The sequence below is a fragment of the Streptomyces sp. NPDC048211 genome, from assembly GCF_043202315.1.
GTDB lineage: Bacteria > Actinomycetota > Actinomycetes > Streptomycetales > Streptomycetaceae > Streptomyces.
This window is the reverse complement of record NZ_JBIDAD010000007.1, coordinates 283,124-338,781: the sequence shown is the minus strand read 5'-3', so window position 1 is coordinate 338,781 and position 55,658 is coordinate 283,124. Positions and strand designations below refer to the sequence as shown.

Sequence of the window (55,658 nt, the reverse complement as noted above, 5' to 3'; positions counted from 1 at the left end):
ATCAGGGCGAGCCTCTCGTGACCGCGGCCGGCGAGCTCGTCGAGAGTGATGGAACTCGCCGAGATGGCGAGGGCCGCCAGCACGAAGCCGTCCTTCCGGATGACCTCGGCATCACGCGGCCATGACTCGAACCTCGCGTACGGGACCGCGAGAACAGCCCCCATGGACACCTTCACGGCCCGCCGGTAGAGCGGGTCGGCGCAGCGCGGGGTGAGGAACACGGCGTCCACTCCCAGAGCCGCCGCGTTACGGAAGGCCGCACCCAGGTTGGCGTGATCGACGATGTCCTCGAAGATCGCGATACGGCATTGGCCCGCACGTTCCCGTGGGCCCGCGGAAGACGTCGCGCCGGTGTCCGTGCGGTCGTCGGCAGTCTCCGCAGCGCCCGCGCCGCGGATCGTGCGGAGCAGTTCGTCGGCCGTCGGCAGCGGCTTGCGCTGCATCGACGCGAGGGCGCCGCGGTGCACGTGGTAGCCGGTGACGCGTTCGGCCAGTTCGGGGCTGACCGCGTACACGGGCGCCGGGACCTCGTCGATGACGTCGCGCATCAGGTCGACCCACTTCGCCGAGAGCAGCATGGAGCGCATCTCGTACCCGGCGTGCCTGGCGCGTCTGATCACCTTCTCCCCCTCGGCGATGAACAGGCCCTCGGCAGGCTCCCGCCTGCGCCGGAGCTCGACGTCGGTCAGACCGATGTAGTCGCTCAGGCGGGGGTCGTCGGGGTCGTCGACGGTGATGAGATCAGCCACAGGTTGATACTGCCTTGTCCGGTGTGTGGTGCCAACGGTCTGGAGGAAGATCCGTTACCGCTGGTTACTCGGTGGTGCGGGCGGTGTCCGCCGTCGGACCGACCGCGACGACCTCGCCGATGACGATGACGGCGGGCGGGCGGACGTCCTCGGCCGCGGCCCGCGCACCGACGGTGGCGAGCGTCGCGTCGACCCGGCGCTGGGCGGCCGTGGTCCCTTCCTGGACCAGGGCGACCGGGGTCTCGGGGGACTTGCCGTGGGCGATGAGCGTACGGGCGATGGCGCCGATCTTGTCGACGGCCATCAGGAGCACGAGGGTGCCGCGCAGCCGGGCGAGGGCCTCCCAGTCGACCAGGGAACGCTCGTCGTCGGGGGCGACGTGACCGCTGACCACGGTGAACTCGTGGGCGACACCGCGGTGGGTGACCGGGATGCCGGCCGCTCCGGGAACCGAGATCGAGCTGGAGATGCCGGGCACGACGGTGCACGGGATGCCTTCGGCGGCGAGCGCCTGGGCCTCCTCCATCCCGCGCCCGAAGACGAACGGGTCGCCGCCCTTGAGCCGCACGACCGCCTTGCCCGCCTTGGCGTGCTCGATCAGCGCGTTGTTGATCGCCTCCTGCGCCATGTAGCGGCCGTACGGGATCTTCGCGGCGTCGATCACCTCGACGTGCGGCGGCAGTTCGTCCAGCAGGTCGCGCGGGCCGAGCCGGTCCGCGATGACGACGTCCGCCTCGGCGAGGAGACGGCGGCCGCGGACGGTGATCAGGTCGGGGTCGCCGGGGCCACCGCCCACGAGAGCGACGCCGGGGGCCCGGGTGCGGTGGTGGGGGGCGGCGAGGGTGCCGTCGCGCAGGCCCTCGACGATGGCGTCGCGCACGGCGGCGGAGTGGCGCGGGTCCCGGCCGTGGGTGTCGGTGGTCAGCACGGCGACGGTCACGCCCTCGCTGCGCCCGGTGGCGGGCGTCAGGGCGGTGGCGGCGTCCGCGTTGTCGCTGCGGACGCACCAGGTGCGGGTGCGCTCGGCCTCCGCGGAGGCGGCGTCGTTGGACGTCGTGTCGTCGGACGCGATGAGGGCGTACCAGGTGTCGGCCAGGTCCCCGTCCGCGTACGGGCGGCGCTCCCAGCGGATCTCGCCGGCGTCCGCCATCGCCTCGACGGACGGGGTGGCGGACGGCGATACGAGGACGATGTCGGCGCCGGCCGCGATGAGGGCGGGGAGGCGGCGCTGCGCGACCTGGCCGCCGCCGACGACGACGACGCGGCGCCCGCTCAGGCGCAGTCCGACAGGGTAGGCGGGATGATCGGCGTGCTCGGCCATGGCGGTGCGGGCTCCTCGTGCGATGCGGGGGCTGCGGCCGCTGCGGCGGTGGAGCGGCTGTGACGTGCGGGTTCCGGGGCAGGGGGCGGGATTCACGATACGGGGTGGGGCGGGAACCAGGCCCCTCCAGCGACCGGGAAGCGGGGGTCCGGGGGCGACGCCCCCGAAACCCCCGCGGCTGCGCTACTTCTCCGTGACGCCCGCCGAGTCGAACGTGGCCACCTCGTGCATCGCACGGGCCGCGCTCTGCACGATCGGCAGCGCCAGCAGCGCGCCCGTGCCCTCGCCGAGGCGGAGGTCGAGGTCGACCAGCGGGCGCAGCCCCAGCTTGTTGAGCGCGGCGACGTGGCCGGGCTCGGCGCTGCGGTGGCCCGCGATGCAGGCGGCCAGCGCCTCCGGGGCGATGGCTCGGGCTACCAGGGCCGCGGCGCCCGCGCTCACGCCGTCGAGGATGACCGGTGTCCGCAGCGACGCGCCGCCGAGCAGGAATCCGGCCATCGCGGCGTGCTCCAGACCGCCCACGGCCGCAAGGACGCCGATCGGGTCGGCCGGGTCCGGCTGGTGCAGGTCGAGGGCGCGGCGCACCACGTCGACCTTCCGAGCGTGCATCTCGTCGTTGATGCCGGTACCGCGGCCGGTCACCTCGGCCGGGTCCATCCCCGTGTACACACAGATCAGGGCGGCGGACGCCGTGGTGTTGGCGATGCCCATCTCGCCGGTCAACAGGCCCTTGTTGCCTGCCGCCACCAGATCGCGGGCGGTCTCGATGCCGACCTCGATCGCCGCGAGGACCTCCTCGCGGGTGAGTGCGGGCCCGGTCGTGAAGTCGGCCGTCCCGGCGCGCACCTTGCGGGGCAGCAGACCGGGCGTCGCGGGGAGCTCCGAGGCGACACCGACGTCGACGACACACACCTCGGCGCCGACCTGGCCCGCGAAGGCGTTGCAGACCGCTCCGCCGCCGAGGAAGTTGGCGACCATCTGGCCGGTCACCTCCTGGGGCCAGGCAGTGACGCCCTGGGCGTGCACCCCGTGGTCGCCCGCGAAGATCGCGACGGCCGCGGGTTCCGGGATCGGCGGCGGGCACATCCGGGAGAGCCCGGCCAGCTGCGCCGAGATGATCTCCAGCATGCCGAGCGCACCGGCCGGCTTGGTCATCCGCTTCTGGCGCTCCCAGGCCTCGCCCAGCGCCTTGGCGTCCAGCGGCCGGATGCTGGAAATGGTCTCCTGGAGCAGGTTGTGCGGCTCCTCGCCGGGCAGGGCGCGGCGGCCGTACGTCTCCTCGTGGACGACCCACGACAGCGGACGGCGCTTGGACCAGCCCGCCTGCATCAGCTCGGGCTCCTCCGGGAACTCGTCCACGTAACCGACGCAGAGGTACGCCACGACTTCGAGGTGCTCGGGCAGGCCAAGGGCCCGGACCATCTCGCGCTCGTCGAAGAAGCTGACCCAGCCGACGCCGAGGCCCTCGGCGCGTGCGGCGAGCCAGAGGTTCTCGACGGCGAGCGCCGAGGAGTACGGGGCCATCTGCGGCTGGGTGTGCCGGCCGAGGGTGTGGCGGCCGCCACGGGTGGGGTCCGCCGTGACGACGATGTTGACCGGGGTGTCGACGATCGCCTCGATCTTCAGTTCCTTGAACTGCTTCGCCCGTGCCTTGGGGAGCGACTTCGCGTAGGCCTCGCGCTGGTGCTGCGCCAGTTCGTGCATGGAGCGGCGGGTCTCCGCGGAGCGGATGACGACGAAGTCCCAGGGCTGCGAGTGCCCGACGCTGGGCGCCGTGTGGGCGGCCTCCAGAACCCGCAGGAGCACCTCGTGCGGGATGGGGTCGCTGCGGAAGCCGTTGCGGATGTCGCGGCGCTCGCGCATGACGCGCAGGACGGCCTCCCGCTCGGCGTCCTCGTAGCCGGGGGCGGGGGGCGAGGCGACGGGCGCCTCCGCCGCCTCGGGGGCGGGGGCCTGGGTGTCAGAGGCTTCGGGCTCGCCGGCCGTCGCGGGAACCTCGGCGGTCGCCGTGGGCTCGGCGGCCCGGGTCTCCGGCTCGGATTCGGGTTCGGGTTCGGGTTCGACGGCCTCGGCCCGTACCGGCCCCGGGTAGCTGTGGCTGTCCGTGAGGTCCGGGGTCTCGATGACCTCGGGACCCGTCTCCGACTCGGCAAGGACCTCGGGGCCCGTCTCCGGCACGGGAAGGACCACGGGCTCCGGCGCGGTTCCGCCGGCTCCGGGCGCCTCCACCACGTCGGCCCGGCCGGTCTCCGTGGCTGCTGCCACGGCCTGCGGGGCGGGCTCCGCCGCCGGCTCGGACACGGGCGTCGGGGCCGGCTGCGGTGCGGTCGGCAGCGAGCCCTCCACGGGCACGAACCCGCCCAGGGAGGCTCCGTCGGGAACGGGCTCCACCGGCGGCTGCGCGGCGGGCACGGCCTCGACCGGGGCTGCCTCGGCCTCCGCTTCGGCTACGGGCCCGGTTTCGGCGGGCACGGCCTGCGCGGGCACCTCCTGGGCGAGCGGGACTTCGGCGGGCACGGGCTCGACGTGCGCGGGCCCGGCGGCCGGCTCCTCAGCGGGTGCGGCCTCGACCGGGGCCCCGGCTTCGGCGGGCGCGACGGCCTCGGCGGCTGCGGCTTCGACGGGGGCCGCGTACACGGGGGCGGCCTCCGCCACGACCTCGGCCCGAGGGGCCTCATCGGGGGCCTCGGCCGGTACCCCGGCCTCCGCGGGTGCGGATACCGGCTCCTCGGCCACGGGGGCCGCGGGCTCGACGGCAACCGGCTCGACGGTCTGCACGACCGGCGCGACCGGCTGTACCTCGGCCACGAACTCCTCGGCCATGGGCTGCTCGGCCACCGGCTCCGGAACGACCGGCTCCGGGACGACCGTTTCTGCTGCCGCTGCCTCCGGTGCCGACGGCTCCACGTCCGGAGTGACGGCCCGGTCCGCGACGGGCACGGCGGCCTGCGGCGACGCATGGGCCGCCCACTGGCCCACGCCCTGCGGCGGGATCTCCCCGAGCTGCGGCCCCGGGAGCGCGGCCACCTCGTCGGCCGGGAGCTCGAAGTACTCAGGTTCGGCGGTGACCGGACCGGCGTGCCGTGCGGATGTCTGGACGGCGGCCTGCGGCTGCGGCTGGACCTGCGGCTGGGGCGTGCCAGCCGGACCCCGGTCGGCCAGCGAGCGGACCACGCCGCCGGACGTGCCCCCGTAGGAGGGGCCGGATTCGGCCGAGGGGCCTCGGTGCAGCGGACGGCGCACGGGTGCCTGGGTCTGGGCCACGGGTACCTGGGCCTGCGCGGGGGCGGGGACGGGCGACGGGATACGCACACCGCCGAGGTCGACGTGCCCGGAGTTGCGGCCTCCGGACTCATGGGTTCCCTGGCCGCTCTCCTGAAGCGATTCGGCCGCGGCCTGCTGCATGGCGTACGCCGGGACCTGCTCCTGGAACCGGTACGGGTCCTGAGCCCCGCCCTCGCCCTGGAGCGGGTTCTGCGGCTGCGGGGCGTGGACCGGCTGGTACCCGCCGCCCTGCTCGGGCAGCGCGGCCTGGCCGGCCTGGGTTTCGTTCCAGGCGCCCTGGGGGCTCGGCATCAGCAGGAGGTCGTCGTCCTCGGACGCATGCTCGGAGGGGTCGAGGAAGGTGTAAGCGTCCGGGGCGGGGATGCCCGTCTGCTCCACCATGCCTGCGTTCTCCGGCAGTCCCTCGCCCGGGATCTGGCCGGTGTCACTCATGCGTACCCCTCGCCCATCGTCAGTGCTTCTTCGGCCCTTCGCCCGGGACGCCCGAACGCGGCACGCCGGCGCTCGTCCAGTGGAACGAGCGGGCGAGCCGCGCGGCACGAATCGGTCGCGGACATACTGCATTCTCGCGGCCGTTCGCCGCCGCGGCAGGACATTTCGCCACGGCTCGCTGTGGACTGCGCCACGTTGCGCGTCCCCCGGTTCTGCCGTACCACAACGGGGGCCAAAACGGTCCCCTTTTCCGGACATTGACGAACGAAGCGACGAACGTCCGGGCGCGGTGCAACGATCGGCCAGCCTACCTCGCACCGTATGCCGGCCGGGTCAGGGGGCAAGGTCCGAACGCAGTGCGGACAGCAGGAAGACGACTGTGCGTTCGCGCTCCGACCAAGCGGCCGTGTCGAGTTCGACGGACTGGAGGAGGGAGCAGGCGACCGTGTAGCCGTTCTCCGTGAGGGCCGCGCCCAGCGCCTCGGCCTCGTCCCGGGTCGACGCGTGCGTCACGATCCGCTCGGGCCTGCGATCGGCGACGGCGATGACGACGGGGGCGCCGCCGCCTCCGATCCGCACGACGTCGGGCTCGGGCAGCCGTTCCAGCACATGCGGGGCCCTGCCCTCGACGACCTGGAGCTGGACTCCGAAGGTCCGGGCGGCGGCTGCCGTACGGGCACAGGCGTCCGGGTCGCTGTCGACGGCCAGGACCGCCGCACCGAAGCGGGCAGCCTCCACGGCCAGGGCGCCGCTGCCGGAGCCGATGTCCCAGAGCAGGTCGCCGGTGCGCGGTCCGAGGTGGGCGAGTTGGGCGGCTCGGAGTCCGGGGGCCTCGCCCTCGCCGCTCTCGCCCCGGACGTCCGTCGCGTTGCCCCGGTAGGCGTCGGCGGGCAGCGCCCAGCCGCGTACGCCCTGGGGGTAGGCGGGGTGGCGGCCGGCGATCCAGGCTCCCTCGGCCCGCTGTTCGGGGCCGCCGCCGATGACGATGACGACGTTGGGGTCGCGCCAGACGTGGTCGGCGGCCGCGTCGGAGGTGACGACGGTGACCTGTTCGCGGGCGGTGCCGAGTTCCTCGCAGATGACGAAGGTCCGGTGGACGCCTTCGAGCAGGAGGGCCAGTTCGGCGGGGCCCGCGCCGGGCGAGGTGAGGACGGCGACCTTGTGGTGGGCGCGGCAGACGTTCACGGCGCGGCGCAGGGTGCGGGGGTGGGCGACGACCGTCTGGGCGTCCTCCCACGGCATTCCGGCGCGGGCGAAGGCGGTGGCGACGGAGGTGACGGCGGGCACCACTTCGACTTCGAGACCGTGCTCGGGTGCGCGCAGGGTGCGCACGACGCCGAAGAATCCGGGGTCTCCGTCGGCGAGGACCACGGCGCTGCCGCGATGCCCGGCGATCCGGCGGGCCGCGAGGTCCACGGAGCCGAGACGGATGCGCTCCGCGCCGCCCGGGACTTCGGGCAGCGCGAGGTGATGGGCGGCGCCGGCGACGAGGGTGGCGGCCGAGAGCGCGGCCGTGGCCGCTCTGGTCAGTGGCGAGCCGTCCCAGCCGATCACTGTGACCCGGTCGGCCATCTGTCGTCAGTCTCCTGGAGGTGTCGCAGGTGGGGATGGTGGCCCGAGGGGGCGGGCAGGGTGAGGTTACCCGGTGCGGACCCGTACGGTGCCGGTGCCCCGGAAAGTCAGTTCCAGTCGTTGTAGGTGCCGTAGCCACCGGCGTCGGCAAGCTCTTCGGCCACCCCTTCGAGGTCTTCGGGAAGAAGGCCCCAGACGATCAGATCGGTCCTCATGTCGGTCCATCCTCCGTCCTCGGTCTGTGAACGGGCTATGCGGGCGTTGCGCAGCACTCCCTCGCTGATGCAGCCGAGCTTCTGCGCGACCTGCTGGGAGGCGGTGTTGTCGGCGGCGGTACGCAGTTCGATGCGCTCGAAGCCCTGGTCGCGGAAGAGCCACTGGGCGACGGCCAGCACGGCCTCGGTGGCGTAGCCCTCGCCCCGGGCCCACGGGGCCGTGATGTAGGCGGCCTCGGTGGCGCGGGTGCGCCAGTCGGTGTTGCGCAGCCGCACCGAGCCGACGAGGCGCTGGGTGAGGAACTCGGTGACGGCGAGCACGATGCCGTCGCCCTGAGTGCGCTGCGCGGGAGCGATCCTGCGGACCCAGCGTTCGGCGTCGACCTGGGTGTAGGGCTGGGGTGCCTCGGTCCAGGCGACGACGAGTTCGTCGTTCATCATCTCGATGTACGCGGGGACGTCCGTCATGTCGAACGGGCGCAGCACCAACCGGTCCGTGCTGATGGAGATGTCCGGAAAGGTGGAAGTCATGCGCAGCTCCATGCCGAAGACCGTGTAAAGGCACAGCATGCAGCATCGGGCGGACCTTGTGCATGGCCGGGTCGGCACGGCGGAGCCCCGCACACCCGGGCGGGGTGTGCGGGGCTCCGCGGGCAAGTGCCGCGCCGGGGTCAGGACTTGGCTGCGGTACCGAAGGCCGGGATGACCGAGCCCTGGTAGGTGTCCTCGATGAACTTCTTGACCTCGTCGGAGTGGAGGAGCTTCACGAGCTTCTGGACGCGGGGGTCCTGCTCGTTGCCCTTCTTCACGGCGATGATGTTGGCGTACGGGTTGCCGTCGGCCTTCTCCAGGGCCAGGGCGTTCTTGGCGGGCTTGAGGTCGGCCTCGATGGCGTAGTTGCCGTTGATGACGGCGGCGTCCACGTCGTTCAGGGCACGGGGGACGGTCGCGGCCTCCAGCTCCTTGAACTCCAGGCCCTTCTTGTCGGTGATGTCGCTCAGCTTGGCGCTGGTGCCGACGCCGTCCTTGAGGGTGATCAGACCGTTCTCGGCGAGGAGCTGGAGTGCGCGGCCCTCGTTGGTGGTGTCGTTGGGTACGGCGATGGTCTGGCCGGACTTGATGTCGCCCAGGTCCTTGACCTTCTTGGAGTAGAGGCCGAGGGGCTCCAGGTGCACGGTGCCGACGGAGACCAGGTGGGTGTCGTTCTTCTTGTTGAAGTCGTCCAGGTAGGGCTGGTGCTGGAAGAAGTTGGCGTCGACCTGGCCGGTCTCGGTGGCGGTGTTCGGCAGGACGTAGTCCGTGAACTCCTTGACCTCCAGCTTGAGGCCGGCCTTGGCCGCCAGGTTCTTCTTGACGAAGCCCAGGATGTCGGCGTGCGGCGTCGGCGACGCGGCGACGACGAGGGCCTTGGAGGTGTCGGCGTTGGCGCCGGTCCCGGACTTCGACGCCGGGTCGGAGTCCGTACCGCAGGCGGTGAGGCCGAAGGCGAGGGCGGCGGTGGCGGCGGCAGCCGCGGTGAGCTTGATGTTCTTACGCACGAAGAGTGCCTCTTTCGGGTGGTGATGGTGGAACGCCCGGACAAGGAGTGCGGGCGGGGGGAGCGCCGGGCGCCGCCCGGTGGACGGCGGCCCGGAGACACGCCCCGGGGAGGAGAAGTCTCAGGAGGTGGTGCGGCCGCGGCGGGCCAGCAGCCGTACGGCTCCGTCGCCGATCAGCTGGATCACGGTCACGATGACGATCAGCAGCGCGACGGTGATGAGCATGAACTGGTTGTCGAAGCGCTGGAATCCGTAGGTGACGGCCTTGGAACCGAGTCCTTCGCCGCCGACGGCTCCGGCCATCGCGGAGTAGCCGATGAGCACGATGACGGTGGTGGTGACACCGGAGACGAGGGACGGCAGCGCCTGCGGCAGCAGGACCTTGCGGACGATCGTCGGGATGGATCCGCCCATGGACTGGACGGCTTCGACGAGTCCGTGGTCGACCTCGCGCACCGCCGTCTCGACGAGCCGGGCGAAGAACGGGATGGCGCCGACGGCGAGCGGCACGATCATCGCGGTCGGGCCGATGAAGGTGCCCACGACCCAGGTGGTGAAGGGGATCAGGGCGATCAGCAGGATGATGAACGGCAGCGAGCGGCCGATGTTCACGATGACGCCGATGACCTTGTTCACCGGGGTGTTCCGCAGCAGTCCGCCCTTGTCGGTGAGGACGAGCAGGACGCCGAGCGGCAGTCCGACCAGGACGGTGACGACCGCGGACCACAGGACCATGTAGAGGGTGTCGACGGTGCCCTGCGTCAGCAGCGGCTGCATTTCGGACCAGGTCACTTCGCCACCTCCTTGGTGAGCGGTGCGGGAATGATGACGGGTTCGGTCTCCGAGCCGTCGACGATCTCGGCCTGCAGTCCCTGCTCACGCAGGAAGCCGATCGGGACGACGTTCTCCTCGAACCGGCCGGGCAGCTCGATGCGCATCCGGCCGATCTGCCTGCCGCCGACGGTGTCCATCGCGGCACCCAGGATGGAGATGTCGATGTTGTACGTACGCGAGAGCTGCGAGATCACCGGCCGGCCGGCGGCATCGCCGTGGAAGGTGACGTCGACGACCGTGCGGTCGGGGCCCGACGCGGTGCCGCCGACGGGGAACAGCTCGTGGGCGAGTTCCGAGCCGGGAGTGGCGAGCAGGTCGCCGACGGTCCCGGACTCGACGATGCGCCCCTTCTGCATCAGCGCGGCGGAGTCGCAGATCGTCTTGACGACGTCCATCTCGTGCGTGATGAGCAGGACGGTGAGACCGAGCTGCTGGTTGAGGTCGCGCAGCAGCTGGAGGATGGAGCGGGTGGTCTCGGGGTCCAGGGCCGAGGTCGCCTCGTCGGAGAGCAGGACCTTGGGGTCGCCGGCGAGCGCGCGGGCGATGCCGACGCGCTGCTTCTGGCCGCCGGAGAGCTGCCCCGGATAGGCCTTGGCCTTGTCGGCGAGGCCGACCAGGTCGAGGAGTTCGAGCGCCTTGCGGGACCGTTCGCGGCCGGTGACGCCGAGGATCTCCAGCGGGAGCTCCACATTGCCCTGGACGGTGCGGGAGGCCAGCAGGTTGAAGTGCTGGAAGACCATGCCGATGCGGCTGCGGGCCTCGCGCAGTTCCTTGCCGGCCCTGCGGCCGCGTCCCGCGAGTGCGGTGAGGTCCTGGCCTGCCACGGTCACGGTGCCGGAGGTGGGGCGCTCCAGCAGGTTGACGCAGCGGATGAGAGAGGATTTCCCGGCGCCGCTCTGCCCGATGACGCCGTACACCTCGCCCTCGCGGACGTGCAGGTCGACGCCGTCCAGGGCGGTGACCTCGCGGTCGCGCGACTGGTAGACCTTCGTGAGGCCCGTAGTGGTGATCACAGGGTTTCCGTCACTGTCGAGTGCGCGGCGCGGTGTCCGCCGGGCACGGGGAAGTCGTCCGATGAAGCTGTCCGGACGTTTCGATCGGACGTTCCGAGCGGGTGTCCCGGCACGGCAGGCACGCGGCGGTGGCCGCGGGGCAGCATGCTGGGGGGCGCGTTCCGCTGGGTGCGGACGGCTCGGGCTCGGTCTCGCTTCGGGGCGCGAGGCTCAGGCGTGGGCCCTCAGAAGGCGCGCATTCGACACATACAACGAGCACCGGGCGTCGTGATCGCCTCGGTCGCAAGGATGCGGCTGCTCGTCGTGGTCATGCCCCAAGTAAAACAGACGTCAGGTTCCCGCCGAACCGGCTGTCCGGATAGCGGACGGCCGTGGATGCTGCGGCGTCTTCGGTCGGCCCGCCCCGAAGAGATCCGCCCACAACGCTGTGACCTGCACTGATACGGGGACGATGCACTCCGTGTCCACGGTCCGCACCGGTCCTGGACGCGCAGGCGTGTGGCCAAGACCACGATCACCCCCCGCCGGTGCGGACCGGCCGCGGGCCCGCGCCCCCGGGGACCTAGGTCCCCGGCGCCCTCTCGTCCGTACCGCGTCGCGCACGGTCCCCGCGCACCGCGGGCACGGGGGCGCACGCAATGGGCCGCACGGCCCGTAATACCCTCGGCTCATGCTTGACGCCCTGACGATCGCGGTCGGCGTGGCCGCCCTCGCCCTCGCCGCCTGGTGCGGATTCGCCGCCTACCGGGACCAGCCCACCAAGGACTGGCACTTCATCGGGATGGCCGTGGTCTCGCTCCTGGCACTGGCCCAGCTGGTGGTGGGGATCGTGCAGCTGGCCCGCGGCGAGCGGCCGGAGCAGGGCATGACCATCTTCATCGCGTATCTGATCGGGGCCTTCCTCGCCGTACCCGCGGCGGGCTTCCTGTCACTGAGCGAGCGGACCCGGTGGGGTTCGGTGACGGTGGCGGCGGGCGCGGTCGTGCTGGCCGTTCTCGAAGTACGGCTCTACGACATCTGGGGAAACTGACCGTGACCGACACCGAGCGCACCCCCGAGGCGGCCGCCGGCGAGAAGCCGCCCTTCGACCTGGGCACCGGGCCCGGGAGGGTACTGGTCTGGTTCTACGGCGTGTTCACCGTGGCGGCGGCGTCCCGCGCGATCGTCCAGATGATCCTGGACTTCGGGAAGGCCCCGCTGGCCTACGTGCTGTCGGCGGCCGCGGCCGCCGTCTACGGCTTCATCACGTACTCGCTGGTGCGCGGTGGCGAGAGGGCCCGGCGGACGGCGCTGGTGTGCTGCGCCGCCGAGCTCGCCGGGGTGCTGATCGTGGGCACGTGGACGCTGGTCGATCCCGCGGCGTTCTCGGACGCCACCGTCTGGTCGTACTTCGGCAGGGACTACCTGTTCATCCCGGTGATCCTTCCGGTCACCGGGATGATGTGGCTGCGCCGCGCCCGGACCGCGTGAGTCCTGGGGCTTCCCGTTCGGATCAGGCCGGACCCGCGGGTCCGGCCTGATCCGAACCCTAAGGGCTGTCCCGCGATTCCTGGCGGGCGCACGACGACAGCTACGGCACCTCGCCGCGTTGTCGGAACGCCCGAATACATCCAGTGTGCGGGCGCCCCTCCGCCTTGCGATGCACCGCATCTGACGCCGCGCGCTGATCCACCAGGAATTGCGGGACAGCCCTTAGGCGCTCGTCACGTAGGCGGGCGCCGAGGCCTCCTTCTCCAGCAGGATCATCCGGACACCGTCCTGACTGGTGGTGTCGCCGACGGGTGCGTATCCCGCCCGCCGGTAGAGCCGCAGATTGCCTTCGCTGCGGTGACCGGTGTGCAGGCTGTAGCGGGTGGCCGACCGCTGGTCGGTGAGTCCGGCCTCCACCGCCGCGAGCAGACGGGCGCCGAGGCCGTGCCCCTGGAGCCGGGGGTGGACGCAGAGCCGCCCGATCCGTCCGGTGCCGTCCTGGTCCGCCCACCCGCGCACCGAACCGACGACTTCGTCGCCGAGCCGTGCCACGAACACCAGGTTCGCGGCGATCTCGGCGCGCATCGCGTCGAGGGTCTCGACGAGCGGGTCGATCCGGTAGTTCCCGTACAGCTCCGCCTCGTTCTGAAAACAGAGGTACTGGAGTTTCAAGATCTGTTCGGCGTCCTGTGCCTTCGCCGCCGAGATGATCACGCTCATGCCCATCTGCGCATGCCTCTCGCTCACCTGATCCGCCGGTTGTCTACCGCTCCTTTCCCCGCAGTTCAGGAGCTACAACCTCCGCCGCCAGCATTCTGCGCAGACATCCAAGGCATCGGGAACGGATCGGGCCCAAACTCCCCTGTGACATACCCAACTCCCCTGCGATTTCCCGGTAGGTGGGATCGCCCGGGGAGAGCAGCGCGCGCAGTAAGCGGGCACAGGAGCCGGGGAGCCGGTCCACGGCGGCGTACAGCAACCGGCGTTGGTCGGCGAAGAGGGCGGCCCGCTCCGGGCAGCCGGAGAGGTCGGCGGCGGACTCGTCGCGGTAGGGGCGTTCGCGCAGTGCGGTACGGCGGGCCCGGCGGGCCTCCGACCTGACGGCGTCGCGCACCCATCGGGCGGGGTCCGCGGGCGGCCCCTGGTCCGCAAGCCGTTCCAGCAGCCTCAGCCAGACGGCCTGTTCGAGATCGGCGGGGTCGACGGCGGCGCCGGTGGCGGATGCGGCCGCCTCCGCCGTCGCCTCGGCTCCGACCAGGGAATACAGCGTGCGGACGAAGGTGTCCGCGTCCGGGGCGGGCAGGGCCTGAGGAAGATCGAGAAGCGTCACGCCCCCACCCGACCCGGTGGAGCGGCCGCCGGTCGCCGAACCTGCCGGGACCACCCGACCGGGGCACGCTCCGCCCGGGGGCTGACGTCCCGGGGCCCGGCTCCCGCTACTTCGCGGCGAAGTCCGCCGCCGCGAGCAGCGCCGTGTCCGGGTTGTCGGAGAAGATCCCGTCGATACCGGTGGCGAAGTACGCGGCGAAGGCGCCGAAGGCGTCGCCGTACGCGTTGGGGTCCGTGCCGCGCCGGAAGTCGGCGGGCAGGAAGGTGTTCTCGTTGCGCATCGTGTACGGGTGGAGGATCAGGCCCTGCGCGTGCGCGTCCCGCACCAGGGAGGTGGGCGTGGTGAGCCGGCCGGCACCGTCCTTGGGGATGATCAGGTCCAGGGTGGGGCCGATGCCCTGGGCGAACGACGCCATCCACTTCAGGCCGGCGGGCTTCACCAGGTCGTCGGTGGTGCGCGGGTCGCCGGAGGCCACGAAGTCCCAGGGCTTGGAACCGGCGCCCGAGAGCAGCACGACGCGGGGGGTGGCGACGAGCTTCGACAGCCGCTGGATGCTGCCGGGTTCGAAGGACTGGAGGATGAGCGGCGACTGCGCACGGTGCCGGTTGTAGCGGCGCAGCAACTTGGCGAGCGGCTCCTCCAGACCGAGGCCCAGACCGCGGAAGTAGGTGGGGTGCTTGGTCTCGACGTACAGCCAGACGGGCTTTCCGCGCTTGCGGCCCTCGCGGTCGGCCCAGCGCAGGACCTCCTCGAAGGTGGGGATCTCCCACCGGCCGTCGTACAGCGTGTTCTTCTGGCGGTTGCCGGGTATGCGCTCCTTGGCCCGCAGCGTCTTCAGCTCGGTGAGCGTGAAGTCCTCGGTGAACCAGCCGGTCAGGGCGACGCCGTCGACCGTCTTCGTCGTCCGGCGGCTCGCGAACTCGGGATGGGCGGAGACATCGGTCGTGGCGGTGATGTCGTTCTCGTGACGGCATACGAGATGGCCGTCCCGCGTCGGCACCAGGTCCTGCTCGACGATGTGCGCGCCCATGTCGAGAGCCAGCTGGTAGGAGCCGAGCGTGTGCTCGGGGCGGTAGCCACTGGTACCGCGGTGTCCGATGACGGTCGGCACCGGCAGGTCGAGGCGGCGGCCGTCGTGCCCGGCGGGCTCGCTCCCGGGCTTCCCGGCCGCCTGCGCCGTTCCGGTGACACCGAGGGCGGCGGTGCCGAGTACCGCGGCGCCCACGCCCATGACGGTCCGTCGTCCGGGGCGGGCCTGCGCACGCTCTGTCATGAATGCTCCTCGCATGTGATGTCCGGCACCTGTCCGGCGAGGACCGAGCGTAGGCAGCGGCGTGGTCCGGACGGCGCCATCTGGACGAACATGGCGCAAACACACGTCAACACTGCGTATCCATGGGGTGAACCCGATGTGCGATCAGCGAGTACCCGCGAGTATCGTCCTCACCTGCATGGACCCTTCAATCCGTCGCCTCGGCCGGCCCGGCCACTACACCGGAGGAACCGTTGTCCCGACTCGCACTCATCAAGGCAGTGCTCGGACCGATCCTGCGCCTGCTGTTCCGCCCGCAGGTGGAAGGTGCCCAGAACATTCCGGGAACCGGGCCGGTGATCCTCGCGGGCAACCACCTGACGTTCATCGACTCGATGATCATGCCGATCTGCTGCGACCGGCCGGTGTTCTACATCGGCAAGGACGAGTACGTGACGGGCAAGGGCGTCAAGGGGCGTCTGATGGCCTGGTTCTTCACCGGCAGCGGCATGATCCCGGTGGACCGGGACGGCGGCCGCGGTGGTGTCGCGGCGCTGATGACGGGCCGCCGCGTGCTGGAGGAGGGCAAGGCCTTCGCGATCTATCCGGAGGGCACCCGCTCCCCCGACGGGCGGCTGTACCGCGGCCGGACGGGCATCGCCCGGCTGACGCTGATGACGGGTGCTCCGGTGGTGCCGTTCGCGATGATCGGTACGGACAAGCTGCAGCCGGGCGGCGCCGGCCTGCCGCGGCCCGGCAAGGTCACGGTCCGCTTCGGCGAGCCGATGGAGTTCTCGCGCTACGAGGGCATGGACCGCGACCGCTACGTGCTGCGGGCGGTGACGGACTCCGTGATGGCCGAGGTGATGCGGCTGTCCGGCCAGGAGTACGTGGACATGTACGCAACGAAGGCCAAGGCCGCCTGAGCCGGAGCCCGACGGCTCGGCAGGACGGCGGGAAGGGCCCGTACCCCGGCCGGTGGACATCGTGTCCCCGGCCGGCGGTGCGGGCCCTTCCGCATGTCCGTGCCCACGTCGTCCGGACGGGGCACCCCTCAGTCGTGCACGATGCCTTCCTCCAGCTCCTGGCCACGCAGCAGGAACCAGGCGGCGACCGCCGTCGCCATCAGGACGACGGCGCCGATGGCCGAGGCGGCCCCCAGCCCGTCCACGAAGGCGTCCTGGGCGGCGGAGACCAGAGTCGTCGCCTCCTCTTCGGGCAGCACCTTGGCCGCCTCGACCGCGCCGCCGAGCGACTCGTGGGCGGCGGACGCGACGTCGGGCGGGGTTCCGGCGGGCGCGGTGAACCCCTGGTAGACCCCGGTGACGATGGAGCCGAGCAGGGCGATGCCGAGGGCGGCGCCGAGCTCGTACGCCGTTTCGGAGACCGCGGACGCGGAACCGGCGTGCTCCTTCGGAACGCTGGAGAGGATCACGTCGGAGGTGACCGTGAAGGCGAAGCCCGCGCCCACACCGACGACCAGCAGGAGCGCGCCGATCAGCGGATAGGCCGTGTCCTTGTGGACCGCGGCGACCGCGGCCAGCGCCAGGGCGATCCCGGCGAGACCGCCGGCCACCACGGACCGTACGGAGAAGCGGCGGGCGGTGGTCCCGGCCAGCAGACCCGCGGTGACCGCGCCGACGGCCGCGGGCAGTTCGGCGAGCCCGGCCTCCAGCGGTCCGCGGCCCTGGACCAGTTGCAGGAACTGGGAGAGGAAGAAGACCAGGCCGGAGAGGCCGAGGATGGTCAGCAGGTCGGCGAGGACCGCTCCGGAGAAGCCCCGGTGGTGGAACAGCCGCATGTCGAGCAGCGGGGCGGGCAGCCGGAACTGCCGCCGCACGAACCAGACGAGGGCCAGCACGCCGCCGACGCCCGAGAGCGCGACCTGCCAGCTGGTGCCGTGCGCGGCCAGCTCCTTGATGGCGTAGACGACCCCGATCATGCCGACCAGCGACAGCCCCACGCTCACCAGGTCCCAGGGTCCGGGTGCCGGGTTCTTCGACTCGGGGATCATCTTGATGCCGACCACGACGAGCACCGCCATGACCGGCAGGTTGATCAGGAAGACCGATCCCCACCAGAAGTGCTCCAGCAGGAATCCGCCGACGACGGGACCGACCGCCGCCCCCGCGGACGCCATCGCCCCCCAGATGCCGATGGCCAGACTCCGCTCGCGGGCGTCGTGGAAGAGGTTGCGGATGAGGGCGAGGGTGGACGGCATCAGGGTGGCGCCCGCCACGCCCAGCAGGGCCCGCGCGACGATCATCATCTCGGCCGTCTGCGCGTACGCGTTGAGCACCGAGACAGCGCCGAAGGCGGTGGCACCGCACAGCAGCAGCTTCTTGCGGCCGATGCGGTCGCCGAGGCTGCCCATCGAGACCAGGAGACCGGCGATGACGAAGGAGTAGACGTCGCCGATCCAGAGCAGCTGGGTGCCGGTCGGTTCGAGGTCCTCGCTGAGGAACGGGGTCGCGAGGCCGAGCACGGTGGCGTCGACGGCCACCAGCAGTACGGCGAGCACCAGCACGGCCAGTGCGATCCACCGCCCGGGGCGGTACAGCTCGGGCGCGGGCTCCGGGTGCTGTTCGACGCTGCTCATTGCTCCACGCTCCGGCGTGCGCCGCCGAGCAGCAACTCGACGATCATGTAGGGGAAGTCCTGTGCGGCCACCCGGCCCGCCTGAACGGCCCACGCCGCGCTGCTGATGAGCCCGTAGAGCGCTTCGGTCAGCCAGGCCGCGGTCAGGTCGAGGCGGATCTCTCCGCGCTCCTGGCCGCGCCGGAAGAACGCGGCCACCCGGGCGTCCAGCCGGTCCCAGCCGTCGTTCTGCTCCTCACCCTCGAACAGCTGATTCTCGGTCACGAGGAAGGAGAGGAGTCCGGCGCTCGGCTCGATCGCCGCGACGAACCGGCGCAGCCCCTCGGCCGTCGTCCCCTCGTCCAGCGCAGCGGCGTCGATGGCCGATTCGAATTCCTGGATCCCCAGCTCTTCCAGCGCCCTGACCAGGGCGTCCCGTCCGGCGAAGTGCCGGTGCAGGGTGGCGCGGCCGATGCCCGCGGCTTTGGCCACCTCGTCCATGGTGGCCGTCGATGTGCGGGTCAGCAGGGCCGCGGCGCTGCGCAGGACCTGCTCACGATCAAGAGTCATGAGACGACACTAACCCATTTGAGACACCAATGTCTCACTGGAAAGGGGCTCGCGCCGCGCGCCGCGACGGGAGGACCATGTCGGCATGAAGCCGCTGCTGCTGATCGACATCGACGGTCCGCTCAATCCCTACGCAGCGCTCTCCCGCCGCGGCGCGCCGGAGGGTTACACCAGGCACCGCATGCGGCCGACAGGGTGGACCGCCGGCCCGCCGCTGCCCGTTCTGCTCAATCCCCGGCACGGCGACGAACTGCTCGCCCTGGCCGGCCGCTACGAGCTGGTCTGGGCGACCACCTGGAAGAACGAGGCGAACGAGTGGATCGGCCCCCGCATCGGGCTGCCGCCGCTGCCGTACATCGACTGGCCGGAGATGCACGGCGCCGCACCGGCCGGGACCTACTGGAAGACGCAGTACGTCGTGGAGTACGCGGCCGGGCGGCCGTTCGCGTGGGTCGACGACGAGATCACCGACCGGGACCGGGCGTGGGTCGCCGGCCGGGGAGCGGGCGGGGAGAGTCTCCTGCTGTGGACCGATCCGCTGATCGGGCTGGAGCGGGCCGACTTCGACACGCTGGCCGCGTGGGCGGACAGCCGGGGAACGGCCGGCTGACCGGAGCCGGACGGTGGCCGGCCGGCGCACCCGACGGCCGGCTGACGGTGGACAGCCGACCGCAACCGGCCGGCCGATGCGGCAGCCGACGCACCCGACGGCCGATGGATGCCGCAGGAGTACGGGAACCCTCAGCTCCAGGGGAGCGAGGCGCGGTGCCGCCAGTACGCCTCCGGCTCCTCCACCAGCGCGTCCAGCCGCGCCCTGCGGTCCTCGTCGAGGTCGAGGACGGCCGCGTGGAGGTTGCCCGCAAGCTGGCCGACGGTCGCCGCGCCGGAGAGCACCACCCCGGCCCACGGCTGGTACAGCACCAGCGCCAGGGCGACCGCGTCGCTGCCGAGCCCCTCCTCGTCGGCGATCTCCCGCATCACGGCGGGGGCCTCCGCACCCGCGAGCCGGCCGTTGGCCATGGCTTCCTTGACGATGACGGTGAGCCCTGCGGCATGGGCCTCGGCGAGCGCCGGTCCGGCCGAGGTCTCCAGGGCGTTGTAGGTGGCCTGGACCGTGCGGAAGAGGGGTTCGCCGTCCACCGTGACGGTGAGGGCCGCGCGGATCGCGTCCGCCTGGGCCGGACCGCTGGTGGAGAGGCCGACGCTGACTCCTTCGGCGGCGAGCGCGGCGAGCCGGGCGTGCAGTTCCTTGTCGCTGAATACGGGGCTGTCGGGGGTCACCGAGTGGATCTGGTAGAGGTCGAGCCGGTCTCCGAGCAGGTCGCCGGTCTCGGCGCGCTGGCGCAGATACGTGGCGAGGGTGTGGTCCTTGACCTCGTGCGCCTCGGCGTCGACGCTCCAGTCGGCGGTGTAGGTGTAGCCCCACTTGCTGCCGACGACGACGTCGCGGACCTCGGGCCGGGCGGCCAGCCAGTCGCCGAGGAACTCCTCGGAGCGGCCGTAGGAGCGGGCGGCGTCGAAGTACCGGACGCCCTGCGCGTAGGCCGCGTCCAGAAGCTCGTGCGTCCGGGCGCGCATCGCCTCGACGGTCCGCTCGCCGGGCAGGTCGCGCTCGCGGTGGAGGTTGATGTAGCCGGGCCTGCCGACCGCTGCCAGGCCGAGCCCGATGTGGGCGGTCGGAGTGGTCGCTGTGGTCAGTCGGGCGAACGGCATCGCGGGCTCCTCGTCGTCGGCAGGAATCTCGCCTACCCCCAACGTAGCCCGCGATGCGCGTCGCACTACTGACGCGCCGCCCAGGCGTGCTGCGTCGCGAGGTCCGCCTTGACCTCGGCGAGCTGGACCGCGACCGCGGAGGGCGCGGTGCCGCCGCGGCCGTTGCGTGAGGCGAGTGCGCCGGCCACGTTGAGGACCGTGCGGACCTCGGGGGTGAGGTGCTCGGAGATCTTCGCGAACTGTTCGTCGGTCAGTTCGTCGAGCTCGATGCCGTGGCTCTCGCACTCCTTGACGCACTCACCGGCGACCTCGTGGGCGACCCGGAACGGGACGCCCTTCTTGACCAGCCACTCGGCGATGTCAGTGGCGAGCGAGAAGCCGGCCGGCGCCAGCTCCTCCATGCGCGCGCGGTTGACGGTGAGGGTGGCCATCATGCCCGTGAAGGCGGGGAGCAGGACTTCGAGCTGGTCGCAGGAGTCGAAGACCGGCTCCTTGTCCTCCTGGAGGTCGCGGTTGTACGCGAGCGGCAGGGCCTTGAGCGTGGCCATGAGGCCGGTCAGGTTGCCGATGAGCCGTCCGGACTTGCCCCGGGCCAGTTCGGCGATGTCGGGGTTCTTCTTCTGCGGCATGATCGAGGAGCCGGTGGAGAAGGCGTCGTGCAGGGTGACGAAGGAGAACTCCTTCGTGTTCCAGATGATGATCTCCTCGGCGATCCGGGAGAGGTTGACGCCGATCATCGCGGTGATGAAAGCGAACTCGGCGACGAAGTCCCGCGAGGCCGTTCCGTCGATGGAGTTGCCCACCGAGCCGCGCTCGAACCCGAGGTCGGCGGCGACCGCTTCCGGGTCCAGCCCGAGCGACGATCCGGCGAGCGCGCCGGAACCGTACGGCGAGACGGCGGTCCGCTCGTCCCACTGGCGCAGCCGCTCGGCGTCCCGGGACAGGGACTGCACATGGGCCAGGACGTGGTGGGCGAAGAGCACCGGCTGGGCGTGCTGGAGGTGCGTGCGGCCGGGCATGGCCACGTCCGGGTGCGCCTCGGCGAGGCCGACGAGGGCGTCCTGGAGCCCGGCGATCAGACCGCCGATGATGCGGGCGTGGTCGCGGAGGTACATCCGGAAGAGCGTGGCGATCTGGTCGTTGCGGGACCGTCCGGCGCGCAGCTTGCCGCCGAGGTCGGGGCCGAGCCGCTCCAGCAGTCCGCGCTCCAGGGCGGTGTGGACGTCCTCGTCGGCGATCGTGCCGGTGAAGGAGCCGTCCGCGACATCGGCTTCCAGCTGGTCCAGTCCGGCGGTCATCCGCTTCAGCTCGTCCTCGGTGAGCAGACCCGCCTTGTTGAGGACGCGCGCGTGGGCGCGGGAGCCGGCGATGTCGTACGGCGCGAGCCGCCAGTCGAAGTGGACGGACGCGGACAGCCTGGCCAGCGCCTCGGCGGGACCGTCCGCGAAGCGGGCGCCCCACAGACGTACGTCGCCGTTGCCGTTGCCGTTGCTCACTGCGTGCTCCTCGGAAGAACCAGGGGGGTTGGATGTGCGACCGCTTCCCCGTGCGAGTGCGGCACACTCGGTCACGGATGCCTGCTCACGGCGCGATCCGCGGTGCAGCCACTGCCGCAATCACTGCCAGGCATAACTATGCGGTGCTCTGTATGTTTTGTCAAAGCTGGTGCCGGGACCCCGCCCCCGGACCATGCGCGGGCGCTGCCACGTCGTCCCCGCTACCGTCTGCACTTCGGCATACCCGGGGGGAACCATGAACGACGCCTGGACGGCGGCGCGGCGACTGGCCGACGGCGCGTCACTGGACGAGGCGCTCGGACGCGCCTCGGCCGAATCCTGGCCGGCGCTCGACCGCGCGATACGCGACCTGCCGCCCTGGAAACTCGGCGCGTACGTCGCACAGGGAGGGCAGCGGCTGCGGTGGGACCGGACCGCGCCGTTGTCGTACCTGCGATGGCGCCGCGCCCCCGGGGCCGCCGCGCAATCGGAGACCGTCATCTCCCTGTGCCACCGCGACGGCAGGATCCGGGAGTCGGCCCTCGACCTGACGGCCGGCTCCCCAGCTCTGCTGCCGCTCCTGATCGTGCGGTGCACGGACTGGGCGGCCCCGGTACGCGAACGGGCCCGGGCACTGTTGTCGGAGGTGCCCGCGGCCGCCCTCGCCGCGTACGCGGATCTGGTCCTGCTGCTGGCCCGGCGCGAGCAGGGCCTGTTCGCGGTCGCCCTCCTCGACCGGGGACTGCGCGAAGGCCCCGCCGCGCAGGTGGAGGCCCTGCTGACGAGCGAGGACCGCGCCACCCGCCGGTTCGCCCACCGCATCGCCGTCGACCGCGCCCTCCTGCCTCCGGGCCGGCTCGCCCGCCTGGCCGCGGGTTCCGGCGACGCGACCTTGCAGGACCTCTGCGCGGACGCGGCCATCGCGTCGATGCGGGACGAGGACCACGACGACGTACTCGGCGTACTACTGACTGCCCGGAACGGACGCGTGCGGGCGGCGGGGGTCACCGCACTGCGGCGCACCGGGCGGCACGACGAGGCGGGGGCCTGGCTCGCGGACCGTTCGGGAGTCGTACGGGCCTGCGCCCGCTACGTGCTGCGACAGGGCGGGACCGACCCGCTGCCGCTGTACCGGGCGATGTGCACCGGCGAGGTCACCGAACCGGGTGCTGCCGCGGGGCTGGGGGAATGCGGTGACCGCTCGGACGCCGGGATGCTGTGGGCACTCGTCGGCCATCCGGCGCCCGCCGTGCGCCTGCACGCGGTCACCGGGCTGCGCGCCCTCGACGCCGTGACGTGGGACCGGCTGGCCCGGCTGATCGACGACCCGTCACCCGTCGTCGTCAGGGCGGCCACGCGGGCCCTGCTGCCCAACGCGGGAGAGCTCTCCCGGGAGTGGCTGTCCGAGCGGGATGTGCCGGACCGGCCGCGGGCGGTGCGGGTGGCGGCGCAGCGTCTTCTCCGGGCTGCCGGATATCTCCGTCCCACCAGCTGAAATCCCCCCGCGACCCCAGGAGTCGGGGCGGATAATCGCGCCCATGGGAAAGACGTATGCACGTATCGACGGACGGCTGCGTACCTTCATCGAGGCGCAGCCGATGTTCTTCACCGCCACCTCCCCACTGGATGCCGAAGGCACGGTCAACCTCTCCCCCAAGGGCGTCAGTGGCTTGTTCGCCGTGCTCGACGAGCTGCGCGTGGCCTATCTGGACTTTGCCGGGAGTACGGCGGAGACCGTGGCGCACCTGCGCGAGAACGGCCGGATCACCCTGATGTGGTGCGCCTTCCAGGGGCCGCCGAACATCGTGCGGGTGCACGGCCGCGGTGAGCCGGTCTTCCGTGACGACCCCCGGTTCCCGGAACTCCTCGCGCGGTTCGACGGCGTCGACCCGTCCCGGCACGGGCTGCGGGCGATCATCGTGGTGACGGCCGAACTGATCCGGGACACCTGCGGATACGGCGTGCCGTTCATGCGCTACGACGAGGACAGGCCCCTGCACGGGCAGCGCTTCGCACGGGAGGACGACGCCTCGCTCAGCGCCTACTTCGAGAAGAAGGAGCATGTCGCGACCAGCATCGACGGGCTGCCGGGACTGCCGCTCCCGTTGCCCGTCATGCCGCCCGCTTCCTGAACCACTGGGCCGTACGGAGCAGGTCCACAGGTGCCCCGGCGGCGGCCCGTCTACGGTCCGAGGCATGCGCAGACTTCTGGTGACCGGTTCGGTCCTGCTCGCTCTCGGCGGGCTGCTCGGGGCCCGTCCCCCGGCGGCGACGCCGCTGCCGCTGCGACTGGCCGACACGGGCGGCGGCAGCCAGCTCATCACGGCCGAGGCGCCCGGTACCGCCTCCACCACGGGAACCGTCACCTGGTGGAGTCTGCGGGCCGGCCGCTGGGTGGCGGCCGGATCGGCGCCCGCCCGCTTCGGGGCGAACGGGCTGGCCGAGGGCACTTCACGCAAGCAGGGCACGAACACCACACCCACGGGCCTCTACGACCTGCCGTACGCCTTCGGGGTGGCGGGGCCCCGGCCGGGGACGCGCTACCCGTACCGCAGGGTCACCGACCGGTCGTGGTGGTGCCAGGACACCGCCGCGCGCGCCTACAACCGGTGGGTGGAGCCGCGGCCGGCCGACTGCCGGGCGGCCGAGGCCGAGCACCTGATCGACTACCCGGCGCAGTACGCCCGGGCCCTCGTCGTCGGGTTCAACTACGACCGGCCGGTACGGGGCCGGGGCGCCGGGATCTTCCTGCACGTCAACGGGCGCGGCGCGACCGCCGGCTGTGTCTCCGTGCCGGCGGCCGCGATGGACCGGATTCTGGCCTGGGCCGATCCGGCGCGCCGTCCGCACCTCGCGATCGGGACCCGGTCGGGCCCGACCACGATCACGCGCTACTGATCCGGCCCCACGAGCCGCGGCGGACGGGCCCGTCCGGTCGGCTCTGGATCTTCACCGAGCCGTGCCGCGCCGCAGGGGCAGGCCCCGAAGCCGTCCCCCCGTCGCTCACGCCCTCGGCGCACCCTGATCCGCGACGGGCCCACCGGGCTTCCCGGCGAGTGGCGTCGAGTCCAGATACCGGATCTCATAGACGCGTTCGGCGAACCGCCAGCCGGCCGGAGTGCGCCGGTAACGATCGTGGTAGAGCGCGTAATTGAGGTGCGAGGCGCCATCGCGAAGCCGGACGACCTCACAGAGACCGGCGCGGCCGGTCGCGGTGTCTCCCGAGAGGAACGTGACCCCGGGGTGGGCCGTCTGGACGAAGAACTCGAATCCGGCCTCACGCTGCCGCGCCAGAGCCAGGATTCCGTCGCGGCCTGCCGCCTCGACGCCTGCCTCGGGGATACGGACGGCGCCGTCCGGCAGGAAGAGGGAGGCGAGCCGGTCGTGGTCGTTCATCATCACCGCGTCCGTGAACTCCGCCCGGAGCGCCTCGATCTCGGCACGGTCCCTCAACTCGTCCGGTTCGCTCACCCCCGTTTCGTCCACGAGGCGGCCGCCGACGGCGGTACGGTCGTCGCGCGTGGCGACCAGGTCGACGACGACCCCGGCCCGGTGCTGCTCGCCGAGCGCCGTCGCGACGGCGTCCGTGACCGCTGCGACGAGCCGGGCCGCGACCCCCGGACCGTCCGCCCGGGTGAACGCCTTCTCGCGGACGGCGAGCGTCACGGTCGGCGCCGCCTCGGGGCGCGCGACCCCGCCGACGGCCCGGCGGCCGACCGCGATGCCCACCAGCTGTACGACCACGAGAGGGCGGGCCCACTCCCCGTAGACGGAGGTGACCGCTTCCGTGAGCCGGGCGATGAGGTCGTGCTCGTGCCCGGCGATCTGGGGCTCGGAGGCATGGATCATGAGATGGGGCATGCTGATCGTCTCTCTTCCGGTCACGATCGGTGGGCGGGGGTTCGGGCGGCGGACGACGCGCGGGCACGCCGCACCGGTTCGAGTGCCGCGGTCCAGGCGACGACCCGGTCGAGCAGGTCCTCCAGCGCACGCGCCCTGGACTCGTCAGGAGCGAACACCGTGAAGTCCTCGAAGTCCGTGGCCAGGTGGAGGGTGACCTGGGCGGGCACGTCGGCGAGCCCGAGCAGACCGCAGATCTGCCGCAACTGGGCCGCGGACCCGGTGCCGCCCGCGGCGCCGTACGAGACGATCCCGGCGGCCTTGTCCCCCCAGCCGGCGTAGACGAAGTCGATGGCGTTCTTGAGCGCACCGGGGAGCTGGTGGTTGTACTCCGGTGTGACGAACACGAATCCGTCGAGCGCCTCGACCGCGCGCACCCATGCCTGAGCCTGTGGGCCTCCGGCTCCGCCCAGGGCGGGCGGAACCACCTGGTCGAAGAGGGGAAGCCGGAACTCGGCGAGGTCGACGAGCCGGAACTCGGCGTCGGACCTCTGGGCCGCGGCCTTGTGGACCCACTCGGCGACCTGCGGGCCGAGCCTTCCGGGCCGCGTACTGCCGATGATGATGCCGATCTTGGTCATGATGCCTTCTCCTGACGCTGTTTCCGGGGCGTACCGGGCACGCCGTCGCCGTCGTGGTCCGCAGGTGTGCTCATGTCCCTCACCGACGCGGTGGTGGTCCCGATCGTCAGGAGACGGGCCGCCGTCTGACATCGGCGGGTCCTGATCCGTCGTATCAGGGGGACGATTCGCAGAGGCGACTGGAAGGCGCTGACCGCATGGACATCACGGGCAAGGACGAAGAGGCTCCGGCGCGTCCGGAGGACGATCCGCTCATCTCGGAACGGCGCGGCCTCGCCAACATCGCCTACCGGCTGCTCGGCTCACTGACCGAGGCGGAGGACGCCGTCCAGGAGGCGTACGCCCGTTGGTTCGCGCAACCTGCCGAACGCCGGGCGGCCGTCTCGAATCCGGCTGCCTGGCTGACGACCGTCGTCAGCCGGATCTGCATGGACCAGCTGCGTTCGGCGCGCATGCGCCGGGAACGGTACGTCGGGGAGTGGATCCCGGAACCACTTCCGGCGCGGGCCGAGTGGAGCGGGCTCTCCCACGGATCGACGGCGAGCGATCCCGCCGACCACATCACGCTGGACGAGTCCGTCGAGATGGCGTTCCTGGTGGTGCTGGACTCGATGACGCCGGCCGAGCGTGTCGCCTTCATGCTGCACGATGTGTTCCGGGTGCCCTTCAACGAGGTCGCGGAGATCGTGGGACGCACCCCGGGTGCCTGCCGGGAGCTCGCCTCGTCGGGCCGTCGCCGGCTGGCGGCGGCCCGCACCGGCACCGCGGGGGCGGGACGGCGTTCCGCCGTCGTCGGTGAGTTCCGGAGGGCGTGGCAGGCCATGGACGTGGAGGCCCTGGTCCGGGTCCTCGACCCGTCGGTCATCGCCACCTCCGACGGCGGCGGTCGCGCGATGGCCTCGCCGGTGCCGATGCGGGGCCACCTCCGGGTCGCGGAGTTCCTGATGCACCTGGCGGCCCTGGGTGGCCGGCCCGACCTCCTCGAACGGACCGTCAACGGACAACCGGGCCTGGTCGCCGTGGACGGCCGTCAGGTACTGACCGTCTACGCCTTCGACATCGACGAGTCCCGCATCCGGCGTATCTGGGCGATTCGCAACCCGGACAAGCTGCGGCCCTGGACCGGTTGAGGCGGGCGGCGGTCCCGCGCCTGACAACACGCGGCGCACGGCCGTCGAACTGCCGGGCCCTCGGCACGCCTCGACGCGGTGCTCGAACGGGCCGGACCCGAACCCCCGAAAGGAAACACCTATGTCGTTCGATTCCCACACCCTGCATCTGACCGTGCACGGCACGGCCGAGGCATCCGCCTGGTACCAGAAGGCGTTCGGAGCCACGGAGCTCACCCGGCTGGTGGTGCCCGGCGGCCGGCTGATCCACGTCCAGGTCCGCATCGGGACGCTCACCCTGATGCTGGCCGACGAGTTCCCCGAGTTGGAGTCCTACGGACCGCGGCACTTCGGCGGCACATATGGCGCCGTCTACCTGCACGTCGACGACGTCGACGACGCCTGGCAGCGGGCCGTCGGCGCCGGGGCCACCGTGATCCGCCCGTTGAGCGACGCCTTCTGGGGGGAGCGGGAGGGCCAGTTGCTCGACCCCTTCGGGCACCGGTGGGGGCTCACGCAGCATCTCCGTGACGTTCCCCCGGCCGAGCTCCAGGAACGCACGACCGAAGCGTTCTCCGGCCTCACCGCGGGCTGAGCCCCACCGCGGCTCCCTCGGTGGGGCGTCCGGCTCCCCGCACCCGGTCACCGCCGGCGGACCGGCCTCGCAGGCGGCCGTGCCGATGGCGGCCGGCGTCCCGCCCCGGCCGTCACCTCATGACGGGGGCCGTCCGGCCTTGCGCCGGACGGCCCCCGTCATGAGTCATCGGTCCTCTAGCGGTCGTTCTGCGCGAGCCGCAGCAGATGGTCGGCGAGCGCCTGCCCGCCTGCCGGGTCGCGGCTGATCAGCATGAGCGTGTCGTCGCCCGCGATGGTGCCGAGGATGTCGTGCAGCTCGGCCTGGTCGATCGCCGAGGCGAGGAACTGGGCGGCGCCCGGGGGCGTACGCAGCACGACGAGGTTGGCCGAGGCCTCCGCCGAGATCAGCAGTTCGGCGGAGAGGCGGCGCATCCGCTCCTCCTTGGCGGAGCCGCCCAGCGGTGCGTGCGGGGTACGGAATCCGCCCTCGCTCGGCACCGCGTAGATCAGCTCGCCCCCGGTGTTGCGGATCTTCACCGCACCCAGCTCGTCCAGGTCCCGGGAGAGCGTCGCCTGGGTGACGCTCAGCCCGTCGTCCGCGAGGAGCTTGGCCAGCTGGCTCTGCGAACGCACCGGCTGCCGGTTCAGGATGTCCACGATCCGGCGGTGCCGTGCGGTGCGGGTCTGCGGCACGGACGGTCCGCCGTGCTCGGATTCCTGCGCCTCGGTCATCGTCGTCGCCTCATTCTCCGGTGTGTCCTTCCCCGGATCGTCCGTCCCCGTATGCCGCGTCGAGGGCACCGGGCAGCGCCTGGAGGAACGCGTCCACCTCCGGCTCACCGATGATCAGTGGCGGCATCAGCCGTACGACATCGGGCGCGGGTGCGTTCACCAGGAGTCCGGCTCCCTGAGCCGCCTGCTGCACCTGGGGTGCGAGGGGCTCGGTGAGCACGATACCCAGCAGCAGGCCGGAGCCGCGGACGTGGGAGACCAGCGGGTGCCCGAGGCCCTCCACACCGTTGCGGATCCGCTCGCCGAGCCGCTTCACGTTGTCCAGCGCACCGTCTGCGGCCAGGGTGTCCAGGACCGCGAGACCGGCGGCGCAGGCGACGGGGTTGCCGCCGAACGTCGTGCCGTGCTGACCGGGCGCGAGCAGCTCGGCGGCCGCGCCGAACGCCACCGTGGCACCGATCGGCAGCCCGCCGCCCAGCCCCTTGGCGAGGGTGACCAGATCGGGTTCCACGCCCTGGTGGGCCTGGTGCTCGAACCAGGTGCCGCAGCGGCCGATGCCGGTCTGCACCTCGTCCAGGACGAGCAGGGTGCCTGTGGCGCGGGTGATCTCCCGGGCCGCCTCCAGATAGCCCTTGGGGGGCACGACCACGCCGATCTCGCCCTGGATGGGCTCGATGATCAGCAGCGCGGTGTCGGTCGTCACCGCGGCCCTCAGCGCCTCGACGTCTCCGTACGGGACGTGCGTGACATCTCCGGGCAGCGGGACGAACGGCTCGCGCTTCTTCTGCTGGCCGGTGAGCGCGAGGGCGCCCATGGTCCGGCCGTGGAAACCGCCGTCGGTGGCGACCATATGGGTACGCCCGGTCAGCCGGCCGATCTTGAACGCGGCCTCGTTGGCCTCGGCGCCCGAGTTGCAGAAGTAGACCTTGCCGGTGCGGCCGAAGAGCTGGAGCAGCCGTTCGGCGAGTGCGACCGGCGGCTCGGCGATGAAGAGGTTGGAGACGTGGCCGAGGGAGGCGATCTGGGTGGAGACCGCCTCGACGACCGCGGGGTGTGCGTGGCCCAGCGCGTTCACCGCGATGCCGCCGACGAAGTCGAGGTACTCGGTGCCGTCGGCGTCCCACACATGGGCGCCCTCGCCGCGGACGAGGGACAGCTTCGGGGTGCCGTAGTTGTCCATCAGCGCGGACTTCCAGCGCTGCGAGAGCTCGGCGTTGGTCATGCTTCCCCCTGTGCGTCGGGCACGACCATCGTGCCGATTCCTTCGTCGGTGAAGATCTCCAGCAGGATCGAGTGCTGGACCCGGCCGTCGATGACCCGGGCGGTCTCCACGCCGTTGCGTACGGCGTGCAGGCAGCCCTGCATCTTGGGCACCATGCCGCTGGAGAGTTCCGGCAGGAGCTTCTCCAGTTCGGTGGCGGTGAGGCGGCTGATCACGTCGTCGCTGTTCGGCCAGTCCTCGTAGAGGCCCTCGACGTCGGTGAGGACCATCAGCGTCTCGGCGTTCAGCGCGGCGGCCAGTGCGGCGGCCGCGGTGTCGGCGTTGACGTTGTAGACGTGGTTGTCCTCCGCCGAACGGGCGATGGAGGAGATGACGGGGATGCGGCCGTCGTCCAGCAGCGCCTGGATGGCCCCGGTGTCGATCGCGGTGATCTCGCCGACCCGGCCGATGTCGACGGCCTCGCCGTCGATCACCGGGCGGTGCTGGATCGCGGTGATCGTGTGGGCGTCCTCGCCGGTCATGCCGACGGCGAGCGGGCCGTGCTGGTTGAGCAGGCCGACGAGCTCGCGCTGGACCTGCCCGGCGAGCACCATCCGTACGACGTCCATCGCCTCGGGCGTGGTGACGCGCAGCCCGGCCTTGAACTCGCTGACCAGGCCCTGCTTGTCGAGCTGGGCGCTGATCTGCGGGCCGCCGCCGTGCACGACGACGGGCTTGAGGCCGGCGTGCCGCAGGAAGACGACGTCCTGGGCGAAGGCGGCCTTCAGCTCCTCGTCGATCATGGCGTTGCCGCCGAACTTGATGACGACGGTCTTGCCGTTGTGCCGGGTCAGCCAGGGCAGGGCCTCGATGAGGATCTGCGCCTTCGGGAGTGCGGTGTGCTTCCGCGCGGTGGTCATGAGCTGTACGCGCTGTTCTCGTGGACGTAGTCCGCGGTGAGGTCGTTGGCCCAGATGACGGCCGATTCGGTGCCGGCGGCGAGGTCGGCGGTGATCCTGACCTCCCGGTAGCGCATGTCGACCAGGTCGCGGTCCTCGCCGACGCCGCCGTTCTTGCAGACCCAGACGCCGTTGATCGCGACGTTCAGCTCGTCCGGCTCGAAGGCCGCCCTGGTCGTGCCGATGGCGGACAGCACGCGGCCCCAGTTGGGGTCCTCGCCGTGGATGGCGCACTTGAGGAGGTTGTTACGGGCGATGGAGCGGCCCACCTCCACCGCGTCGTCCTCGGTCGCGGCGTTCACGACCTCGATCCGGATGTCCTTGGAGGCACCCTCCGCGTCACCGATCAGCTGCCGGGCGAGGTCGTCGCAGACGGTCCGTACCGCCTCGGCGAACTCCCCCTGCTCCGGAGTGATGCCGCTCGCCCCGGAGGCCAGCAGCAGCACGGTGTCGTTGGTGGACATGCAGCCGTCCGAGTCGACCCGGTCGAAGGTGGTGCGGGTGGCGTCGCGCAGCGCGGCGTCGAGCGCGGGGGCGGCGACGTCGGCGTCGGTGGTGAGGACGACGAGCATCGTGGCCAGGCCGGGAGCGAGCATGCCCGCGCCCTTGGCCATGCCGCCGACGGTCCAGCCCTCGCCGCCGGCGACGGCCGTCTTGTGGACGGTGTCGGTGGTCTTGATGGCGATGGCGGCCTTCTCGCCGCCGTGCTCACTCAGGGCCGCCGCGGCCTTCTCGATGCCGGGCAGCAGCTTGTCCATGGGGAGCAGCAGGCCGATGAGCCCGGTCGAGGCGACGGCGATCTCACCGGCGCTGTGCCCTTCGAGGACCTCGGCCGCCTTCTCGGCGGTGGCGTGGGTGTCCTGGAATCCCTGCGGACCCGTACAGGCGTTGGCTCCGCCGGAGTTGAGGACGACCGCGGAGACCTCGCCGCCCTTGAGGACCTGCTCCGACCAGAGGACGGGAGCGGCCTTGACACGGTTGGAGGTGAAGACGCCCGCGGCGGCGCGACGCGGACCGTTGTTGACCACGAGGGCCAGGTCCGGGTTACCGCTGTCCTTGATTCCCGCGGCGATGCCCGCCGCGGAGAATCCCTGTGCTGCCGTGACGCTCACGGTGCCACTCCGATCGTGGAAAGTCCGGTGTCCTCGGGGAGTCCGAGGGCGATGTTCATGCTCTGCAGGGCCCCGCCCGCGGTGCCCTTGGCGAGGTTGTCGATGGCGCTGATCACGATGATCCGGCCGGCCGCCTCGTCGTACGCGACCTGGATCTGCACGGCGTTGGAGCCGTACACGGCGGCGGTCGCCGGCCACTGCCCCTCGGGGAGCAGGTCGACGAACGGCTCGTCGGCGTAGGCCTTCTCGTACGCGGCACGCAGGGAATCGGCGCTCACGCCGGGCTTCGCCTTCGCGCTGCACGTGGCGAGGATGCCGCGGGGCATGGGCGCGAGGGTCGGGGTGAAGGACACGGTGACCGGTTCACCGGCGGCGGCGCTGAGGTTCTGGATCATCTCGGGCGTGTGCCGGTGGACCCCGCCGACGCCGTACGGCGACATGTTGCCCATCACCTCGGAGCCGAGCAGATGCGGCTTGGCCGCCTTGCCGGCGCCGGAGGTCCCCGAGGCGGCGACGATCACGGCCTCGGGCTCGGCGAGCTGGGCCGCGTAGGCCGGGAAGAGCGCCAGCGAGACGGCGGTCGGGTAGCAGCCGGGCACCGCGATGCGCTTGCTCCCCGCCAGCGCCGCCCGCCCGCCGGGCAGCTCGGGCAGGCCGTAGGGCCAGGTACCGGCGTGCGGCGAGGCGTAGAACTTCTCCCAGTCCGCGGCGTCCTTGAGCCGGAAGTCGGCCCCCATGTCGACCACGAGCACCTCGTCACCGAGCTGCTCCGCCACGGCGGCGGACTGCCCGTGCGGCAGGGCCAGGAAGACCACGTCGTGCCCGGCGAGCACCTCGGGGGTGGTCGGCTGGAGCACCCGCCCGGCCAGCGGCCTCAGGTGCGGCTGCAGGGCGCCGAGCGGCTGGCCCGCGTTGGAGTTCGCCGTGAGGGCCCCGATCTCGACCTCGGGGTGGACCAGCAGAAGGCGGAGCAGCTCCCCGCCGGCGTATCCGCTCGCCCCTGCCACTGCTGCACGTACCACCATCGAAATCCTCCTCGTCGATGGCATGACTATACGCATTGCCGCACTTTTATGCAAAGACATGAGATCATCCACACGGCCCGGCGTGAAGACGTTCCCAGTTGGCACGCGCGTACGCCAGTCAGCGAATCCGGCTCCCGCGGCACCGCGTTGTGCGGCACGTGATGGTGAGCGACCGCCGCCACGGTCAGGCAGCGCCGTCACGGGCGCGTGAGCGAGACGGCGGACACCCGGATTCCCTCGAATCCGCGGCACCTCGAATCACGCTCTCCACGCTGTACGCCGGGGATGCGGGGCAACGGAGCCGGTGGCGGCCCCCCGACCGCGCCCCGTGAGGGGATGCGGCCGTGCTGGCCGCGTTCACCGATGGGCGGCCAGCACGGCCGCGAAGCCCTCTCTCAGGTCCCTGACGAAATACCCGGGGACCTCCAGCGACGGGAAATGCCCTCCCGCCTCGGGCGACCTCCATCGGACGATGCGGCGGTACCGCTCCTGAGCCCAGGGGCGCGGGCTCTTCTCGATGTCGCGGGGGTACATGGTGATCGCCGACGGGACGTCGACCCGGAGTCCGGGGTCGAGCGAGTTGTGGCTCTCGTAGTAGATGCGGGCCGCCGATGCGCCGGTCCGCGTCAGCCAGTACAGGGTGACGTTGTCGAGAACACGGTCCCTGGAGATCGTCTCGAACGGGCTGTCCTCGGTGTCCGACCACTCGGCGAACTTGTCGAGGATCCAGGCAAGAAGGCCGACCGGTGAGTCGACGAGCGCGTAGCCGATGGTCTGCGGCCGGGTCGCCTGCTGCTTCGCGTACGCCGCGCGGTGGTGCCAGAAGTCGTGGGTCTCCTCGGTCCACCGGCGCTCGGTCTCCGTCAGCCCGTCCGTCGTCAGCCCGGGCGGCGCCTGTGCGAACGTGCTGTGGATACCGATCACGTGCGCCGGGAACCTGCCGCCGAGGACCGTGGTGATGTTGCCTCCCCAGTCGCCGCCATGGGCCAGGAACCGGCCGTAGCCGAGCCTTCCCATCAGCTCGACCCATGCCGCCGCGATCTTCCCGGTTCCCCATCCGGTGGTGGCCGGTTTCTCGCTGTACCCGAAGCCCGGCAGCGAGGGGACCACGACGTGGAACGCCGGCGCGTCCGCATCGTCGGGATTCGCCAGCTCCTCCACCACATCGGTGAACTCGGCGATGCTGCCCGGCCAGCCGTGCGTCAGGATCAGAGGAGTGGCGTCGGCGCGCGCGGACCGGCGGTGCAGGAAGTGGATTCCCAGACCGTCGATGGTCGTGCGGAACTGACCGATCCGGTCGAGGCGCTCCTCGAAGGACCGCCAGTCGTACCCGGTGCGCCAGTAGTTCACGACATCGACGAGGTCGTCGAGAGGAACGCCCTGTTCCCACCGGCGGGAGCCGGTCGCGGCGCCATGGACCGTCTCGTACTCCGGAAGTCGCGCAGCGGCCAGTCGCGTACGCAGATCATCGAGGTCTGCGTCGGTCGCGTGGGCTCCAAACGCTTGTACATCGCTGGTCGGAAGGGGCATGGGACCTCCTGGCTCGTAGAACCGCCTAAGACGGTTCTAACAGCTCTCCGGACCATGCCGCAACCGGCTAAGGTGGTTCCATGCGTCCTGGCTTCCCTGACTTCCGCCTCGGTTCGGTGCTCGCGACCAGCTTCACGGGGACCCTGTCGGAGCGTCAGGGCGATGCCGTGGAGCGCATTCCCACGCCGCAGCGACTCGTCGACTGGCTGGCCGAGTACGGCCTCGCCGTGGACTCCTGCACCACCGCCCAGCTCGACCTCGCCCGAGAACTGAGGGAGTCGATCCACGCCGCCGCGACGGCGGCAGCGGTCCAGGACGCTCTCCCCGCCCCCGCTGTCCGCGTCATCAACGACCGCAGCGCCCAGGGCCGGGCCGCGGCCGTCCTGACGCCCGGGGGCGAACGGCAATGGCGGCTCAGCCCCGCTTCCCGCCTGGAGGACGCCCTCGGCGTGATCGCCGCCGACGCGATCAGCGTCATCTCGGGCGAACGGGACGGAAGACTTGCCCTGTGCGCCTCACCGACCTGCCGGGCCGCCTTCTTCGACACCAGCCGGAGCCGCAGCCGCAGGTGGTGCGACATGAACACATGCGGCAACCGCCAGAAGAAGGCGCGTTTCCAGGCGAGCCGGCGCATGAAGTCCGGATCAGCGGAGTGAGCGTGGCCCCGGCGCGCCCCAGCAGGTCCCACCCCCGGGGCGCGTCCGTCGCGTGGGGCACAGCCCAACGGCGCCGCTGAGAGCCGTCCGTCGCCTTCGCGCCACGTCCTCGAACAGCGGTTCCACGTCTACTGACGGGCCGGCAGGCCGCTCACCTGACGGCGGTCGTTCCGCTCAACGCTCATCGAGGCCACCCGGAGCCGGGGCGTCGGGAGCAGTACGCCCGCCCCCGGCCACTCCCGCAGACGCGGGGTCCGACGCACCGCCGCTCGCGAACACCGGTGAAATCACCGATGCCACCCGCACCGCACGCCCCGACTCTGATCCAGCAGGCATCTGCATCCCCGCCTCCCCACACCTTGTCAGGAGTGCCCCATGCGTCGTCGTTCACCCCGCCGGCTCCTCGGCGTCCTCGCGGCCGCCGCGGTCGCGTTCACCCTGTTCGGTTCGGCGTCGACGGCCGGCGCGGCCGACCGTGCGCCCGCCGCGAAGTCCGCCACCGCCGCGGCCGTGACTCCCCTGTCGACCAGTACCCCGGTCGTCTTCGTCCACGGGTACACGGGCAACGCCTCCAACTGGGTCACCGCCAAGAGCGTCTTCCAGCTCAACGGCTGGTCCAGCTCCAAGCTGTTCGCCTACGAATACAACTCGTACGGCAACAACATCACCAACGCCCAGGGCCTGGCCACCTTCGTCAACAACGTGAAGTCACAGACCGGTGCGAGCAAGGTGGCGATCGTCAACCACTCCATGGGCGGCCTCGTCAGCCAGTACTACCTGAAGGTCCTGGGCGGCAGCTCCAGCGTCAGCCACCTGGCCTCCATCGCCGGCGCGAACCACGGCACCACGTACGCCGGCGCCTGCCTGATCTACACGACCTGTCAGCAGATGTACCCGGGCTCCTCGTACATCTCCCAGATCTCCTCGGGCGACGAGACGCCGGGTGACACCAAGTACGCCACCTGGTACTCGGCCTGCGACGGCATCATCCTCCCGTACACGAGCACCAAGCTGAGCGGCGCGACCAACAACAACGTGGCCTGCCAGACCCACATCGGGTACCTGACGGACACCGTCGTGCTGGGCCAGATCGCGCGCTTCGTCGCCTCCTGACCCGCCGGACGGACCGGCCCCCGTCCCGTCCCCGCCCCGCATCGGAGGGGGCGGGGACGGGACTCCGGCCGTCAGCGGCCTGCCCGACAGGGCGCCACCGGCCGGCAAGAGCTCAGGGGCCGACGGTGACAGCGCCCTCGCTCAGCTCCAGCCGGGTGCCGCTGAACCGCGCCCGCATCCGGCGGTCATGGGTGACCAGCACCAGCGCGCCCGGATAGCCGGCCAGCGCTGCCTCCAGCTCCTCCACGAGGGCCGGCGAGAGATGGTTCGTGGGCTCGTCCAGCAGGAGCAGGTCCACCGGCTCGCTGACCAGCCGGGCGAGTTCGATACGGCGCCGCTGACCGTACGAAAGGTCCCCGACGCGCAGCCGCAGGGCGGCCGGGTCGAACAGGCCGAGCGACAGCAGCCGGTCGGCGTGCTCGTCCCGGTCGCCGGGGCGCCCGTCGGCGTACGCCGCCAGTACGCTCGCGCCCGCCGGCCACTGCGTCTCCTCCTGGCGCAGGTGCCCCACCCGCCCCCGCACGCCCACGGTGCCCGCGTCCGGCCGGAGTTCCCCGGCCAGGACCCGCAGCAGGGTGCTCTTGCCCGCGCCGTTGGGGCCGGTGACCAGCAGCCGCTCGGCCGGACCGATCCGTAGCCCCGGCACCTTCAGCCGGCCTTTGACGTCCACACCGTCCAGCGTCGCGGCCGGCGCGTCGCCCTGCGCGCCCGCGGTGGTGAGGCGGGGCGTGAAGGACAGCGGGTCCGGCGGCGGAGCCACCGGATCGGCCGTGAGCCGCTGGACCCGTTCCCTGGCATTGCGGATACGGCTCATCGCGCCGTGGGCGCGGCCGCGCGCACGGAACGCACCGGCCCCGGATCCCGGCTTCACCAGCTTGCGCGGGATGGCGTCCAGGCGGACGGCGTTCGACTCGGCGAGCCTGCGGCTGCGGTCGAGTTCGGCCCGCCACTCGTCGTACCGCTCCCGGCGCCGTCGGCGTTCGGCGGCCTTGGCCGTGAGGTATCCGGCGTATCCGTTGCCGTGGCGGGAGACACGGCCTCCGTCGACCTCCAGGACCGTGGCAGTGATCCGCTCCAGGAACACCCGGTCATGGGTGACCGCGACGACCGTTCCGCGATGGGCCCTCAGATGGTCCTCCAGCCAGCCGACCGCCCGGTCGTCGAGGTCGTTGGTCGGCTCGTCCAGCAGCAGCAGTTCGGGGCGGGACGCGAGGGTCGCGGCCAGCGCCAGCCGGGACCGCTCGCCGCCGGAGAGCGTGCCCAGCGGCCGGTCCCGGGGCAGCCACGGCAGGCCGAGTCCGTGCATCGCGGTGTCCACCCGGGTGTCGGCGCCGTAGCCGTCACGCGCCTCGTACTGCCCGGTCAGGCGCGCGTACACGGCGAGGGCCTCCTCCAGCTCCGGTCCGTGAGGCGCCGCCGCCAGCGCGGACTCGGCCCGGCGCAGCTCGGACTCCAGGGTGCGCAGCTCCCGCAGCGCCACGTCGACGGCGTCCTGGACCGTGGCCTGCGGGGGCAGCCCGATGGCCTGGGCGAGATACCCCGTCCCGCCGGGTGCGACGACGGACAGCTCGCCCGCGTCGGGGCGTTCCTCCCCCGCGAGGAGACGGAGCAGGGTGGACTTGCCCGCCCCGTTGTCGCCGACGACGCCGGCCTTCTCGCCGGGCGCGACGCCGAACGAGACCTGTCGGAGCACGGTGCGGTCGCCGTAACGCTTGGTGACGCCGTGCAGAGAGAGCTGTGCTGAGTGTGCTGGGTGCATGCGTGAGCCCCTGTTCCCGGCCATGCCGACAGAACGGATTCGAGGACGGATCGGCACCACGGCGGCGGAGCTGAGCTCTACGCGGTCGTGGGCGGGGCGATCACAGTGTTCCCATGGAGAGCACGGTACGCAGGGGCCGGGGCTGCCGTCATCCGGTTTTCGGTCCGCCGGCCGGCTCACGGAACGACGTGTGGGTGGCCTCCGTTCCCCCGCCGGCGGGCGAGGGGGCGGAGACCACCCACATGACGGTCTTCGGGGTCGGTGCGGGCGAGCGCTACGAGGCGTCCCTGCGCTCGGCGTTCCGCTCCTTGATGCGGACGGATTCCTTGCGGACCTCCGCCTGCGTGGCGCGCTCCTTCTGGAGCCACTCGGGGTTGTCCTGCTTCAGCGCGTCGATCTGCTCCGTGGTCAGAGCGTCCGTGACGCCCCCGCGCGCGAGGCCGGAGATGGACACGCCCAGCTTGGACGCGACCACCGGCCGGGGGTGCGGGCCGTTGCGTCGCAGCTCCTGGAGCCACTCGGGCGGATCGGTCTGGAGGGCCGCCAGCTCGGCGCGCGAGACGACACCCTCCTGGAACTCGGTGGGGGTGGCCTCGAGGTACACACCCAGTTTCTTCGCCGCGGTCGCGGGCTTCATGGTCTGGGTGGTCTGGTGCGACGTCATGGTTCAAGAGTATCGAGCGTGTGCGCCACCTCTGACCACGACCGGTAACCTGGCGGGGTGACAGGCTCGGAAGTATCCCCTTCGTTCCGGCTCGCGTATGTCCCGGGGGTGACGCCCACCAAGTGGGTGCGTATCTGGAACGAGCGCCTGCCCGACATCCCTCTGGCTCTCGTCGCGGTGCCCGCCGCCGAGGCGCCGGCCCTGCTGCGCGACGGCGGCGCCGACGCGGGTTTCGTCCGGCTGCCGGTCGACGGTACGGATCTCAGCGCGATCCCGCTCTACACCGAGCAGACCGTCGTCGTGATCCCCAAGGACCACGTGGCGGCGGCGGTCGAGGAGGTCTCCCTCGCGGAGCTGGCCGACGACATCGTGCTGCATCCGCTCGACGACACGCTCGGCTGGGAGGAGCTCCCCGGCAGGCCCGCGATCGAGCGCCCGGCCACGACGGCGGACGCCGTCGAGCTGGTGGCCGCGGGGGTGGGTGTCCTCGCCGTCCCGCAGTCCCTCGCCCGCCTGCACCACCGCAAGGACCTCACCTACCGTCCGCTGTCGGACGCGCCGGAGTCGCGGATCGCCCTGTCATGGCCCGAGGACAGGACCACCGACCTGGTGGAGGACTTCATCGGGATCGTCCGCGGGCGGACCGTGAACAGCTCCCGGGGCCGCAGTACGGCGCCCGCGGAGCAGCCGAAGGCGAAGGCGAGGCGCACCGAGAGCGGCGGCGCGCGGCGCAAGCCCGCGGCGGGTGCGTCGGCGGGCAAGAACCCCCGGGCCGGTTCCGGCGGAGCCAAGGGGGCGAAGGGCACGAAGGGTGGCGCCCGCGGTGCCAAGGGCGCTGCCGGGGCCGCCAAGCGGGGCAGACCCCGCCGCCGGCCGTAGACCGACGCCCCGGCAGAGGAGGCTCAGACAGCGGGGTACGGCTGTCAGACCCTGCCGGGAGCCTGATCGGTCATGACGCCGCTCGGACGCCGGACCTTCGCGGAAGCCCTCACCGTCCGGCAGCAGGAGGTCGCGGGGGCGCGGGCCACGTGTGCTGCGCGGGCGCTGGGGGACACGGCCCCGTTCATGGGCGGCGAGGTGAGCCTGCGGTGGATCTCCACCGGCGGTGAACCTGCTCTGGATCTCCCCCACATGATCGGTGAGTACGCCCGTCACAGCGGCCACGCCGACCTGCTGCGGGAGCGCATCCACGGCGGCACGGGGGTCTGACGGAGCAGGCGCGACGGGGCCCGGGCTTCGACGGAGTGTGCATCCGACACCTCCGGACGGTCACCCGTGGGCGGCGTTTGGACGCGCCCGCCCGTCGGGGCCCCGGGGGCGGATGTCAGGATGGTTCCATGACGAGCAAGGTTTACTTCGACATCACCATCAACGACGAGCCCGCCGGGCGGATCGTCTTCAACCTGTACGACGAGGTCGTCCCCAAGACCGCGGAGAACTTCCGCCAGCTGGCCACCGGCGAGCACGGCTACGGCTACAAGGGGTCGTCCTTCCACCGGGTCATCCCCGAGTTCATGCTGCAGGGCGGCGACTTCACCCGCGGCGACGGCACGGGCGGCAAGAGCATCTACGGTGCCAAGTTCGACGACGAGAACTTCAAGCTGGCGCACACCAAGCCCGGCCTTCTCTCGATGGCGAACAGCGGCCCGAACTCCAACGGCTCGCAGTTCTTCATCACGACCATCGTGACGTCCTGGCTGGACGGCAAGCACGTGGTCTTCGGCGAGGTCGCCGACCAGCAGAGCATGGACCTGGTCACGAAGATCGAGAGCCTCGGCTCGCAGAGCGGCCGCACCAAGGCGAAGGTCACCATCGCCGACTCCGGGACCCTCTGATCCCGGATCGCCCGCAGAGCAGCTGACCGGACGCGCCGGCCGACGAACACCGTCGGCCGGCGCGTTCTGCCGTACCGGGCCGGCGGCGCGGCCCCGGCCCGAGACGAGTGTCAACCGAAGGTTGACGCTCATCCACTGTCAACCTATCGTTGACACATGACGCAGCCCGTAGGCATGACGCAGCCCGTCCGTCTGGACGACCTCATCGCAGCCATCAAGAAGGTCCACCCCGACGCCCTCGACCAGCTTCAGGACGCTGTCATCGCGGCGGACCACCTCGGCGAAGTCGCCGACCATCTGATCGGCCACTTCGTGGACCAGGCGCGGCGCTCAGGTGCGTCCTGGACCGACATCGGCAGGAGCATGGGCGTGACCCGGCAGGCAGCCCAGAAGCGGTTCGTGGCCAAGGACCCCGGCGAGCTGACCGAGCTCGACCCCAGCCAGGGCTTCAGCCGCTTCACCCCGCGCGCGAAGAACGTGGTGATGGCCGCGCAGAACGAGGCCCGCGCCGCGGGCAACGCCGAGATCGGCACCGAGCACATCGTGCTGGGCCTGCTCAGCGAGCCGGAGGCGCTCGCCGGGGCGTTCATCAAGGCGCAGGGCGTGGCCCTGGACACCGTCCGCCAGGCCGCCGAGCAGGCGCTCCCGGCCGCCGCGGAGGGCGAGCTGCCCGAGCTCGTCCCGTACAACGCCGATGCCCGCAAGGTCCTGGAGCTCACGTTCCGGGAGGCCCTACGGATGGGGCACAACTACATCGGCACCGAGCACATCCTGCTGGCCCTGCTGGAGCACGAGGCCGGGTCGGGCCTGCTGGCCGGCCTCGGACTCGACAAGGCGGCCGCGGAGACGGCCATCGCCGAGGCGCTCACACTCGTCGTCGGCGCGCAGCAGAAGGACTGACCGGAACAGTGCGGTTTCCGGTGCGGGACCATGGACCGCACCGGACCGCCGCCCCTACCGGCCGTGCGGCGGAACCGGCAGGGCGGCGGACGTGTCGCACTCCACGGCCCCGGTGGCGGCCTCTACGTTCTCGAAGTGGACACACGGGCGCAGCGCCCGGCTGAAGCAGCCCGTCCCCTTCCCCGGGAGAGCGCATGGCACCGCCCGACGGCAGCAGCACGTACGCACCACCGGCACGCTCGGGCCGGGGGTGGCTGCTGCGGCTGGGTGAATGGTGCGCGCGCCACTTCGTCGTCGTGATCGTGCTGTGGCTGGTCGCCCTCGGCGGGCTGCATGCCCTGCAGAGCGCGTTCGGGGGGACGTACTCCGACGACTTCAACCTGCCCGGCACCCAGTCCAACACCGGCGCCGAGCTCCTGAAGAAGCACGATCCGGCGGCGGGCGGCACCGGGGCGCAGGTGGTCCTGCACGATGCGCAGAAGCCCCTGACCGACGTGCAGAGCCAGGTCGACCAGACGGTGGCGAACCTCCAGAAGCTGCCGCACGTCCTGTCCGCGCAGAACCCGCTGCCCTCGTCCTCCTCCGCGACGTCCACCTCGCTGTCCAAGGACGGCAAGACCGGATACATCACCGTGCGGTTCGACGTGAACCCCACCTCACTGGACGATTCCTATCTCGACCAGGTCGACACGGCGGTGAAGCCACTGCGCTCCGCCGGCGTGGAGGTCGAGTACGGCGGCCCGCTGGGCGAGCTCGCCAGGCCCGAGACCAAGGACCTCACCAGCGAGGCCATCGGTTTCGCCGTCGCGGTGGTCGTGCTGCTCATCGGGTTCGGCAGCATCATCGCCGCCGGTGTACCGCTTCTCACGGCGCTGATCAGCGTGATCGTCGGGCTGAGCTGCCTGGCCCTGGTGGCCGCGGCGACCACCTTCGCGAGCGTCTCGCCCACGCTCGCCACCATGATCGGGCTGGGTGTCGGGATCGACTACGCGCTCTTCCTGCTCACCCGTCACCGCCAACTGGTGATGGACGGTGCGGATCCCGTGCGAGCCGCCGGGCGGGCCGTGGCCACCAGCGGACGGGCCGTCCTGGTGTCCGGCTGCACCGTCATCGTCGCGCTGGCCGGCCTGTACGTCTCCCGGGTGAGCTTCATCGGCAAGCTGGGGGCCGCGGCCGCGGTCACCGTGATCACCGCGGTCATCGGCGCCCTCACGCTGGTCCCGGCCCTGCTGGGACTCATCGGCGGGCGGATCGACCGCTACCGGGTGCGGCCGCCGGTCGCCGAGGGCGGGGCCGGGCCCGGCGCCGAGGCGACGGGCGGCTGGCACCGCTACGCCCAGCGGGTGGAGCGGCGGCCCTGGTGGTTCCTGCTCGCCGGGCTGGCCGTGGTGGGGGTCCTCGCGATCCCGCTGTTCTCCATCCGGCTCGGGCACATCGACGACGGGGCCGATCCGACGAGCTTCACCGACCGGCGCGCGTTCGACCTGATCTCCACGGGGTTCGGGCCCGGCGCGAACGGCCCGTTCACCCTGGTCGTCGATCAGCAGTCCGTACCGAGTGCGGACCGCTCGGCGCTGGCGAGCAGTCTGCAGAAGGCGCTCACCGACGTGCCCGGCGCCGCCAGCATCTCCCCCCTGCAGCCGACGGACGACGGGGCACTCCTCATCGGCACCGCCCTGTCGAAGGAGGCCCCGCAGGACGCGGGCACGACCACGCTCTTCAAGCACCTCAAGGACGACGTCCTGCCGCAGGGGACCGCGGGCACCGACGCCTCCGCCTATGTGACCGGGACGACCGCGGCCCAGGAGGACTTCCTGGACATCATCTCCAGCCGGCTCCCCCTGATCATCGCCGTCGTGGTCGCGCTCGCCTTCGTCATCATCCTGATCGTGTTCCGGGGCGTGCTCATCGCCGTCAAGGCCGCCGTTCTCAACCTGCTCTCCATCGCCGCTTCGTACGGGGTGGTGGTGGCGGTCTTCCAGTGGGGCTGGGGCGGGCCGTCCCTGGGCGTCTCCGGGACCGTTCCCATCGAGAGCTACGTACCGATGATGATGTTCGCCATCGTCTTCGGCCTGAGCATGGACTACGAGGTGTTCCTGATCTCACGGGTGCACGAGGCGTGGCTGCGGACCGGGGACAGCAAGGGCGCGGTGGCGCACGGGCTGGAGATCACCGCACGGGTGATCACCTGCGCCGCTCTCATCATGGTCAGCGTCTTCGCCGCCTTCGTCATCAGCGACAACATCGTGGTCAAGATGCTGGGGCTCGGGCTGGCGGTCAGTGTGCTCGTCGACGCGACGATCGTCCGGCTGCTGCTGGTCCCCGCGGTGATGACGCTGCTGGGCCGGAGCGCGTGGTGGATGCCCCGGTGGCTGGACCGCGTGCTCCCGCATATCGACACCGAGGGCGAGTCGGTCCCGCCGCCGCCGGCCGCGTGAGCCTGCGCATCGGAACGGTTCCGGTCACAGCAACGCGTACACCGCCTCGATCAGCGCCGTCTTGCGCGGGTCGTTCGCGATGTGCGGGCCCATCCGGTTCATGACGTACCCCAGCGCGATCCCGTTCTCCGGGTCGGCGAGGCCGCAGGAGCCGCCCGCGCCGTCGTGGCCGACGGCCCGCGGATTGGGTCCGTAATTGGCGTCGGGGCCGCTCAGCCACAGGCCGAGTGCGATCTCCGTCTCGTGCGTGAAGCCCGCGCCCAGCACCAGGTCGCGGCAGCTGCCCTGGCCCTCGCGGACCCGCTCGGCGGCCTCCTCGGACAGGATCCTCACGCCGCCGGTGCTGCCGCGGCCCGCGAGGATGCCGTACAGCGCGGCGACCGCGCGGGCCGTGCCGTGGCCGTTGGCGGCGGGGATCTCCGCCTCCCGCCACTCGGGGGTGTTGGCGGCGGCCGCCCCCGTGGGCGGATTGAGCAGCGAGGCGACGGCGACCGGCTCCATCTGCGCGAAGAGCGCCGCCTGCCGGGCGCGGTCCGCCTTCGGGACGACGAGTTCGGCGGCGCGCGCCGCCTCCTTCTCCGGCAGGCCGACGGTGAAGTCGATGCCGAGCGGACCGGTCACCTCGCGCCGCAGGAACTCCCCCGGCAGCAGTCCGCTGACCCGCCGGATCACCTCGCCGACCAGGAAGCCGTACGTCAGGGCGTGGTAGCCGGACCGGGTGCCGGGCTCCCACCACGGGGCGGTCGCCGCGAGCCGGGCGGTGGTCAGGTCCCAGTCGTAGAGCTCCGCCAGGGTGTGCGGCTCGCGCAGGCCCGCGAGGCCCGCGCGATGGGAGAGCAGATGCCGTACGAGAACGGCCTCCTTGCCCGCCGCGGCGAACTCCGGCCAGTACGAGGCGACCGGGGCGTCGAGGTCGAGCAGGCCGCGGTCGGCGAGGATGTGCGCGCAGAGCGCGACCGGCCCCTTGGTGGTGGACCAGACGTTGACCAAGGTGTCCCGTTCCCAGGGTCGGCTGCGGGCGCCGTCCGCCCAGCCTCCCCAGAGATCGGCCACGGGCCGGCCGTCGACCATGACGGTGACGGCCGCGCCGACCTCGTCCCGCTCACGGAAATTCGCCTCGAACGCGCTGCGCACCGCGGAGAACCGCTCGTCGCAGTGGCCGTGAATCAGCGGCACGATGGCCTCCCTCGCCTGGGCATGCCCGGTCGGACTCGGTCCCGCGTCAACATACCGACTGGTCGGACTGACGGGAAGGCGTGACGGGCGCGAACCTTGCGGCACGCTCCGGTCAGCGGGCCCCGGTCTCCAGGCGGAGACTCCAGCGGCGGGGCAGTCCGATGAGCGTGACCACCGAGAGCGGGCGGGCGTCGACGTTCCAGTACGCCGACGGCGGGGCCTTCAACGCGTAGACGAGGGCGGCCCGGACGACCGCCGGTTCGGCGACGGCGACGATGGAGCCGTCACAGGCCGGGCGGGTGTCCAGCCAGCCTCCGATCCGGGAGATGAACGCGAGCAGCGGTTCCCCGCCGTGCGGCGCGGAGCGCGGGTCGGCCAGCCAGGCGTCCACGGCGGCCGGTTCGCGCGCGGCGACGTCGGAGAGCGTGCAGCCGCGCCAGCGCCCCATGTCGCAGTCGCGCAGCGCGGGCTGGACCAGTGGCGCGAAGCCGAGCGCCTCACCGGTGGCGCGGCTGCGGGCGGTCGGCGAGCAGTAGCGCAGTTCGGCCGCGCCCAGGGGCACCAGGGCCGGCGCGGCGAACTGCACCTCGTGCCAGCCGGCCTCGTCGAGCGGCCGGTCGTCGTCGAAGCGCTCACCGAGCAGGGAGGAGGTGCGTGCCGCAGCGACGAGCGAGACTCGAACACTCATGGGCGTGATCGTGGAGCCGATCGCCACGCAGGTCAAGAGTGCCGCCGCAAGCGCTTCCGGCTCAGCCGAACCGGAGACACATCCATTGGTCCGGGTGGTCGAGCGGCTGGAAACCGACCTTCGCATACACGCCGTGAGCATCGGCGGTGGCGAGCAGGAACCTGCGGACACCGGTCGGGGCGAGGTGGTCGCGCGCCGCCGAGACGAGCCTTCCGCCCAGGCCGTGGCCCCGGACCGCGGGGTCCACGTAGACATCGCAGAGCCAGGCGAAGCTGGCGAGATCGGTCACCACACGGGCGTATCCGGCCTGCTCGCCGGAGACGACGTCGTAGGCACCGAAGTTGAGGGACCCCGCGATGGCGCGATCCTGATGTTCCCGGGTGCGCCCCTCGGCCCAGTAAGTGTCGGTGGAGAGCCAGTTGTGGATGCGTGCCGCGTCCAGCCGGGCGGGGTCGGAGGATATCTCGTAACGTTCCTGAGGCGTTTCGGTCATGCCCGGAGACTAGGGCCTTGCGCCGCCGGGGCGCCGAGCATTTCGCCCCAGGCGGTGCACAGCCGCCGTACGCCTTCGGTGATCTCCGCGAGGCCGGCGACGGCGACGAAGCTCAGCCGGACCTGGGGCGCCGGGGGTTCGGCGCAGAAGTAGGGCCGGCCCGGCGCCACGGCCACGCCTGCGCGCAGAGCCGCCGCCACCATGGCGGACTCGTCCGCGCCGGCGCCGGAGTCCGGCAGACGCGCCCAGAGGCTGCCGCCGCCCGAGGGGATGTGCGGCAGCACGAGGCCGGGCAGTTCCTGGCGCAGCGCGGCGGTCAAGGCGGTGCGGCGGGTGCGCAGCTCCGCCGAGACGGAGCGCAGGTGGCGGCCCCAGGCGGGAGAACCGACGAGTTCCAGCGCGGCCTCCTGGAGGGGCCGGGGCACGAAGAGGCTGTCGACGACCTGGATGGCCCGCAGCCTTTCCAGGACCGGCCCCCGGGCGGCGAGGGCGCCCACCCGGAAGCTGGGCGAGGTGGCCTTGGTGAGCGAACAGACGTGGACGACGACACCGTCCGGGTCGTCGGCGGCCAAGGACGCGGGGAGCGGTCCGGCGTCGTCGTGGACGAGATGTCGGGCGAAGTCGTCCTCGATGACGAACGCCCCCGCCTCCCGGGCGATCCGGACGACCTCGCCGCGCCGCCCCTCGGCGAGCACCGTGCCCGTCGGGTTCTGGAAGAGAGGCTGGCACACGAGGACACGGGCGCCGGTGGCCCGGAAGGCCGCGGCGAGGAGTTCGGGCCGCACGCCGTCGCTGTCGACGGGTACGGGCACGGGCCGCAGCCCGATGGCCCGGGCGGCCGCCAGCATGCCGGGATACGTGGGCGATTCGACGAGCACGGGCGCTCCGGGCGGGGCGAGGGCCCGCAACGCGGTGGCCAGGGCGCTCTGGCCGCCCGCGGTGATCAGCACATCCGCCGCGGTCAGCGCGGGGCCGATCTCACGGGCGAACCAGGCGCGCAGTTCGGTGAGCCCGTCGGTGGGCGGGCGGCTCCAGGCGCCGGGGCGGCGTCCGGCCCGGGCGAGGGCGGCCGCCATGGCCCGCTCGGGCTGGAGCGAGCTGTGCAGGTAGCCGCCGTTGAACTCGACGACCCCCGTGGGCGGGGGCGTCAGCGTGACCAGGAGACCGGACGCGTCCACCGTGCGGGGCACCACCTCGGGCCCGCCGCCGCCGCTGAGCGACACCTCCTGCCAGGAGGTGTCGGCGGGCGGCGTCACGCCGGTACGGGGCTGCGCCCGGAATGCTCCGGCGCCGGGACGGGTGACGAGGAGGCCCTCGGCGGCGAGTTGCGCGACGGCCCGCGAGACGGTGACGGGACTGGCCCGGAAACGTTCGACGAGTGCCCGACTGGACGGCAGCTTCTCTCCGGGTGAGTAGCGGTTCAGTTCATTCCGGAGTACTTCAACCAACTCGCCCACACTGCTACGCTCTTGCATGACAGCACAGGATAGCGCTATTACGGTACCCACGATAGCGGTAGGGCCGGAGGCGGCCGGGACGGAACCGGACGCCCGCGCGCCCCTCGCGTCCCCCGGTTCCGTACCGGCCGGCCGCAACGGCACCCTGCTCGCCCTGCTCGGAGTCGTCTCCTTCTCGCTGACCTTCCCCTCGACCGCCTGGGGGCTGGAGAGCTTCGGTCCCTGGTCCCTGGTCGCGCTGCGCAGTCTGCTGGCCGCCGCGATCGCCGGGGGTGTGCTGCTCGTGGCCCGGGTGCGGGTGCCCGAGCGGCAGCACTGGGCGGGTCTCGCGGTGGTGGCGGGCGGGGTGGTGGTGGGGTTCCCTCTGCTGACCACTCTGGCGCTGCAGACCTCGACGACCTCGCACGCGGCCGTGGTGGTCGGCCTCCTCCCGCTGACCACCGCGGTGTTCTCGTCGCTCCGCACCGGGTCACGGCCTCCCCGCGCGTTCTGGGCAGCGGCGCTCGCCGGGGCTGCGGTGGTGATCGCCTTCACCGTGCTGCAGAGCGGCGGCGGTCTGTCGGCCGGGGACCTCTACCTGTTCTGCGCGCTGCTGGTCTGCGCGGCGGGGTACACCGAGGGGGGCAGGCTGGCGAAGGTGATGCCGGGCTGGCAGGTGACCGGCTGGGCGCTGGTCCTCACCGTGCCGCTCGCGGTGGCGGGCGCCGCCCTCGCGCTGCCGCACGAGCCGGTGCGGATGTCCGCGCACGGCGTGACCGGACTGGTCTGGGTGTCCGTGGCGTCGACCTTCTTCGGCCTGTACGTCTGGTACCGCGGCATGGCCGAGATCGGCGTGGCCCGGGCCAGCCAGCTCCAGCTCGCGCAGCCCCTGCTGACGCTCGTCTGGTCGTTCCTGCTGCTCGGCGAGGAGGTCGCCCCGGCGGCCCCGGCGGCGGCGGTCGGCGTCCTCGTCTGCATCGCGGTCACCCAGCGCGCCGGAGCCGGCCGGTCATAGACTTGTCGACATGAACGCCACCCGTGAGGAGGTCACTCCCGATGGAGGCACACACGGGCGACCGGCTGCTGACGCACGGCAGGACCGTGGGCGAGCACGACCGGGTCGCAGAGATCGTCGAAGTGCTCGGGGACGGGGGGACTCCCCCGTACCGCGTGCGCTTCGCCGACGGACATGAGCACCTGATCGCACCCGGCCCCGACAGCGTCGTGCAGCACGACGCCGGCCGGGACCGGAACCGGGACCCGGGGGCATAGGGGCTGTCAGCGGGGCGGGCGCGTCCGCGTCCGGTAGTGGTCGGCCACCACCCGGTCCATCGCACCGATCCGGTCCGTGACCACGTTCTTCCCCGAGAAGTAGACGTGGCCGCGGACCTGGTCGTACGCGGCGGCGAAGTCGACGTGCCGGGACAGCTCCGCCGGGTCCTGCCAGTCCGCGGGCTGGGCCGGGTCTCCCGCCTTGTACAGGGCCTCGCCGATGAAGAGGTCCACGCTCGTGCCCCGGACCACCTGGTCCCACCAGGGCACCAGGGCGGCGTAGTCGGCGGGGGTGAAGCCGATGTTCCAGTACAGCTGCGGGCAGATGTAGTCGATCCACCCCTTCTTGACCCAGCCGCGGGTGTCGGCGTACAGGTCGTCGTACGTCTGCACGCCCGCGGCCGTCCGCGAGCCGAGCTGATCGGTCGAGGCGTTGCGCCACACGCCGAAGGGGCTGATACCGAACCGGACGGCCGGCTTGAGTGCCGTGATCCGCTCGGACATCTCCCGCACCAGCTGGTCGGTGTTGGAGCGCCGCCAGGCGGCCCGGTCGGGGAAGCCCGCGCCGTACCTGGCGTACGCGGCAGCGTCCGCGAAGGTCTGGCCCGCCACCGGGTACGGATAGAAGTAGTCGTCCCAGTGGACTGCGTCGACGTCGTAGCGGCGGACCGCGTCGAGCATCGCCTCCTGGACGAAGGTGCGGACCTCGGGCAGGCCGGGGTTGTAGTAGAGCTTCCCGCCGTACGGCACGACCCATTCGGGGTGCAGGCGTGCGGGATGGCGGGCCGACAGCCGGGAGGGGTCGGTGTGGTTGGCGACCCGGAAGGGATTGAACCAGGCGTGCAGCTCCAGGCCCCGGTCGTGGGCCTCCCGGACCGCCGTGCCCAGCGGGTCCCAGCCGGGGTCCTTGCCCTGGACGCCGGTGAGGCACTGGGCCCATGGCTCGTACGGCGAGGGCCACAGCGCGTCGGCGCTGGGGCGGACCTGGAGGATCACCGCGTTCAGCCGCCGGTCCACGGCCTCGTCGAGGTACGCGATCAGCCCGGCCTGCTGCGCCGCGGCCGACAGACCCGGCTTCGACGGCCAGTCGACGTTCTCGACCGTGGCCACCCACATGCCCCGGAGCTCGCGCCGGAGCACATCGCGGGATCCGCCGGGCCTTCCCGGACGCCCGCCGCCGCGCGGGACCGCGGCAGCGTCACCGGCCACCGCGACCGCGCCCATCACCCCCGCGACCGTCCCGGCCGCGCCCGTCACGAACTTCCGTCGGTCCATCTGCCGCATTTCGCCGTACCTGCCGTTTCCGCACGTGTCCGCACGTGTCCGCAGCCCCGGGATTCCGGGCGTGAGACCGAGCATGCCCGCCCGGGCCCGCGATCCCCGGTAAGGGCGGCCGGGCAGTCGGGGGGTGGCAGAAGGAGCGCGGCCGGGTGCGTGCGGCTGCGTGCGGCGGAGGTATGAGGCCGGGCGGCGGGGTGAGGGACGACGCCGGAGGGCCCCTCCCCGCTCGGGCGAAGGCGCGAGCCCGGGGGAGCGCGCGCCGAGCCCCGCGACGCCGCCCCCCATCTGCCGGTCGCCCCGGGGCGCGGAGTAACGTCGGGGGGTCGTGGTGGAGCCCGGAATCAGACGGAAGCCGCCGAACGGAGAACAGCGAAAGGCACGAGGTGACGGACTCTATGGCCGACATTGCACGCGTCGGAGTGGTGGGCTGTGGCCAGATGGGCGCAGGCATCGCGGAGGTGTGCGCCCGCAGCGGTCTCGACGTCAAGGTGGCCGAGACCACCGGCGAGGCGCTGGAGATCGGCCGCACCCGGCTCCACAACTCCCTCTCCAAGGCCGCCGAACGCGGCAAGATCACCGAGGAGGAGCGCGACGAGACCCTGGGCCGTCTCAGCTTCACCACCGACCTCGGCGAATTCTCCGACCGCGATCTCGTCATCGAGGCCGTCGTGGAGAACGAACAGGTCAAGACCGAGATCTTCCAGGTGCTGGACCAGGTGGTGACCCGGCAGGACGCGATCCTCGCCTCCAACACCTCCTCGATCCCGCTGGTGAAGCTGGCCGTCGCGACCTCCCGTCCGGACCAGGTCATCGGCATCCACTTCTTCAACCCGGCCCCGGTGCAGAAGCTCGTCGAACTCATCCCGGCGCTGACCACGTCGGACGAGACGGTCAAGCGCGCCGAGGCCATGGTCCAGGACATACTCGGCAAGCACCCGATCCGCGCCCAGGACCGCTCCGGCTTCGTCGTCAACGCGCTGCTGATCCCGTATCTGCTCTCCGCGATCCGGATGTTCGAATCGGGCATCGCCAGCCGCGAGGACATCGACAACGGCATGGAGATGGGCTGCGCCCACCCGATGGGCCCGCTCAAGCTCGCCGACCTGATCGGTCTCGACACGGTGGCCTCGGTCGCCGACTCGATGTACGCCGAGTACAAGGAGCCGCTGTACGCCGCTCCCCCGCTGCTCCAGCGCATGGTGGACGCGGGCCGGCTCGGCCGGAAGTCTGGGGCGGGCTTCTACCCGTACGCCTGACACCGCTCACCCGCCCATGCGCGCGTGCCCGCCGGCACCCGGCGCATGGGCGGGACGGCGTCATCCCAGCCGTAAGTGGTGCAGCATCATCAGCCCGGCGGCCATCCCCGCGGCCGGGACCTCGCCGCGGGCGATCATGTCGGGCACCAGCTTGAGCGGTATCCACTCGCGGCGCGAGGACTCGAAGTCATCGACGGGCTGACCCGTCCAGCCGGCCTCCTCGCCCCAGTAGAAGTGGTGCCGGGCGTCGGTGAGGCCGTTCGACGGCTCCACGGTCAGCAGCGGATGCAGCGGGCCGGGGCGCCAGCCGGTCTCCTCCTCCATCTCGCGCGCGGCCGCGGCAGCCGGCTGCTCACCGTCCTCGACCACTCCGGCAGCGAGCTCCCAGCCCCAGCTGTCGGTGATGAACCGGTGCCGCCAGAGCAGCAGGACCTCGTTCGCCTCGTTGACGACGGTGGCCGCCGCGACGGCGCGGAGCCGGATCACGAAGTGGTCGAGGTGGTGACCGTCGGGGAGTACGACATCCGCCAGATTGACCCGGAACCAGCGGTTCTCGTACACAGTCTGTTCGTTCAGATTCGTCCACTGCACAGTTCTGCCACCTTTTGACTAGTAGGTGGCCATATCGCAGCAGACCTCGACTCACAGCGGTACGCGCAGCGCACCGTCGACGAGATCGGCGGCCCGTTCCGCGTCGGCGCTGCCGCTCGCGACCAGGTCCTCGCGCACGGCCCGCAACCGGTCACGCAGGCGCTGCGACTCCATGCCTCTGGCGCGTTCCGCCATTTCCGCCGCCGTGACCGCGGCCCGGTCGGGCTCGCCCTGCCGCAGCTCGATCGTGGTCAGTATCGCCAGCCGGTGGACCCGGCCCCGGTCGTGCGCGGGGGTGCGCACCGCGGCCGCGGCGTGCTCCCGGGCCGCCGGCAGGTCCCCGAGCCCGAGGAGGGCCTCGGCCACCTGGACGTCGACCAGACCGGGCTGGACGTACCCCGTCTCGTCCGGCTCATGGCCGGGCCGGATCCGCTCGGCCTCGGACTCCGCGCGCCGGATGCATCGCAACGCGCTCGGCCCGTCGCCGAGGTGGGCGTACGCCTTGGCCTGCATCGCGTGGAGGTCGGCCGCCAGCGCGGGCGTGATGTCGCGTCCGGCGGCCCGCAGCGCCGCCTCGGCGAAGGCGACGGACTGCCGGAAGTCGGCGAGGAAGAGCGACTGGTTCACCAGCAGGGCGATCACATAGCCGCCGAGCCCCCGGTCCCCGCTCGCCTTGGCCAGCCGCAGCGCCTGGTGGAAGTAGCGCTGGGCGAGCCCGTGCGCGTCGGAGTCGTACGCGCAGATCCCCGCCACGGCCACCAGAGCACCCGTCGCCCGGTGCAGCTGACGCCCCATCGCATCGCTGTAGCCGCCGCGCAGCAGCGGTGCCGTCTCATGGTTGAGGAAGCCGACGATGCGCGAACGCGTCGCGATTCCGCCCGCCTTGCGATACATCAGTTCGTAGTGGGCACGGGCGGCCCGCAACGTCGCTATGTCGGCCGGGCAGACGCGGTGCGGTCCGGTGCGGGATACATCGGCGTCCTCCGGCGGGTTCTCCCACTCCCAGACCGGCATCACCGCGGTGGTTCCCGTGACGGCCGGGGCGGCGACGACGTGCGGGCGCTGCTGTTCGTCGGAGCGCCACAGAGCGGTGGCGCGCTCGACGAATCCGGTGAGCGAGGAACCCTGCGCGGGCGTGTGGCCGCCGAGGGCCGCCATACCGATGTCATCGAGCGAGACGGCCCTGCTCAGCCGCTTCCCCAGCACTTCGCAGATCAGGTCCGGCGCCTGGCCGCGCGGGCGCTGGCCCTTCAGCCAGCGGGCGACGGCGGTGTGTTCGTAGCGCAGTTCCAGCCCCCGGGCGCGGCCGGCCTGGTTCACGTGCGCGGCGAGTCCGGCCCGGGAGACGCCCGCCTCGTCGATCAGAGCCTCTAGCAGAGTGTTGGGCTCCATTGCCCCCATTGCCCCCTCCGGTGGGTCGGCACGTCAAGGACGTGTCGCCCCAGTGGAGCACGATTCACACGGGGTGTGAACGGAATGCCCGAACCGTCCCGCTGCGCACTCTGTCGCGCCGGTACCCCGGATCGCTTGAATGAGTCCCTCGCAAGAGGCGGCCGGGTCGTCTGCTCCCCCTCGTACAGCACGACGACCCGCACCCGCGCCGTCCGCTCTGCCGACCTGCCCGACACTCCGCGGCAGCGCGGACGGCGCCGGATCGCACGACCCACTGCCCACGGATCGGAGGGTGGCTGCGGGGTCGGCCGGCAACCGGGTTCCCCCGGGCCGGCCGGAGCCCGCGTGCGGTCCCCCGCCCCTGGGCGAGCACACAGGAGGGGCGTATCCGGTGGCCGGATACGCCCCTCCTCACTGTGCGGCAGGACTGCTACGCGCCGCGCAGCACCGCGCCCGTGCGCTCGGCGGCCAGGGCCACCGCCGCGTCACGGGCCGCGCTCGCCTCGTCGACGGTCAGCGTGCGGTCCGCGGCGCGGAAGCGCAGCGCGTACGCCAGGGACTTGCGGCCCCCGCCGATCTGCTCGCCCGTGAACACGTCGAACAGGCGCAGCGACTCCAGGAGTTCGCCCGCTCCCTCGCGCAGCGCCCGCTCCACGTCGGCGGCGGGCACGTCCTGGCCGACGACCAGGGCGACGTCCTGGGTCGCCACCGGGAAGGTGGAGATCCGCGGCGCCTGGAGGGCGCCGTCCACGGCCTGTTCCAGGACGTCGAGCTCGACCTCCATGGCGCAGGTGCGCTCGGGCAGGTGGAGCTCCTTGATGACGCGCGGGTGCAGCTCGCCGGCGTGCCCGAAGAGGGTCTCCTCGCCGTTGACCGTCACGTACAGCGCGGCACAACGGCCCGGGTGCCACGGCGCATGCTGGTCGGCGCGGACCGTGAGGTCGACACCGGCCTCACGGGCGATGGCGCGGGCGGCCTCGACGGAGTCCGCCCAGTCGGCCGGACGGCCCTTGCCCCACCAGCCGGCCTGCTCGCGGGCGCCCGCGAGGACGACGGCGGCGCGGCGCGGCTGACGCGGCAGGGCGGCGTCGAGCGTGGCGATCTCCTCGTCGGAGGGACGCCGGTCGACGGGCAGCCGGACCGGCTTCGTCTCCTGGCCGGTCGGCCGGAAGACGAGACCGGTCTCGAACAGCGCGAGGTCGTGGCTGCCGCGGCCGTCGTTGCGCCGCAGCGCGCCGAGGAGGCCCGGCAGCAGCGTGGTGCGCAGCGACGGCTCCTCGTCGGAGAGCGGGTTGACGAGCTTGACCGTACGGCGGCGGGCGTCGTCCGCCTCCAGGCCCAGCTGGTCCAGGACCGCCTCGCCGGTGAACGGGTAGTTCAGCGCCTCGACGTAGCCGGCGCCGGCGAGTGCCCGGCCGACGCGGCGGTGCAGCCGCTGGCGGTCGGTGAGCCCGCGGCCGGACGGCGGGGTGGGGAGCGTGGACGGGAGGTTCTCGTAACCCTCCAGCCGGATGACCTCTTCGGCGAGGTCGTTCGGCTCGTTCAGGTCGGGCCGCCAGGACGGGGCGGTGACGAGGAGCTCGTCCTGCCCGTAGACGTCGCAGCCGACCTCCTGGAGGCGGCGCACGACGGTCTCGCGGCCGTACGAGACGCCGGCCACCTTGTCCGGGTGGTCCGCGGCCATCGTGATGGTGCGGGGCCCGGACGGGGCGCTCACCTCGGTGACGCCCGCCTCGGCGGTGCCGCCGGCGAGCAGCACCAGCAGGTCGACGGTGCGCTGCGCGGCAGCGGCGGCGGCCTGCGGGTCGACGCCGCGCTCGAAGCGCTTGGACGCCTCGGAGGCCAGCTTGTGGCGGCGCGCGGTCCGGGCGATCGAGATCGCGTCGAAGTGCGCGGCCTCGATGACGACCTCGGTGGTGCGCGCGTCCTCGGAGGCGTCGGCGATCTCGGTGTTGGCACCGCCCATGACGCCCGCCAGGCCGATCGGCCCGCGGTTGTCGGTGATGACGAGGTCGGCGGCGTCCAGGACGCGGACCGTCCCGTCGAGCGTGGTGAGCTTCTCGCCCTGCTCGGCGCGGCGCACCCCGATCGGACCGTCGATCCGGGTCCGGTCGTAGGCGTGCAGCGGCTGGCCGAGTTCGAGCATCACGTAGTTGGTGACGTCGACGGCGAGGGAGATCGGCCGCATGCCGGCCTTCTGGAGCCGGCGCTGCATCCAGATCGGGGACCGGGCCTCGGGCTGCAGACCGACGACGGTGCGCGCGGTGAAGCGGGAGCAGCCGATCGGGTCGGCGATCTTGACCGGGTAGCCGTACGCGTTGGGCGCGGGCACGTCCAGGAGAGCCGGGTCGCGCAGCGGCAGGCCGTAGGCGATCGCGGTCTCGCGCGCGACACCGCGCATCGACAGGCAGTAGCCGCGGTCGGGCGTGACGGCGATGTCGAGGACCTCGTCGACGAGCTGGAGCAGCTCGATCGCGTCGGTTCCGACCTCGTGCTCCGGCGGCAGCACGATGATGCCGTGGGTGCCGTCGTCGCCCATGCCGAGCTCGTCGGTGGAGCAGATCATGCCGTGCGAGGTCCTGCCGTACGTCTTGCGCGCGGCGATCGCGAAGTCGC

The 55,658-nt window shown here is 72.0% G+C and carries 51 protein-coding genes and 1 pseudogene (2 of these 52 running past the window's edge); 19 read left to right on the top strand and 33 right to left on the bottom strand.

Annotation, left to right across the window (positions count from 1 at the left end; translation table 11 throughout):
• From ACGFZA_RS26265 to ACGFZA_RS26230, 8 genes are all read right to left on the bottom strand, one after another.
• On the bottom strand, positions 1-749 hold the 5' portion of the coding sequence (locus tag ACGFZA_RS26265) for a TrmH family RNA methyltransferase (RefSeq protein ID WP_393682276.1). Its footprint begins 151 nt before the window's first position; the window shows 749 of its 900 coding nt (coding positions 1-749); it begins with the start codon at positions 747-749; the stop codon falls past the left edge of the window.
• 64 nt (positions 750-813) lie between these two features.
• The gene (gene cobA / locus ACGFZA_RS26260; protein ID WP_393682274.1) at positions 814-2,070 is read right to left on the bottom strand and encodes a uroporphyrinogen-III C-methyltransferase; all 1,257 of its coding nucleotides are present in this window, start codon (positions 2,068-2,070) and stop codon (positions 814-816) included.
• A gap of 183 nt (positions 2,071-2,253) precedes the next feature.
• Complete coding sequence (gene cobT, locus ACGFZA_RS26255) at positions 2,254-5,787, bottom strand: nicotinate-nucleotide--dimethylbenzimidazole phosphoribosyltransferase (RefSeq protein ID WP_393682272.1); 3,534 nt, start codon at positions 5,785-5,787, stop codon at positions 2,254-2,256.
• Positions 5,788-6,120: 333 nt separating this feature from the next.
• The gene (gene cbiE, locus ACGFZA_RS26250; RefSeq protein WP_385286369.1) at positions 6,121-7,359 is read right to left on the bottom strand and encodes a precorrin-6y C5,15-methyltransferase (decarboxylating) subunit CbiE; all 1,239 of its coding nucleotides are present in this window, start codon (positions 7,357-7,359) and stop codon (positions 6,121-6,123) included.
• A 107-nt stretch (positions 7,360-7,466) separates the two neighbouring features.
• Entirely contained in the window at positions 7,467-8,144 is a 678-nt protein-coding gene (locus tag ACGFZA_RS26245; protein ID WP_393682269.1) for a GNAT family N-acetyltransferase, read from the bottom strand.
• Positions 8,145-8,245: 101 nt separating this feature from the next.
• Positions 8,246-9,112 carry a MetQ/NlpA family ABC transporter substrate-binding protein gene (locus ACGFZA_RS26240; protein ID WP_385286373.1) on the bottom strand — a complete coding sequence of 289 codons (867 nt, stop codon included), beginning with the start codon at positions 9,110-9,112 and terminating at the stop codon, positions 8,246-8,248.
• A 120-nt stretch (positions 9,113-9,232) separates the two neighbouring features.
• Positions 9,233-9,904 carry a methionine ABC transporter permease gene (locus ACGFZA_RS26235; RefSeq protein WP_207316021.1) on the bottom strand — a complete coding sequence of 224 codons (672 nt, stop codon included), beginning with the start codon at positions 9,902-9,904 and terminating at the stop codon, positions 9,233-9,235.
• Positions 9,901-10,959: a methionine ABC transporter ATP-binding protein gene (locus ACGFZA_RS26230; RefSeq protein WP_385286375.1), complete on the bottom strand. Its 1,059-nt coding sequence runs from the start codon at positions 10,957-10,959 to the stop codon at positions 9,901-9,903. Before ACGFZA_RS26230 ends, ACGFZA_RS26235 begins: the two co-directional genes overlap by 4 nt.
• Before the next feature lie 670 nt (positions 10,960-11,629).
• Between ACGFZA_RS26230 and ACGFZA_RS26225 the strand changes: the two genes are divergently transcribed.
• Both ACGFZA_RS26225 and ACGFZA_RS26220 read left to right on the top strand, forming a co-directional pair.
• Positions 11,630-11,989: a hypothetical protein gene (locus ACGFZA_RS26225; protein WP_266776685.1), complete on the top strand. Its 360-nt coding sequence runs from the start codon at positions 11,630-11,632 to the stop codon at positions 11,987-11,989.
• 2 nt (positions 11,990-11,991) lie between these two features.
• The gene (locus tag ACGFZA_RS26220; RefSeq protein WP_385286377.1) at positions 11,992-12,429 is read left to right on the top strand and encodes a hypothetical protein; all 438 of its coding nucleotides are present in this window, start codon (positions 11,992-11,994) and stop codon (positions 12,427-12,429) included.
• Positions 12,430-12,651: 222 nt separating this feature from the next.
• Here ACGFZA_RS26220 and ACGFZA_RS26215 read toward each other — a convergent pair whose 3' ends face one another.
• The 3 genes from ACGFZA_RS26215 to ACGFZA_RS26205 form a co-directional block, all read right to left on the bottom strand.
• Positions 12,652-13,155, bottom strand: coding sequence for a GNAT family N-acetyltransferase (locus ACGFZA_RS26215; protein WP_385287345.1), 504 nt, complete (start codon positions 13,153-13,155; stop codon positions 12,652-12,654).
• 37 nt (positions 13,156-13,192) lie between these two features.
• A complete protein-coding gene (locus ACGFZA_RS26210) occupies positions 13,193-13,759 on the bottom strand; it encodes a sigma-70 family RNA polymerase sigma factor (protein ID WP_393682263.1) in 567 nt (188 codons plus the stop codon).
• A gap of 106 nt (positions 13,760-13,865) precedes the next feature.
• Complete coding sequence (locus tag ACGFZA_RS26205) at positions 13,866-15,032, bottom strand: glycerophosphodiester phosphodiesterase (protein WP_393682261.1); 1,167 nt, start codon at positions 15,030-15,032, stop codon at positions 13,866-13,868.
• Positions 15,033-15,265: 233 nt separating this feature from the next.
• Here ACGFZA_RS26205 and ACGFZA_RS26200 point away from each other — a divergent pair, with 233 nt between their 5' ends.
• Positions 15,266-15,937 carry a lysophospholipid acyltransferase family protein gene (locus tag ACGFZA_RS26200; RefSeq protein ID WP_385287281.1) on the top strand — a complete coding sequence of 224 codons (672 nt, stop codon included), beginning with the start codon at positions 15,266-15,268 and terminating at the stop codon, positions 15,935-15,937.
• Between the two features lie 128 nt (positions 15,938-16,065).
• On the opposite strand, the gene ACGFZA_RS26195 is transcribed toward ACGFZA_RS26200, so the two are convergent.
• Positions 16,066-17,610: an MFS transporter gene (locus ACGFZA_RS26195; RefSeq protein WP_385287283.1), complete on the bottom strand. Its 1,545-nt coding sequence runs from the start codon at positions 17,608-17,610 to the stop codon at positions 16,066-16,068.
• Complete coding sequence (locus tag ACGFZA_RS26190; RefSeq protein ID WP_385287284.1) at positions 17,607-18,158, bottom strand: TetR/AcrR family transcriptional regulator; 552 nt, start codon at positions 18,156-18,158, stop codon at positions 17,607-17,609. Before ACGFZA_RS26190 ends, ACGFZA_RS26195 begins: the two co-directional genes overlap by 4 nt.
• 85 nt (positions 18,159-18,243) lie before the next feature.
• Here ACGFZA_RS26190 and ACGFZA_RS26185 point away from each other — a divergent pair, with 85 nt between their 5' ends.
• A complete protein-coding gene (locus ACGFZA_RS26185; RefSeq protein WP_393682258.1) occupies positions 18,244-18,768 on the top strand; it encodes a hypothetical protein in 525 nt (174 codons plus the stop codon).
• A gap of 131 nt (positions 18,769-18,899) precedes the next feature.
• Here ACGFZA_RS26185 and ACGFZA_RS26180 read toward each other — a convergent pair whose 3' ends face one another.
• Positions 18,900-19,871, bottom strand: coding sequence for an aldo/keto reductase (locus ACGFZA_RS26180; protein WP_385287288.1), 972 nt, complete (start codon positions 19,869-19,871; stop codon positions 18,900-18,902).
• Positions 19,872-19,936: 65 nt separating this feature from the next.
• Positions 19,937-21,367: an argininosuccinate lyase gene (gene argH, locus ACGFZA_RS26175; protein WP_385287289.1), complete on the bottom strand. Its 1,431-nt coding sequence runs from the start codon at positions 21,365-21,367 to the stop codon at positions 19,937-19,939.
• Between the two features lie 256 nt (positions 21,368-21,623).
• On the opposite strand from argH, the gene ACGFZA_RS26170 reads away from it, so the two are divergent.
• The 3 genes from ACGFZA_RS26170 (at position 21,624) to ACGFZA_RS26160 (ending at position 24,265) form a co-directional block, all read left to right on the top strand.
• On the top strand, positions 21,624-22,862 hold the full coding sequence (locus tag ACGFZA_RS26170; protein WP_393682255.1) for a hypothetical protein: 1,239 nt from the start codon (positions 21,624-21,626) through the stop codon (positions 22,860-22,862).
• A gap of 43 nt (positions 22,863-22,905) precedes the next feature.
• A complete protein-coding gene (locus ACGFZA_RS26165; protein ID WP_393682253.1) occupies positions 22,906-23,499 on the top strand; it encodes a pyridoxamine 5'-phosphate oxidase family protein in 594 nt (197 codons plus the stop codon).
• A gap of 64 nt (positions 23,500-23,563) precedes the next feature.
• Positions 23,564-24,265 (top strand): L,D-transpeptidase, encoded by a 702-nt coding sequence (locus ACGFZA_RS26160; RefSeq protein WP_393682251.1) that lies wholly within the window; start codon positions 23,564-23,566, stop codon positions 24,263-24,265.
• 105 nt (positions 24,266-24,370) lie between these two features.
• Here ACGFZA_RS26160 and ACGFZA_RS26155 read toward each other — a convergent pair whose 3' ends face one another.
• Entirely contained in the window at positions 24,371-25,228 is an 858-nt protein-coding gene (locus tag ACGFZA_RS26155; RefSeq protein WP_385287295.1) for a nuclear transport factor 2 family protein, read from the bottom strand.
• A gap of 20 nt (positions 25,229-25,248) precedes the next feature.
• Positions 25,249-25,848, bottom strand: coding sequence for an NADPH-dependent FMN reductase (locus ACGFZA_RS26150; RefSeq protein WP_385287297.1), 600 nt, complete (start codon positions 25,846-25,848; stop codon positions 25,249-25,251).
• 197 nt (positions 25,849-26,045) lie between these two features.
• Here ACGFZA_RS26150 and sigJ point away from each other — a divergent pair, with 197 nt between their 5' ends.
• Both sigJ and ACGFZA_RS26140 read left to right on the top strand, forming a co-directional pair.
• Positions 26,046-26,978 (top strand): RNA polymerase sigma factor SigJ, encoded by a 933-nt coding sequence (gene sigJ, locus ACGFZA_RS26145; protein WP_385287299.1) that lies wholly within the window; start codon positions 26,046-26,048, stop codon positions 26,976-26,978.
• A 121-nt stretch (positions 26,979-27,099) separates the two neighbouring features.
• Positions 27,100-27,552, top strand: coding sequence for a VOC family protein (locus ACGFZA_RS26140; RefSeq protein ID WP_393682248.1), 453 nt, complete (start codon positions 27,100-27,102; stop codon positions 27,550-27,552).
• 176 nt (positions 27,553-27,728) lie between these two features.
• On the opposite strand, the gene ACGFZA_RS26135 is transcribed toward ACGFZA_RS26140, so the two are convergent.
• The 6 genes from ACGFZA_RS26135 to ACGFZA_RS26110 all read right to left on the bottom strand — a co-directional run bounded on the left by ACGFZA_RS26135 (position 27,729) and on the right by ACGFZA_RS26110 (position 34,092).
• Positions 27,729-28,265 carry an arginine repressor gene (locus ACGFZA_RS26135; RefSeq protein WP_385287303.1) on the bottom strand — a complete coding sequence of 179 codons (537 nt, stop codon included), beginning with the start codon at positions 28,263-28,265 and terminating at the stop codon, positions 27,729-27,731.
• Positions 28,266-28,275: 10 nt separating this feature from the next.
• Positions 28,276-29,487 carry an acetylornithine transaminase gene (locus ACGFZA_RS26130; RefSeq protein ID WP_385287305.1) on the bottom strand — a complete coding sequence of 404 codons (1,212 nt, stop codon included), beginning with the start codon at positions 29,485-29,487 and terminating at the stop codon, positions 28,276-28,278.
• Complete coding sequence (gene argB, locus ACGFZA_RS26125) at positions 29,484-30,386, bottom strand: acetylglutamate kinase (RefSeq protein WP_073737466.1); 903 nt, start codon at positions 30,384-30,386, stop codon at positions 29,484-29,486. The genes ACGFZA_RS26130 and argB overlap by 4 nt, the downstream gene beginning before the upstream one ends.
• Entirely contained in the window at positions 30,383-31,537 is a 1,155-nt protein-coding gene (gene argJ / locus ACGFZA_RS26120) for a bifunctional glutamate N-acetyltransferase/amino-acid acetyltransferase ArgJ (protein WP_385287307.1), read from the bottom strand. Before argJ ends, argB begins: the two co-directional genes overlap by 4 nt.
• On the bottom strand, positions 31,534-32,562 hold the full coding sequence (gene argC, locus ACGFZA_RS26115; protein WP_385287309.1) for an N-acetyl-gamma-glutamyl-phosphate reductase: 1,029 nt from the start codon (positions 32,560-32,562) through the stop codon (positions 31,534-31,536). The genes argJ and argC overlap by 4 nt, the downstream gene beginning before the upstream one ends.
• 357 nt (positions 32,563-32,919) lie before the next feature.
• Entirely contained in the window at positions 32,920-34,092 is a 1,173-nt protein-coding gene (locus tag ACGFZA_RS26110; protein ID WP_393682244.1) for an epoxide hydrolase family protein, read from the bottom strand.
• An 80-nt stretch (positions 34,093-34,172) separates the two neighbouring features.
• Here ACGFZA_RS26110 and ACGFZA_RS26105 point away from each other — a divergent pair, with 80 nt between their 5' ends.
• Together ACGFZA_RS26105 and ACGFZA_RS26100 are read left to right on the top strand one after the other, a co-directional pair.
• Complete coding sequence (locus ACGFZA_RS26105) at positions 34,173-34,748, top strand: CGNR zinc finger domain-containing protein (RefSeq protein WP_393682242.1); 576 nt, start codon at positions 34,173-34,175, stop codon at positions 34,746-34,748.
• Positions 34,749-35,123: 375 nt separating this feature from the next.
• The gene (locus ACGFZA_RS26100) at positions 35,124-35,861 is read left to right on the top strand and encodes an esterase/lipase family protein (protein ID WP_393682240.1); all 738 of its coding nucleotides are present in this window, start codon (positions 35,124-35,126) and stop codon (positions 35,859-35,861) included.
• 112 nt (positions 35,862-35,973) lie between these two features.
• On the opposite strand, the gene ACGFZA_RS26095 is transcribed toward ACGFZA_RS26100, so the two are convergent.
• On the bottom strand, positions 35,974-37,620 hold the full coding sequence (locus ACGFZA_RS26095; RefSeq protein WP_393682238.1) for a TlrC/CarA/OleB/SrmB family ABC-F type ribosomal protection protein: 1,647 nt from the start codon (positions 37,618-37,620) through the stop codon (positions 35,974-35,976).
• Positions 37,621-37,894: 274 nt separating this feature from the next.
• A complete protein-coding gene (locus ACGFZA_RS26090) occupies positions 37,895-38,284 on the bottom strand; it encodes a DUF5997 family protein (RefSeq protein WP_393682236.1) in 390 nt (129 codons plus the stop codon).
• A 57-nt stretch (positions 38,285-38,341) separates the two neighbouring features.
• Here ACGFZA_RS26090 and ACGFZA_RS26085 point away from each other — a divergent pair, with 57 nt between their 5' ends.
• The 5 genes and pseudogenes from ACGFZA_RS26085 to ACGFZA_RS26065 all read left to right on the top strand — a co-directional run bounded on the left by ACGFZA_RS26085 (position 38,342) and on the right by ACGFZA_RS26065 (position 43,457).
• Positions 38,342-39,163, top strand: coding sequence for a LysR family substrate-binding domain-containing protein (locus tag ACGFZA_RS26085; RefSeq protein ID WP_393682234.1), 822 nt, complete (start codon positions 38,342-38,344; stop codon positions 39,161-39,163).
• 93 nt (positions 39,164-39,256) lie between these two features.
• Positions 39,257-39,493: pseudogene (locus ACGFZA_RS26080) on the top strand (DUF664 domain-containing protein); the annotation flags it as partial.
• A 128-nt stretch (positions 39,494-39,621) separates the two neighbouring features.
• A complete protein-coding gene (locus ACGFZA_RS26075; protein ID WP_385287321.1) occupies positions 39,622-40,119 on the top strand; it encodes a peptidylprolyl isomerase in 498 nt (165 codons plus the stop codon).
• A 156-nt stretch (positions 40,120-40,275) separates the two neighbouring features.
• Positions 40,276-41,019, top strand: coding sequence for a Clp protease N-terminal domain-containing protein (locus ACGFZA_RS26070; protein WP_393682231.1), 744 nt, complete (start codon positions 40,276-40,278; stop codon positions 41,017-41,019).
• Between the two features lie 194 nt (positions 41,020-41,213).
• Positions 41,214-43,457: an MMPL family transporter gene (locus ACGFZA_RS26065; RefSeq protein ID WP_393682229.1), complete on the top strand. Its 2,244-nt coding sequence runs from the start codon at positions 41,214-41,216 to the stop codon at positions 43,455-43,457.
• A gap of 24 nt (positions 43,458-43,481) precedes the next feature.
• Here ACGFZA_RS26065 and ACGFZA_RS26060 read toward each other — a convergent pair whose 3' ends face one another.
• The 4 genes from ACGFZA_RS26060 to ACGFZA_RS26045 all read right to left on the bottom strand — a co-directional run bounded on the left by ACGFZA_RS26060 (position 43,482) and on the right by ACGFZA_RS26045 (position 47,289).
• Entirely contained in the window at positions 43,482-44,633 is a 1,152-nt protein-coding gene (locus tag ACGFZA_RS26060; protein WP_393682227.1) for a serine hydrolase domain-containing protein, read from the bottom strand.
• Positions 44,634-44,745: 112 nt separating this feature from the next.
• Positions 44,746-45,321, bottom strand: coding sequence for a histidine phosphatase family protein (locus tag ACGFZA_RS26055; protein ID WP_393682225.1), 576 nt, complete (start codon positions 45,319-45,321; stop codon positions 44,746-44,748).
• A 61-nt stretch (positions 45,322-45,382) separates the two neighbouring features.
• Positions 45,383-45,814, bottom strand: a complete 432-nt coding sequence (locus tag ACGFZA_RS26050) for a GNAT family N-acetyltransferase (protein ID WP_385287328.1) — start codon at positions 45,812-45,814, stop codon at positions 45,383-45,385.
• A complete protein-coding gene (locus ACGFZA_RS26045; protein ID WP_393682223.1) occupies positions 45,811-47,289 on the bottom strand; it encodes a PLP-dependent aminotransferase family protein in 1,479 nt (492 codons plus the stop codon). The genes ACGFZA_RS26050 and ACGFZA_RS26045 overlap by 4 nt, the downstream gene beginning before the upstream one ends.
• Between ACGFZA_RS26045 and ACGFZA_RS26040 the strand changes: the two genes are divergently transcribed.
• Together ACGFZA_RS26040 and ACGFZA_RS26035 are read left to right on the top strand one after the other, a co-directional pair.
• Positions 47,288-48,265 carry a DMT family transporter gene (locus ACGFZA_RS26040; RefSeq protein WP_393682221.1) on the top strand — a complete coding sequence of 326 codons (978 nt, stop codon included), beginning with the start codon at positions 47,288-47,290 and terminating at the stop codon, positions 48,263-48,265. The two genes, ACGFZA_RS26045 and ACGFZA_RS26040, sit on opposite strands and share 2 nt — an antisense overlap.
• 41 nt (positions 48,266-48,306) lie before the next feature.
• Entirely contained in the window at positions 48,307-48,522 is a 216-nt protein-coding gene (locus tag ACGFZA_RS26035) for a DUF1918 domain-containing protein (RefSeq protein ID WP_385287334.1), read from the top strand.
• 6 nt (positions 48,523-48,528) lie between these two features.
• On the opposite strand, the gene ACGFZA_RS26030 is transcribed toward ACGFZA_RS26035, so the two are convergent.
• Complete coding sequence (locus ACGFZA_RS26030; protein WP_393682218.1) at positions 48,529-49,806, bottom strand: glycoside hydrolase family 10 protein; 1,278 nt, start codon at positions 49,804-49,806, stop codon at positions 48,529-48,531.
• 392 nt (positions 49,807-50,198) lie between these two features.
• Here ACGFZA_RS26030 and ACGFZA_RS26025 point away from each other — a divergent pair, with 392 nt between their 5' ends.
• Positions 50,199-51,059, top strand: a complete 861-nt coding sequence (locus ACGFZA_RS26025; RefSeq protein WP_385287338.1) for a 3-hydroxybutyryl-CoA dehydrogenase — start codon at positions 50,199-50,201, stop codon at positions 51,057-51,059.
• Positions 51,060-51,119: 60 nt separating this feature from the next.
• Here ACGFZA_RS26025 and ACGFZA_RS26020 read toward each other — a convergent pair whose 3' ends face one another.
• The 3 genes from ACGFZA_RS26020 to pheT form a co-directional block, all read right to left on the bottom strand.
• On the bottom strand, positions 51,120-51,650 hold the full coding sequence (locus ACGFZA_RS26020) for an NUDIX domain-containing protein (RefSeq protein ID WP_385287340.1): 531 nt from the start codon (positions 51,648-51,650) through the stop codon (positions 51,120-51,122).
• Positions 51,651-51,701: 51 nt separating this feature from the next.
• Complete coding sequence (locus ACGFZA_RS26015; protein ID WP_385287342.1) at positions 51,702-53,042, bottom strand: transcriptional regulator; 1,341 nt, start codon at positions 53,040-53,042, stop codon at positions 51,702-51,704.
• A gap of 430 nt (positions 53,043-53,472) precedes the next feature.
• Positions 53,473-55,658 carry the 3' portion of a phenylalanine--tRNA ligase subunit beta gene (pheT, locus tag ACGFZA_RS26010; protein WP_385285289.1) on the bottom strand. It continues 325 nt past the right edge of the window, so 2,186 of the gene's 2,511 nt are visible here — the last part of the coding sequence; its start codon lies beyond the right edge, outside the window; the stop codon is at positions 53,473-53,475.

Bases quoted from the DNA above. Each gene is read 5' to 3' on its own strand.
- cobA (WP_393682274.1), bottom strand. From the start codon at position 2,070: ATGGCCGAGCACGCCGATCATCCCGCCTACCCTGTCGGACTGCGCCTG.
- cobT (WP_393682272.1), bottom strand. From the start codon at position 5,787: ATGAGTGACACCGGCCAGATCCCGGGCGAGGGACTGCCGGAGAACGCA.
- cbiE (WP_385286369.1), bottom strand. From the start codon at position 7,359: ATGGCCGACCGGGTCACAGTGATCGGCTGGGACGGCTCGCCACTGACC.
- ACGFZA_RS26245 (WP_393682269.1), bottom strand. From the start codon at position 8,144: ATGCTGTGCCTTTACACGGTCTTCGGCATGGAGCTGCGCATGACTTCC.
- ACGFZA_RS26225 (WP_266776685.1), top strand. From the start codon at position 11,630: ATGCTTGACGCCCTGACGATCGCGGTCGGCGTGGCCGCCCTCGCCCTC.
- ACGFZA_RS26215 (WP_385287345.1), bottom strand. From the start codon at position 13,155: ATGGGCATGAGCGTGATCATCTCGGCGGCGAAGGCACAGGACGCCGAA.
- ACGFZA_RS26205 (WP_393682261.1), bottom strand. From the start codon at position 15,032: ATGACAGAGCGTGCGCAGGCCCGCCCCGGACGACGGACCGTCATGGGC.
- ACGFZA_RS26195 (WP_385287283.1), bottom strand. From the start codon at position 17,610: ATGAGCAGCGTCGAACAGCACCCGGAGCCCGCGCCCGAGCTGTACCGC.
- ACGFZA_RS26190 (WP_385287284.1), bottom strand. From the start codon at position 18,158: ATGACTCTTGATCGTGAGCAGGTCCTGCGCAGCGCCGCGGCCCTGCTG.
- ACGFZA_RS26185 (WP_393682258.1), top strand. From the start codon at position 18,244: ATGAAGCCGCTGCTGCTGATCGACATCGACGGTCCGCTCAATCCCTAC.
- ACGFZA_RS26180 (WP_385287288.1), bottom strand. From the start codon at position 19,871: ATGCCGTTCGCCCGACTGACCACAGCGACCACTCCGACCGCCCACATC.
- ACGFZA_RS26170 (WP_393682255.1), top strand. From the start codon at position 21,624: ATGAACGACGCCTGGACGGCGGCGCGGCGACTGGCCGACGGCGCGTCA.
- ACGFZA_RS26165 (WP_393682253.1), top strand. From the start codon at position 22,906: ATGGGAAAGACGTATGCACGTATCGACGGACGGCTGCGTACCTTCATC.
- ACGFZA_RS26160 (WP_393682251.1), top strand. From the start codon at position 23,564: ATGCGCAGACTTCTGGTGACCGGTTCGGTCCTGCTCGCTCTCGGCGGG.
- ACGFZA_RS26155 (WP_385287295.1), bottom strand. From the start codon at position 25,228: ATGCCCCATCTCATGATCCATGCCTCCGAGCCCCAGATCGCCGGGCAC.
- ACGFZA_RS26150 (WP_385287297.1), bottom strand. From the start codon at position 25,848: ATGACCAAGATCGGCATCATCATCGGCAGTACGCGGCCCGGAAGGCTC.
- sigJ (WP_385287299.1), top strand. From the start codon at position 26,046: ATGGACATCACGGGCAAGGACGAAGAGGCTCCGGCGCGTCCGGAGGAC.
- ACGFZA_RS26140 (WP_393682248.1), top strand. From the start codon at position 27,100: ATGTCGTTCGATTCCCACACCCTGCATCTGACCGTGCACGGCACGGCC.
- ACGFZA_RS26135 (WP_385287303.1), bottom strand. From the start codon at position 28,265: ATGACCGAGGCGCAGGAATCCGAGCACGGCGGACCGTCCGTGCCGCAG.
- ACGFZA_RS26130 (WP_385287305.1), bottom strand. From the start codon at position 29,487: ATGACCAACGCCGAGCTCTCGCAGCGCTGGAAGTCCGCGCTGATGGAC.
- argB (WP_073737466.1), bottom strand. From the start codon at position 30,386: ATGACCACCGCGCGGAAGCACACCGCACTCCCGAAGGCGCAGATCCTC.
- argC (WP_385287309.1), bottom strand. From the start codon at position 32,562: ATGGTGGTACGTGCAGCAGTGGCAGGGGCGAGCGGATACGCCGGCGGG.
- ACGFZA_RS26110 (WP_393682244.1), bottom strand. From the start codon at position 34,092: ATGCCCCTTCCGACCAGCGATGTACAAGCGTTTGGAGCCCACGCGACC.
- ACGFZA_RS26105 (WP_393682242.1), top strand. From the start codon at position 34,173: ATGCGTCCTGGCTTCCCTGACTTCCGCCTCGGTTCGGTGCTCGCGACC.
- ACGFZA_RS26100 (WP_393682240.1), top strand. From the start codon at position 35,124: ATGCGTCGTCGTTCACCCCGCCGGCTCCTCGGCGTCCTCGCGGCCGCC.
- ACGFZA_RS26095 (WP_393682238.1), bottom strand. From the start codon at position 37,620: ATGCACCCAGCACACTCAGCACAGCTCTCTCTGCACGGCGTCACCAAG.
- ACGFZA_RS26090 (WP_393682236.1), bottom strand. From the start codon at position 38,284: ATGACGTCGCACCAGACCACCCAGACCATGAAGCCCGCGACCGCGGCG.
- ACGFZA_RS26075 (WP_385287321.1), top strand. From the start codon at position 39,622: ATGACGAGCAAGGTTTACTTCGACATCACCATCAACGACGAGCCCGCC.
- ACGFZA_RS26070 (WP_393682231.1), top strand. From the start codon at position 40,276: ATGACGCAGCCCGTAGGCATGACGCAGCCCGTCCGTCTGGACGACCTC.
- ACGFZA_RS26065 (WP_393682229.1), top strand. From the start codon at position 41,214: ATGGCACCGCCCGACGGCAGCAGCACGTACGCACCACCGGCACGCTCG.
- ACGFZA_RS26055 (WP_393682225.1), bottom strand. From the start codon at position 45,321: ATGAGTGTTCGAGTCTCGCTCGTCGCTGCGGCACGCACCTCCTCCCTG.
- ACGFZA_RS26050 (WP_385287328.1), bottom strand. From the start codon at position 45,814: ATGACCGAAACGCCTCAGGAACGTTACGAGATATCCTCCGACCCCGCC.
- ACGFZA_RS26040 (WP_393682221.1), top strand. From the start codon at position 47,288: ATGACAGCACAGGATAGCGCTATTACGGTACCCACGATAGCGGTAGGG.
- ACGFZA_RS26045 (WP_393682223.1), bottom strand. From the start codon at position 47,289: ATGCAAGAGCGTAGCAGTGTGGGCGAGTTGGTTGAAGTACTCCGGAAT.
- ACGFZA_RS26035 (WP_385287334.1), top strand. From the start codon at position 48,307: ATGGAGGCACACACGGGCGACCGGCTGCTGACGCACGGCAGGACCGTG.
- ACGFZA_RS26030 (WP_393682218.1), bottom strand. From the start codon at position 49,806: ATGCGGCAGATGGACCGACGGAAGTTCGTGACGGGCGCGGCCGGGACG.
- ACGFZA_RS26025 (WP_385287338.1), top strand. From the start codon at position 50,199: ATGGCCGACATTGCACGCGTCGGAGTGGTGGGCTGTGGCCAGATGGGC.
- ACGFZA_RS26015 (WP_385287342.1), bottom strand. From the start codon at position 53,042: ATGGAGCCCAACACTCTGCTAGAGGCTCTGATCGACGAGGCGGGCGTC.